We start from the raw sequence: 54,522 nt of genomic DNA on the forward strand, positions 1-54,522 counted from the left end.
CCCCCACAAAGGAGCGGCCGCCGCGCGGCAGGCCGCTACGGGTTACGCCCTACGGGCTCCACCCTGCGCGGCCTGCCGCGCGATCAAGACTTACACCACTTCCCGGGACATCAACCAGATGAGCAACCAAGAGGTCTTGATGGTGGTGTTCTTCGTTCGCTAGGGTCATATGCGCTGGCACTGGGCCCGTGTAGCGTGCCATGCAGTGGGAGATGGCCCCGGCGCTGGGGCGGCACATCGGCGCTCACCGCTGCGCTGACGGCTTGTTGTATGGCCGCGAACTTCCCGTTGCGTCTCGTTAAACAGCGGCAGCGGTCGGGCGCGAGGCGCCAACCGCGCCGCGTGGCGGCAACGCGGGCAGCGGCCCATCGGCGGCGTAGACCCAGGCGCGATCCGCCGCGTTGCGCACGGCTTCGTCCTTCAGCAGCCGATCCCGCGGCGACATGTAGGCGCTCAGCACGTGCAGCGGCATGGGCGCCGGTCCCGCGTCGAGCAACAGCGCGTTGGCGAACGGCGCAGCCGAAGGCGCGTCATATCGCAGCGGCTTGAAGAATCGCCGCTGCTGCGCGACCAGCGCCTCGATCAACGGCAGCTCGTGCCAAGCACTGAGCGGGATCCAATCGCGGCTGGTCAACATCAGACAGGCCGTGTCGATTTCGTGCACGCCGGGTTGCCGGGCGTGGACCAACGCCGCTAGCACCAGGCGCACGCGCCGGCTGTCGTCCGCATCGTGCGCTTCCAGCAGCGGCCCATAAGCGCGGAGCATGCGGGTCCAGCATGCCGGTCCCACCAGCAGTGGTGTGTCCGGCATGTGCCGGATCCAGATCCGGTGTCCCAGGGTGCCAGGCTGGCAGAGCTTGAAGTCGCCGACGACCAGGGCCAGGGGCACGCGTCCGTCCTGCGGTCGGGTGATGGACAGGCGTTCGCGGCGCTGCGCGGCGAGCGCGTCTTTGCGGCTGGGGCTGAACGGCTCCGGCACGTACAGGCGCTCGGCCAACGCCGTGCCCTTGATGGCAATGCCGGTGGCCGCCTCCATCAGGTACTTGTGCAGCACCGCCTGGTTGCGCCGGCCCGCCATGGCTGGCGTCCAGCGGTTGAAGCCGGCCCGCTCGAACAGGTAGTGCAGCACGGCGCGTAGCGACATCCGGCCGCGGGGGCTGTCCACCTCGGCAGCATCGCCGGGCGCGCCGAGTGGCGGGGCGCGCCCGCCCTGCAGGCGCATCCACGGGAAGTCGACCCGCAGTTCGACCCGGTCCGCGTCAAGTTCTACCACGGCGTCTCCGACTAAGGCCCCCAGGCCCGAAAGCATGCCCTCAGGCGCGTAGGACGGGCAGGTCGGATGGTGCCGGTCGCCGGTTTGCGGCATGCGCTTGACGAGATAGCGCTGGTGCAGCGCCACGTACATGTCGGTGCCCGCGGGCGTGCACAGGCAGCGCGGCCGGTCGCCGGTCGCGTGCGCCCGCGCCAATGCGGCCTGAAACCCTGGGTCACCCGACCACCAGGTCCGGCCGTGCAGCGCGAAGTGCTGCGGCTCTTGCGGCACGTCCGCCGCGACGGTGGTGTCCGGTGCATCCATGGCGTCACACGAGGTCCTGCAGCAGCGCTTGCAGCGTGGGCGGCCGGCGCGGGAACTGCGCATGCACCGCGCGCCGCTCGACGATGCCGAACAGCAGGCCGATCTGGTCCTCGTCGGCGCCGCGCGCGTACAGGCGTTCGGCCACCGTGCGACGGGCCGTCAGCGCCGTCACCTGCGTCAGTTGGGCGTGGCGGAACAGCATCCGGTAGTGGTGCCAGACCGCGCGGCATTCCAGGCGGTGCTCGCCATCCTCGCCCGGGTGCGCCACGGCATAGCCAGTCCCCGTGGGCGACAGAAACAGCCGGCTGTCCGGCGCCAGGCCGCGGTAGGCCGGCGTGGCACCCAGACCGCGGCCGGCCGCCAGCCGCTCGGTCAGGTGGGCGTCCAAGGCCTCGCGCAGATGCGCGCTGGCAAACAGCAGCGGGCGCGACCGTCCGGTGGTCGAGACCTCGTCGCGGATCTCGGAGCACTGCCGAACGCTGCCGTCGCTGCGCAGGTAGTCGCGCACCAGCAGGCGCGCGATCTCCAGCGGGCGCGCGCCCGTCGCGAACAGCAGGTAGTACATCGCCACGTCCTCCAGTGGCTGCCGGCTGCGGCCCCGGATGCGCAAGGCGCCGGCGGCGATGTCCGCGTCCGACAGGATGGCGACCGGTCGCGCGCGCTCCGCCTCCTGGTGCTCCAGCGCCTCCAGGCCGCGCAGCACGGCGTCGCGGTGCAGGCGCAGCCGCTTGATGGAATGAGAGGCCTGGGCGTTGAGTCCCTGGATCTGCGCGCGGGCGACGAGCAGCGCTGCCACCGCCTTGATCCGGCGTTCGACGGCCGTGCGCGAGATGGCTTGCGCCGCCGCCACGGCGTCGTACGACTGTCCGCGGACGACCGCGCGCAACATGTCGACCGAACACTCCCATTGCGTGCGGCGCAGCGCGTCACCGTTGTCCTGGCTGTCCATGCTTTGCTTCCCCACTGCGCGACAGCGCGCCATCCAAGGTCGCCATGCTGGCGCACACCGGCGCGCCGCGCCACCGGGAATCGGCGCCAAAAACGGCGGGATATTGCGATCAGGCGCGCCGTGGGTGGGGCTTGACCGAGGCATGGCGGCAACCGGTACAGCGGACCCATGGCGCGGTGGCCTCTCTGTGCGCTGCGCGCAGCGTGCCGGCCCGCCGGCGCCGCAGGGCTTGAACACCGAGCGCGCCGCGCGAGCATGGTCCACCGGCATGTGCCGGGGCCATCCATGGAGATTTCCATGAGCAATGCACTCTTTTCGGTCTACGGCGGACTGCTCGCGCCGCCGGGCTTGCTGGGCCAGGGGCCGGCTCGCATTCCGACGGCCGGCAAGATCCGGCCCGGCATCATGGTGCTGTCGCGCCGCGCGGCCGAGCACGCCGAGGCCAAGACCTTGTACCGCCAGGGCGTGGCCGAGGGCCGCTCGTTCGAGCAGATCGAGCGCCTGCTGGCCGAGGCACTGCCCGATCTGAAGTCGCCGCTGGTGCCGCGCAATGTGCCCTGGTTCACGGTGCGCGCGCAGGATTTTCCGAACCCGGAGGTCGCGGAGCAGATCATGGAGGCCTATGGCGAGGACCGCGGTCAGGGGCGGCGGCTGTACCGTTTCCCCGTGGTGTTTCCCTCGGACCACTGGATGACCGTGATGCCGCACGAGCTGGCCTGCTGGACCACGCACGAGAAGCGCTATTGGTCCCAGGTCGCGCCCGACGGCCAGCGGCGGCTGTGCATGGACCATGCGCCGGTGCCGCTGGACGCCGGCGGGCGGCGGACCATCCGGGTCTTCGGCGGTCGCAAGGCTGTGCCACGCGAGGACAACGGTGGCGTCTGCGACCCGGAGATCTGCCCCGAGTACCAGAACCGGCAATGCAACCTGACCGGGCGCTTCGTGTTCTTCGTGCCCGGCGTGCGCTCGATCTGCGCGCTGGAACTGCCGACCAACAGCTTCTACGCGATGAGCCGGGCACTGCAACGCTTCCAGGCCGTGGCCCAGCTGCGCGGTGGCCGCATTGCGGCCTTCCTGGGACAGGAGCGCGCCAGCTTCTGGCTGACCAAGGTGCAGCAGGACGTCGCGCACCTGGACGAGCAGGGTCGGGCCGTGCGCGTGCCGCAATGGATCGTCGAGCTGGAGGCGCCGGTCGACGTGACGGCGCTGCTGCGCGAACGTGAGGACGAGGAGACGGCCGTGCACCAGGCCCATCGGGCCGCCGCCGTGCTGGAACGTGGCACGGGCAAGGTGGGGCGTGCCGGGATGGCGACAGGGCCACTCGATGACGATGCGATCGACGAGGCCGAGGCCGCGGTAGCCGCGTCCCATCCGACGGCGGCCGAAGCGCCGTCCGTCGCGCAGCTGCTGACCCGTGCCACAGCCATGGGCTTGACCGCGGAACGCTACCTGGCCTTCGCGGCCCGGCGCTTCGGCATCGGCTGGCAGCGGCAGGTGCACGACCGCGCGCGCGCCTGGGACGAACTGGAGCGCCACCGCCACGACCCGGCCGGCTATGCCGACAAGGTCGAGCATGCGCTGGCGCACTGATGCCGCCGGAGACGCCCATGCGCATCGCCCATCTGTCCGACCTGCACTACGGCACGCGCACGCTGGCCGAGGCCGACCGCTGCCTGGCCCATGCCGTGGACCGCATCGCAGCGCTCGGTGTCGACGCCGCCGTGCTGTCCGGCGACGCGACCGACCATCCGCTCGAACTGCACGCCCCGGCCACGGCGCGGCTGCTGACCCAGCTGCGCCGCTTGGCGGACGTCTGCCCCGTGCTGGTGCTGCAGGGCACCTACTCGCACGAGCCACCGGGCGCGCTGGCCGTGCTGCGCAGCGTCGGCGGTCGCCATCCCATCCATGTCGCCGACCGCCTCCAGCAGGTGGTCTTGACGCGGGACGGGGGCTGGTCGGCCTCTGCGTCTTGGCGCTTCGACGCGGTGCCTGGCGATGCCGCGGCCGTGTTCTCTTGTGTGCCCACGGTCAACAAGGCGGCGGTCGCGGCCGCCGTCGGCGCGGCCCATGCGGGCGCGGGGTTGGGCGAGCAACTGGCCGCGCTGCTGGCCGGCTTCGCGCCGCTGCACCGGGTGGCCCGTGCCTGCGGCCTGCCGACGCTCGGCGTGTCGCATGGCACGGTGTTCGGCTGCCTCAGCGAGCACGGCGTGCCCATGGCCGGCTTCGACCATGAGTTCACGACCGGCGGTCTTTTCGCGGCCCAGGCCCAGGCCTTTCTGCTGGGCCACATCCACCGGCACCAGGGCTGGCAGCAGGAGGGCGGCTGCGGCGTCCAGTGCATCGCCTACGCCGGCTCGATCGGGCGCTTCCACCATGGCGAGCAGGGCGACAAGGGCTTTCTGGTGTGGGAGGTGCAGGCCGACCATGCGCAGTGCAGGTTGGAGCCGACGCCGGCGCGGCGCACGGTCGACATCGTGTTCGCGGGCCGTCCGGATTTGACTGAACTGCGCGCTGCGGCCACGGATGCGGCAGTCCACGGCGCCAGCGTGCGGGTGCGCTGGACGGTCGCGGAGGAGGACCGCGAGGCGGTCGACCGCAGCGCCATGCTGCAGATCCTGGGACATGCCGCCGACGTGCAGCTGGAGGGCCGCATCGTGCCCCTGATGCGCACGCGCGCGCCCGGCATCGCGCAGCTGCCGCGCCTGGCCGACCAGGTGCAGGCCTGGGCCCGCACGGTGCAGGTCGAGGATGCCGCGCTGCAGGACTGCCTGGCCGCGCTGGCCGCCGCCAGCCCGGAGGAGATCGCGACCAGGCTGTTGACGCTGCCCCGTATGACGACGAACGCCGCCATCCCATTCGCTTCGTGACATCGTGGCGAGCGTCTGACGGCTGACCCGGCCACACGGGCTTGTCAGCGATCCCCGGCCGCTTGGCCCTGACCCGCGCCGACGGAGCGGGTGGCAGTGTCTTGCGGCGCGGCAGAATGCCGGCCATGGAGGATCTGCAGCACCTGTCCGATGGCGAGCTCGAGGGGCTGGCCAAGTCCTTGCGGGCCGAAGCCTTGCGTGGCGTGCGCGAAGCCCGCGCGCCGGCGCACCTGTACGAGTCGGAATTGCGGCGTCGCCGCGGCAACGCGCCGCCGCGCGAGCCTTGCGCCTTGGACCTGCGGCCGCTGGAGGCGCGCACCGTCCGGCCGCACTGGTGGGCGTTCTGGTGAGGCGACCGTCGCCTGTAGGCCTCGCTTTTACGCCTCGGCCTTTCGACCGCGGGCTCGTGTGGACTGCTGAAGAGCCGCTACCTTCGGCTGGCCCAGTGCGCCGCCGGGCACGAACACCTTTATTCCGAGACTTTCGTCGTTCGATCCTGTCGCGCACCCAGGCCGCGCCGCCCAGCATCTTCAACTTGTTGCGCTGCTCTTGAGTCACCCGCATGGCGATCAACACCATCGGCGTGTCGCCACACTGCGGTCTGCCGCCGGGCCGTGCTGCGCGATCGTTCGTTCTGGTGCTCAACAGTTTCCGTCTTGGCGGCATGGATGGCTTGGCGTTCGGATGGTGACGATCGACAGGCATCCCGTGGCGCAACGTGCGACTGAGAGCTTTCGAGACCTGCTGGCTGGGCGTGAAGCCGATCACACGACGGCCGGTGATCGCGGCGATATGCTGCTGCCATGAAGCAAATCCGGATCGTGCAAGTGGCCGGCGCTGCCGAAGTTCGAGGCAGATCGTTTGCCTGCGAATGAATGGAGGCGTCCTTGAACAACCGCTGGTTGTTGAAGACCAGGCTTGCCGAGGCGCTGCAAGCGGATGGAGTTGACACGCACCGAATCGAACTGCGGGACAAGATCGCGGAGCCCGGTTGCGTCTCGGCGTAGCGCTCCGCCGTGGGGCCCTTCAGTCGCCTTCGTCGACCAGGTCCAGGTCGGCTCCAAGAGGGACGTTCGCGCCCCGATAGCAGGACATCATCGCCGACTCCCGCGCGTTGTCCCAGGCATCGGCTGCGGCCACATCTTCAGGCGTTGGCTCCATCAGCGGAGACGTGCCGCTGTCACCCCACACCGCCCGAACATCGGCCCCGCGCTTTGCATCCTCGGCGGAGATGCCGGCCCGGGCCAGGAATGCGGCCGCTGCAGCTTCGCCCTTTTCGCATTGGAGGTCGGTTGCGCCAGGGGCCAGCAGTCGGAGTTTCATTTTTCTCTCCGTGATCTTGAGGCGGTGTTGTTGCGAAAATTGCGGCCATCTTGCCAAAGAGGTGCTTTCCGAACGCTTCCGATGTGACATCGGCACGGCGTGTGCTTCGGTAGGGCAGTTCGGTGTCCGTCTCTCCTGCCGCTTGGCCGACTCGCGGCGCATGTCGTCGACGCCCGTGATGGCCGCGAAGTTGGCATGGCGCCGCTGCGCTGACGCTGGCGTCCTCACGGAGCTACCGTCGATCGGTTCACATCAGGTTTTCATCGTGAGAAGCGGGGTTCGACTCCCCGCAGCTCCTCCAGAACAGGCCTCTCCTGCACTGGCGCTGCGCATCGGCATGGCGATCCCACGGGGCCAATGGGCTCACCGCAGCGCCGGCGCTGTTGCAGCAAGCCAATCTGCGCGCATTCTGCGTGCATCGGGCCTGGTGCCCGCTGGAGCCACCCATGCAACCACTGCAACTCACCCTCAAGGGCTTCCGGGGCGTCCGGGACGGGCTCGGCCTGGCCGAGCTCCATCTCGACCTGGAAGCGCTCACCGGCGACGTCGCGCTGATCGCGATCACCGGAGCCAACGGCAGCGGCAAGACCACGGTCATGGACAACCTGACACCGTACAACCTGCTCGCCAGCCGCGGCGCCAGCGGCGCGCTCGGCGGTTTCAGCTACTACGACCATGTCTACCTGCCCGAGAACCTCAAGGACCTGGTCTGGGCGCATGAGGGGCGCAGCTACCGCACGCAGATCGTGGTGCGGCTGAACGGACGGCGCCGTACCGAGGCCTTCCTGCACCGGCTCGAAGACGATGGCGGCTGGCGCCCGGTCGTCCTGGACGATGGCACCCACGCCGATGGGCGACTGGACAGCTACAACGCCTGTGTCGAGCGGCTGTGCGGCAGCGCCGAGACCTTCTTCACCTCGGTGTTTGCCGCGCAGGGGCGTCGGCCGCTCAGTGACTACCGCAATGCCGAGATCAAGGGCCTGCTGGCCGACCTGCTTGGGCAGGAGCAGATCCTGGCCCTGGGCACGCGCGCCGCGGAGACTGCACGGTTGCTCAAGGCCGGTTTGGTCGCGTTGCGCCGCGAGCGCGACGTCGCGGAGCAGGAAGCGACGCAGCTGCGCGATGCGCTGCAGCAACTGGGCGATGTGGCGCTACGGCAGACCGTCTGCACCGAGACGCTGCGGTCGACATCTGATGCCTTCGACCGCGCGGTCGCGGACCATGCGTGCCACGCAGCCGAGCAGGCGCAGCAGCAGGCCGTGGCGGGGCAGCGCGCGCGGCTGCTGGACCAGCGCAACCGGTTGGACGACGAGGCCGGTCGTGCTGTGCAGGCGCTGCAAGCGCGGGAAGTGGCGGCCGGCCGTCGGCTCGGCCGGCTGCAACAGCGCGCGACGGAGCGCGCGGCACAGCAAGCGCAGCAGCGCCGACGGCTGCAGCAGCGGCGAGCAGCCGCGCTGCAGACGTTCGCGCAGGCGGACGCCGCAGAGCGTGCAGCTCGGCGGCTGCCGCTGGCCCTGCAGCTGCACGCGCTGCGCCAGGAGGCGACACAGGTTTGCCGTCGGCGTTTGCAGGACGCGCAACAGGCGCAGGCGACGCTGCAACTGGCCGACCAACGCCTGGCCGCGCTGAAACGCGAGGCCGGCAAGGCGATCCTGCGCCTGGAGGAACTGACGCGGCGCTGCGACCTTGTCGGCGAGGTGCCTTGCGCGGGCACCGGTCTGCAGGGCCGCTGCGCGCTGCTGGATGACGCGCGCGGGGCGAAGGCGGTGCGGCCGGAGGCACAGGTTGTGGTCACGCGGTGCGCGCAGGAGCGGCGCGCGGCGCTGCGCGAGCGGGCCGTGGCGCTTCGCAGAACGGCGGCGCTGGCTGGGGCGGGGCAGGGCCTGGCCTAGATCGCGCAGGAGCGGCAGGCGATCGTCCGCATGCGCATCGAGACCCAGTCCCGGTCACAGGACGCGCGCGCACGCCTGGATGCGGATCTGGCGGCATTGCCCAGTTTGGCCGATGACGGCACCCTGCGTGCGGCCGCGCAGGCCGTGACGCGGGCTCGCGCCGCGCACGACCTGGCACAGCAGGCACTGCTGGACGCCGTCCGCGATGCGCAGTCGGCCCAAGCGCTGCAGGCGCGCGAGCGGATGCTGACGCCGTGGCTGGCCGTGCGTGGCGCCCATTGCGCCGACGTCGAACGGGAGCTGGGCGACTGGAACTTACTGGCGCGCTGCCTCGGCCACGATGGCTTGATCGCCCTGGCCATCGACGATGTGGGCCCGACGCTGGCGGCCCTGGCGAACGACCTGCTGCTGGCCAGCCATGGTCCACGCTTCACGCTGGCGCTGCAGACGCAGGTCGCCACGGGCAAGGGCGAACTGCGCGAGGGCTTCGAGATCGTTGTGCACGACGGCACCGGTGGCGAGCCCAAGGCGCTGGGCCTCATGTCAGGGGGCGAGCGGACCTGGATCGAGGCCTGCCTGGTGCGGGCCGTGGCCCTGTACCTGGCCATGCACACGGGCCGGCGCTACAGCACCCTGTTCTCGGACGAGGCCGATGGCGCGCTCGACCCCGAGCGCAAGCGCATGTTCATGGCCATGAAGCGCGCCGTGCTGCGGCTGGGAGGCTACGCGCGCGAGTACTTCGTGACCCAGACGCCGGAGCTTGTCGCCCTGGCGGACGCGGTCATCGACCTGGACGCGCTTCGGCAGCCGGCACCGGCAATGGTGGGAGACGGGATTGGCCACAGCGCGAGCGGTGGTCTGGATGCCCTTGCAGGGTCATCAGCCGGTTCGCAAGACCGATGTGCAACGTGTGTGGCGTACGACTGACGCGTCGGCAAGATCGGCGAGGTCGGTGACGGCCAGGCTCTCGGGCCGACCGTCGCGTGTGGGGAACGACCGGCCAACGCAGTCACACCTGAGTCCCATGGCAGTGTCAGTCCAGAATTTTTTGCACCCATGGCGTCCTGCGGCGCGCCGACGCGCTTGCGTTGCGCCACGATGGTGGTGGGAGGTGCACCACCATGCTTCGCCTGGGTTCTTCAATCCGTCTCACGCGTGCCGAGCACGCGCGTTTGCTGCAGCTGACCGATATCGCGCCGGACGGTGTCAGGACGCCGGCCGACCTGGGGCGCTACGTCGCGCAGTGCAAGGCGCACTACTGGGGCCACTCCCAGGACACGCAGTTCCTGCACTGGTTGATCGATCGGGAGGTGGCCCGCTGCCTGGCCGCCTGATGGGGCCACACCGGGGGCGGTGTGCCCCCAGCATGGTCCCATCGGCGTCAGGCGCCGCCGACGGCACGCACGGCCGATGCCGCGGTCGACGGTGCGGCCGCCGCTTCGCCCGTGGTGGCGCTGGCTGGCACCGCGGCTGCCGGCTGCGCCGCATAGGCTGCGCGGGCAGCCCGCAGGGCTGGATCGGCGGCCAGCCGCCGGACCTTGGCCTTGGCAGGCTCTGGCGCCGCGGCCGGCAGGCTGGCGAGCGCGACGTCGCCGGCTCGACCGAGCAGGCGGCGCAGCGCGCCCGCTCCCCGGACCGCGATGGCGCTTCCCAGCCAGCGCAGACGGGCGACCAGGCGTGCATCGCGGGCGGCGCGTTCCTCGTGCAGGCGCAAGGACTCGCGGCAGCACAGGTACAGCGCCAGGTGCGCGCGCTTCATCTCCGGGTCCAGATCGAGCTGGGCCAACACCTCCGCCGCGACCGCCGGTTGATGGCGGGCGCGCCGGTAGAACGAGACCCAGGCCTGCTCCTCCTCTGATTGCACGGTGGGGCGGCTGGGCAGGGTGCGCAAGGTCGTGAGGCTCATCTTGGTTCTCCTGGAATCGGGCGGGTCGCTGGCGCATCGCACCGGAGTGCAAGACGCAGGCGGTACCCCGGAGCGAAGGGGGACGTCGGCGCGACGCCGGGCAATGACCGACACAAGATGGGCACGCTCGGGTGCCGCGAGGCGAGGGGTCGAACACGGCTGCTGCCGCCGAGCAGCACCGGCACGCGACGGATCGCCTGACAGACGGGGACGGTGGACATGGGGTTCTCCTTCATGGTGTGAAAGGGAACGCCCATCCCGCGCGGGGACACGGGTCCCCAGTTGGGAAAGCTCCAGGCGGGCTGGAGCGCGGTCGGCTGACCTTGACGGCCAACAAAGAAGAAGGCCTGCATCCCGAGACGCAAGCCTTCGCTCGATGCCTGCAGCGCGGGCTGCGGGGCATGGGGTCGGCATCGGCAGAGTGCCGATGGCAGTACCAGACCATCCAGGGATGGCCAACCGGCGCGGGGCCGGTGCTACAAGGCAGGTGACGACTGCGACGCCAGCGAGCTGGACTTCAGGGCCCAGCGAGGGGCCGATGAAGGCTTGGTAGACGCGATGTCCACGGGAGCGCTTCCAGTATGGGGCGCCGGTGCGGCGAGCGCGAGCCGCTGCAAGCAATCGCCACGCAAGAACCTCCGGGTTTGCGGGTGTTTTGGACGGGTTTTGGTGTTGGGTTGCTCGCCGATGCGGTTTTGGATTCGCGGGCTGTGAGGCGTTCACGCCATAGTCCGACTGTGGATGCCCACTTTCCCCTTGCTCCTGCGCAGTCCCGCGGACTCTCCGATGCGCTGCTTGATCCGCAGTAGCGGCTCGACTTGACCACGGCGCAGAGTGGACATGCTGGTGGGGTAAGCCATGACTTCTGCGGCATTCTTGCTACCCTTCCGCAGCGGCGCTTACCGGTCAAGTCGGCGCTATCCACCAACTGCTGTCGTTCGTTGTCGAGTCGACGCCGATCGCTCCAGACTGTTATGCACAGGCCTCGGTTATGAACAGTTGGTGTTGGCAGAGCAGCGGCGTTGCCTCGCACCGGGAAGCGAGGTCGCGGCTCCGCGCTTCGCATAGTCAGAGAGCCTTGATGAAGTCCAGCAGCGAGTCATCTGCTCGGAAGCGGCGTGCTACGACGCCGGGATCCTGAAGCCGAGACAGCGCCTTCTCCTTCATGGCGAGATCCGCCTCGACGTACTGGTGCGTCGTCGTCGGACTTTCATGGCCGAGCCACAGGGCGATCACGCTGATGTCCACGCCGGACTGCAGCAGGTGCATTGCAGTCGAGTGACGCAGCGTGTGGGGAGAGATCGCTCGGCCGGCCAGGCTCGGCAACGTGCGCGTGGCGGCCTTTACGGCCAACGCCAGCCGCTGCGTCACGTTGGATCGCGTCATCGCCACACCTGCGCGACTGGGCAGCAACGCCGACGTAGGACCCAGGTCAGGGTTCAACCGCAGCCATGCGCGCAGCCCCTTCACCGTGGAGCGCCACAGCGGCACCGAGCGTTGCTTGCGCCCTTTGCCATGAAGGTGCACGCAGGCAGCAGGCGCGAGTACGACGTCGGCAACCTTCACACCGATCACCTCCGACACGCGAGCGCCGGTGTTGTACATGAGGGCAAGCAGCAGGACGTCGCGCTGACTGACCGGGCCGTTGACTTGGTTGTGCCCGGTCTCTGTCTCGCAGGAATCGGCAAACCGGCTTGGCGCATTGACGCATCTGCCGTCCACGGCTGTCGCTTGCCTGGTCAAGTTGGACTGCGCCGTGCTGGGAGCTCGCGCAGCGTACTACTGCCGCCGATGCGTCTTCGTGAATCCAATGGAAGTCGAGTCTCCGTACTGGAATCGAGACTGGCTCGCGCCGCGAGCAGCGCCCAGCCTATTCATGTGGGCTGCTGATCAGACTGCCTCTAGGAGAGGTGCGCTGTGCCGCAAACATGCCATCACTCATCCGCGCGGTCAGCAGTTTTGAAAGGGTCGACGTGCCCGCGCAGACAGGCGGTATTCGCATGATCTCTGAGCCTATTCTCATCAACCGAGATCCGCAACACCTGCGCAGCGGGTCAGCCCTTGGTCAGCTCTGGTAGTTTACGGCAGCAGATAATCGCGGCCAGGCACGAGAATCTGCCATTCCTCTCGCTGGCTGTTGCCGGCCCGCAGCAGCGTCCAGATGGTGGTTTGTAGATGTGGCTTCAAGACGTTCACCTCGTTGAGTCCCCTCGTGTCCAAGGGGGCGAAAGTTACGTCCTGCTCGTCAGGGCGGAGGCGCCTGACACACCGTTCTCAGTGGGTCAATTCACCCCGGCCAGGTGGAGCAGTTTGAGTGGCCACACGTGGGGCAGTTTGGGTGGCCACCGGGGATCAACGGGCGGCGATCATGAACACGACTCCATCGGCGATAGTTCCCAACGCGCCGTTATGTGCAAGTGACAGAGCGAGAGGCTAGGCACTTAGCCGTGCCAATGCGAGCAGCGGATCGCGCTGCAAAAGTTCCCACGATGGAAGTGCGGCTCTTTGTCGGCCATGACGTCTGCCTTGACGTCTGCCTTGACGTCTGCCTTGACGTTGCCGAATGTCGAGCCGGGCTTGTGCTTGATACCGTCGTAGAAGGCCTGGATGATGTCCTCCTTGAACCTGGCAGTGCGCGGAAATGCGCTTGTTACCGCGTGGCGTTCAGCTTCCGAATAGTCAGCGTATGTCAGTCCCAGCACATCCATCTCGACGCCAGCGGTCACCAGCGCGACGACAGGATGCATGTGCTGTGGCACACCGGGCGTCGTATGGAGCGCGATGGCGGTCCACACGGTGTAGGCGTCCTGCTCAGGGATGCCGTGGCTGCGCAGGAAGGCGCGGGCGGCATGTGCCCCGTCTACCTCGAAGCGCTCATCTTGGCTGCTGTAGCCCGGCATCAGACCGATGTCATGGAACATTGCACCGGCATAGAGCAGCTCGCGGTCGAACTTCAGGCCGCGCTTGACGCCGGCCAGTGCACCGAATTGGTACACGCGACTCGAATGGTTGAAGAGTAAGTCCGTTTCGTTGTCGCGAATGAACTTCGTGATGGCTCTCGCCAGCGTGGAGTCGGGGATGGCGGCGTCTTGGGCGGATGACATGGGTTTCCTTCGCTGAGTGGTCTGAAGAAGGATAGGATCGTCGTGCCACGTCTTAAATCAACGTGGCACGTCGATTTAAGACATTTCAAGACCGGAGCGGCCATCGGTGACCAAGAAGTTGAAGACGATCGTGCTGCTGGCATTTCCGGGTGTGCAGCTTCTCGATGTGTCGGGTCCGCTGGACGTATTTGCCGAAGCGAATACGCAGGCGCAGCGGGAGGTGTACCGACTGGTCGTCGCCGCCGCTGCCCCGGGTCCCCTGCGCAGTTCGTCCGGCGTGCGATTGATGCCGGACTGGACCATCAACCGAGACGCTGACGAACCCATCGACACCTTGCTCGTCGCTGGCTGCGCGAACCCCGCTGAACTGCCGGTGTCTGGCAAGGTGCTCGACTGGCTAAGGCAAAGTGCGCCGGGCACGAGACGCTACGGATCTGTCTGCAGTGGCGCTTTCGTCCTCGCGGCAGCCGGCTTGTTGAGCGGAAAGCGGGTAACCACACACTGGGCCGTGGCCGAGCAGCTCAGCGAGCGATTCCCTGACGTGGTGGTCGAGAAGGATGCCATTCATGTGCGCGACGGGCGGCTACGCACGGCTGCTGGCGTCACCGCGGGGCTCGACCTGGCACTTTCGTTGGTAAAAGAAGATCTCGGGCATGACATCGCGATCCGGGTCGCGAGCCAGCTTGTCATGTTCTTCAAGCGGCCCGGCGGCCAGGTGCAGTTCAGCAGGCAAGGCACAGCTGCGCCTGTCGGTCGGGCGGCGCTGCAGGATCTGCAGCGTTGGGTCGGCGCGCACCCCGCGCTCGATCACAGCGTCGCACGCCTGGCCGAACGCATGCATTTGAGTCCTCGACACCTTTCGAGGCTGTTTCGCGTGGCGGTGGGGATCACGCCGGCGACTTGGGTGGAAGAAGTGCGCGTAGGCACCGCGCGTCGCCTGCTGGAGCAGGGAGACTTGGCGCCCAAGCAGGTTGCGGCGAGCTGCGGGTTCTCCGATGCGGACGTCTTGCGCAGAGCGTTCATGCGGCAAGTCGGAGTCACGCCCGCAGAGTACCGCAAGCGATTCGCCGCTATCCCTCGGTGATCAACTCCGGCCGGGGCTTCAGACGCCGTTGCTCTCGGCCTGGAGTCGCCCCGCGGGCGCTGAGGTCGGTGTAGATCCGCAGTTCGGTGGGGCCCCCAGATGCCGGTCTGCGCCGTGCATTGTGTGCAATATGCAACTGCAAACACATCAATTCCATTCAAGTCGGATCTCCTCGAAGATCGCGTTTCTCCAAGCGATCACGAAGAGAACACGATGACTGAAACCCTCACCCAACACCGCGACGTCCCAAGCGCCATCGCTGCGCCATGGTCGCCAGAAACCACCGCAGCATGCGTTTCTTGCGTCGTGCGTTCGCGCCGTGCCACGCGCGCATTCAAAGCCAGCCCTCTTCCTAGGCAAGCCGTGGAGGAGATCCTGACCGAGGCAGCCTGCGCCCCAAGTGGCGCCAACATCCAGCCCTGGCGCGTGTACGTGGTCAGTGGCGAGGTGAAGGACGGCTTGACCCATGCGCTGGTCACCGCGTCACGCGCCGGCGTTGCGCCGGCACCGGCGCATTTCCCTGAACCCTTGCCCGACATGTTTCGCAACCGGCTGCAGGACTTCGGTGCCCGCTATTACGCATCGCTCGGCATCGAACGCTCCGACACCGCTGCGCGCACGCGCCAGACCGAGCGCAACTACGCCTTCTTCGGCGCCCCGGTCGGCCTCATCTTCAGCATCGACCGCCGGTTGAAGCCACACAGCTGGATCGACCTCGGCCTGTTCGCGCAGACCGTGATGCTCGCGGCCAAGGCACGCGGCATCGACACCTGCCCCCAGGTGGCCTTCGCGCAGTTCCACGAGCCGATTGCGACGTATCTGCAGATGCCGCAGGAAGAGATCACCGCGTTCGGCATGTCCATGGGATACGGGGACACGCAGGCCCCGGTGAACCGGGCTGCCATGCCCCGGGTTCGCTTGCAGGATTTCGCACAGATCCTCGGGTTCGCCGGCTGAACCCCTGCACGCCACCCATCATTTTTTCAAGGAGAAGCTCCATGCATGCTTCATGGCTGCTCGCCATCACGCTCACCGCCGGAGCGACCGGCTTGTTGACGACCCCTGCCGCGAACGCACACGGCGCGGGCGAGAAAGTCACGCCCGCGTTACAGCAGCAGATTGCGAACATTCCCGGAAAGTCGCTGGTTGCCGTGGTCGTCGACTACGCGCCCGGCGCCGGTTCGCCCTCCCATGTGCACGCGAAGTCCGCGTTCATCTACGGCTACGTGGTCTCGGGCGCCATCGAGTCGCAGGTGAATGAAGGCCCCAGGCAGATCCTGCGTGCTGGTGACAGTTTCTATGAGCCTCCCGGCGCACGGCACACCGTCAGCAGGAATGCCAGCAAGACCCGGCCCGCAAAACTGCTGGCGGTGTTCGTCGTGGACAGCGACGACACGGCACTCACCACCCCCATTCATTAACCGACCAAGAGGATCACGACCATGAGCAACCGCATCGACTACAACACGGTCGCCCCGGCTGGCGTCAAGGCGCTGGGCGGCGTGTATGGGTACATCTCGAAGAGCAGCCTGTCGCCTGTTCTCGTCGACCTGGTGTACCTGCGCGTTTCCCAAATCAACAACTGCGCCTACTGCCTGGACATGCACACGCGCGATCTGCTGAAGAAGGGCCAGCCCATCGAAAAGATCGCCCTGCTGCAAGCATGGCGCGAGGCAGGCGCGCTCTTCGACGCGCATGAGCGCGCTGCTCTGGCCTGGGCTGAATCGGTGACCCGCGTTGCAGAGACCGGCGTGCCCGACAGCGATTTCGCCGCCGCCCGCTCCGTGCTCGGCGAGCCCGAACTCGTGGAACTCACGATCGCCATCGGTCTGATGAACACCTACAACCGGATGGCGATCGCGTTCCGCAACACGCCCCAGGCCCTGGCCGCCCTGTGATGCGGGGCCACTGCAGCGGCGCGCACGCACAAGCGACATCCATCAGCACAAGGACCACGCCATGACGCACTCAGCCATCGCTGGGGTGTACATACCCGACAGCCAGCTCGCGCGGGAGATGACCCAGTTCATCCGCGACACCGAGAGCGATCTGCTCTTCCACCACTCCGTGCGCGTGTATTGCTGGGGCTACCTGACCGGGGCCCGCACAGGCTTGAGCTTCGATCCGGAGCTGCTCTACGCGGCGTCGATGTTCCACGACATCGGCCTCACCGCACGCTACCGCGACAGCCAGCTACGTTTCGAAGTGGACGGTGCGAATGCCGCACGGGAATTCCTGCGGTGCCACGGCGTGCGCGATGCCGACATCGAGACCGTCTGGAACGCCGTTGCGTTGCACACCACGCCGGGCACACCGCAGTTCATGCGCCCGGAGATCGCACTGGTCCAGGCCGGGGCAGGCATGGACGTGGCGGGCCGCGGCTACGACCAGTTTTCCGAGGCGCAGCGCGCGGCCGTGGTCGCCGCCTCTCCGCGGGAAGCAGACTTTGCGCAGGGCATCATCGACGCCTTCTACGAAGGCATGCAACACCGCCCGCTCAGCACCTTCGGCACCTTCAACGACGATGTCCTGGCTTTCAAGGACCCCGCCTTCCAGCGCATGGACATGTGCAGCATCATCCTGGCTTCGGACTGGACCCGCCGAACGGGCTGCCAGGCGGCAGGCGGCTGCCCGCACCACGACCACCCACACCCCCCGGCAAACGGCTAGGCCACCTGTTGCGCCACCCGCGCGATGCTTTCCTGCAGCCACACCTGCGCGGGGTCGTGGTCATTGCGGCTGTGCCAGACCGCGCGGAACGTGGACAGCGCGGTTGGATAGGGCGGCTCGCGCACCAGCAACTCGCCCGCACCTGCCAGACTGCGCGCCAGCGACGACGGCATGATGGACAACATGTCGGAGCCGCGTAGCAAGGCCGGAATCGCCAGGGAATGCGGGACGGTCGTGCGATACCGCGGCGCTAGGCCGTTGGCTGACAACGCCTCTTCGAGCGCATGGCGGTCGAACATCTCGGCCTGCCGCGCCAGGCCACGCTCCAGGATAAAGCCGCCGACGGCGCCCTCCTCCTGGCCGCCCACAGACACCGTCACCAAGGGATAACGCGCCAGGTCACGCAGTGCCAGCTTGCGGCGGGAAGCCGGGTGCCCCTTGCGCATGACGATCATCTCGCCCTGCGTCATCAAGGTCCGCGCGCTCAGGCGCGAGGGCACCTGCGCGAAGATGCCCACGGCGATGTCGATCTTGCCGACGTCGATCGCCTCGGCGAGATCGAGGCGCGTGGACGGCCGGACCACGAGGTCGATGCTGGGGGCCTCTACCGCCATGAGCCGGCTCAGTTCCGCCACCATCACCGCCGTCAGGTGGTCGTTGGCGGCCACCGCGAAGCGGCGTGTGGACTTGCCCGGGTCGAAGGGCTCCACCCCCAGCGTGGCCTCGATCCGGCGCAACGAGTCGCGCAGCCCGTCGGCCATCGCCGCTGACCGTGCCGTGGGCACCATGCCCTTGGACGTGCGGACGAACAGCTCGTCGCCCACCACCTCGCGCAAGCGCGTGAGCGCGTGGCTGACTGCCGACTGGCTCAGGTTTAGGCGCTTTCCCGCGCGCAGCAGGTTGCGGTCTTCATAGACCGCGTCGAACACCTTGATGAGGTTCAGGTCGATGCGTCCGATGCTCATGGTGCGCGTCTCCGATATTGCACGGCGTGCATTGTGCTCTTGCAAAACGGGCGATTCCGTTCATGGCGACGGATGACGATCATGGAGCCCTCAACCCCTTGCAACCTCGCGGAGCCCCCATGAACCCACTCTCACGTCGGCGCTTCGGTGCCATCGGCCTCGCCACGCTGGCCACGTCGGCACTGCCGACCATGGTCTGGGCGCAAGCCCCGGCGCCCCCGCGACGGATCATCGTGGGTTACCCCGCAGCAGGCACGCTGGACCAGACTGCGCGCCGCGTGGCCGAGGCATGGCGCAAGCAAGGCATCACCACCATCGTCGACAACCGGCCCGGCGGCGCGGGCCGCCTGGCCCACGCACAGCTCAAGCGCGAGCGCGCGGACGGCAACACCCTGCTGTGCACGCACACCTCGGCGCTCAGCATCTACCCGCACGTCTACACGAAGCTTGCGTACGACGCGGTGGCCGATTTCGTGCCGATCACACCGGTCGTCTCGGCGACCTGTGCCCTGGCCGTCAGCAACGCCGTCCCCGCGACCGTCAAGACCCTCGCCGACTACGTGCAGTGGGCGCAACGGTCTCCCAACCACGCCATGTTCGCGTCGCCCGCGGCGGGCTCCATGGCGCACTTTCTGGGCTTCCAGTTGTCCGAGGCAGCGGCGCTCAAACTGCAGCACGTGGGCTACCGGGGTTCGGCGCCGGCCATGAACGATCTGCTCGGTGGTCAGATCCCCGCGTACCTGGGATTTGTCCCCGACTTCCTGCCGTACCTGCAGAGCGGCAAACTGCGCATCCTGGCCGTGAGCGGCGACAAGCGCTCGCGCGCCATGCCTGGCGTTCCGACCTTCGCCGAGCAAGGCTACCCCGCGATCACCGGCGTCGAATCCTACGGTGTCTTCGCTCCCCCCGGCACACCCGAAGCCATGGTGAAGAAGCTGTACGACGACGTGCTCGCGGCCAGCAAGGACCCGGCCCTGGTGGCGGACTTCAAGGAGGTCGGGATGGAGCTGTTCACGCTCACGCCCAAGGCCTACGAAAGCCACATCCGGACCGAACGCGACAAATGGGGTCCGGTCGTGCGGGCCTCCGGCTTCACATCAGAGGAGTGACCATGAGCAAGCACGACAGCAACCAAGACCGGGAAGAACTGATAGCGCGCAGCATCGCCTTCCTCGGCGAAGTGAAGGACATGACCGCGGGCACAGACGTCGAGCGCTGGCTGAACCTGACCCATGGCCCAGGAAGCGAGGTCTACGAGCAGCTCGCGCGCCTGGTGAAGGCCGGCGTGCGCGACGGCTGGGCGGCCAACGTCGAGATCACCGGACCGCACTACCGGCGCAGCCGCCTCGTGGAGCCGTCGGAGCGCACGCACTGGTTCAGCATCACGGCCGTGTACATGGACAGCACGGCCAACACGCAGGGCAACCCGGGCAACACCTTTCGCGGGCAGTACCACGCGCATCCCTATGGCGAGCTGAACATGGTGGTCCCCCTCAACGCTGGCGCAGCGCTGGCAGGGCCCAACGGCTGGTGCGAAGCGGGCTGGACGGCGCCCGGCCCGGGCAGCCACCACTACCCGGAAGCCCGCGGCGGCGCGGTCATCGCCTTGTTCTACCTGCCTGCCGGGCGCATTGCATACCACGCGCCGCCGGTCGAAGCGCAGGCCGAGGAGCGGCCATGACGCAGGGCGACATCGCGCACACCACGCGCGTGGTCGACGGTGTACTACGGGGGCGGCGCAGCCTGCGCGCCTACAAGCCGGAGCCCGTTCCGCGTTCCCTGCTGGAAGAGATCCTGGACGTGGCATCGAGCGCGCCCAGCAATTCCAATACCCAGCCATGGCAGGTGCACGCCGTCGCCGGTGCGCACCTGGCAGCACTGGGCGCCGCGTTGGTGAGCGCCTGCCGCGAGAACACGCTTCCGCCATCCCCGCACTTCCCCGACCCATTGCCCGACGAATACGCCCAGCGGCAGCGCGATTTCGGTGCGATCTACTACCAGACGCTCGGCGTGGACGTCGCCGACATGCCCAGCCGCATCCGGCAGACCGAAAAGAACTTCGTGTTCTTCAGCGCGCCGGTCGGCCTGATTTTCACCATCGACCGGCGCTTGGCGCCCCACAGCTGGCTCGACCTGGGCCTATTTGTCCAGAACGTGATGATCGCCGCCGCAGCGCGCGGCCTGGGCACCTGTCCGCAGGTGTCGTTCGCGCGGTTCCATCCGGTCATCGCACAGCACCTGGCCTTCACGGAGCACGAGCTGACGGTGTGCGGCATGTCGCTGGGCTACCCCGATCGCGATGTGCCTGTCAATCAGATGGCCACGCCGCGTCGGGCCGTGCTTGAGTTCGTCAGCTTCCAGCACTTCGCGGATCCATGAGCGCGCCCAGAACGGCGGCCGAGCGCAGAGTTCGTCGGGCATACGCACATCGGAGACTGGTGCTTGGCATGGTGCCTGTGGCGCTCCGCGGATTGAGATCGCCAACCGCCGGACCCTTGCAATTGTCCGCTGGCGTGCACTCAAGGTCGCGGCTGTGACCGACCGCAACGGGCGCAGAGCGATAGTTCACCAGCTGCGCGAGCAGCCGTTCGCGTGATCTAGCGGTGAGCTTTCGCTGATTGACCGGTTACGGGGGTACAGCGGGCCGACGCGCTTGGCGAGCGTGAATGTCGGGTTTCGCAAGCGACGGTCATTCAGATCTGAAAACTCAAGGTCAGCAGCCAGTCTTTATGGAGAGCTCTCCATAAAGCCTGTTATGCACAGGCCTCGGTTATGAACAGTTGGTGTTGGCAGAGCAGCGGCGTTGCTTCGCACCGGGAAGCGCGGTCGCGGCTCCGCGCTGTGCATAGTCAGAGAGCCTTGATGAAGTCCAGCAGCGAGTCATCTGCTCGGAAGCGGCGTGCTACGACGCCGGGATCCTGAAGCCGAGACAGCGCCTTCTCCTTCATGGCGAGATCCGCCTCGACGTACTGGTGCGTCGTCGTCGGACTTTCATGGCCGAGCCACAGGGCGATCACGCTGATGTCCACGCCGGACTGCAGCAGGTGCATTGCAGTCGAGTGACGCAGCGTGTGGGGAGAGATCGCTCGGCCGGCCAGGCTCGGCAACGTGCGCGTGGCGGCCTTTACGGCCAACGCCAGCCGCTGCGTCACGTTGGATCGCGTCATCGCCACACCTGCGCGACTGGGCAGCAACGCCGACGTAGGACCCAGGTCAGGGTTCAACCGCAGCCATGCGCGCAGCCCCTTCACCGTGGAGCGCCACAGCGGCACCGAGCGTTGCTTGCGCCCTTTGCCATGAAGGTGCACGCAGGCAGCAGGCGCGAGTACGACGTCGGCAACCTTCACACCGATCACCTCCGACACGCGAGCGCCGGTGTTGTACATGAGGGCAAGCAGCAGGACGTCGCGCTGACTGACCCAACCCGCACCGGGCGCTCCGATCACGGCCAACATCTCCTCCCGCGTCAGAAAGCCGAGCATGGGTCGCTCGAAGCGCTTCATGGGCACGCCCAATGCTTGCTCGACGATGTGAAGGGCCGTCACGTCCTTGCGCGCCGCGAACTTCAGGAACGTGCGCAGTGCGGCCAACCGCGCATTGCGGCTGCGGACCATGTTGTGCCGATCGCTCTCCAGATGGTCGAGGAAGGCCAGGATCAGAGCGGGCGTTACGTCTGCGAGCTGCATGGCCGTGGGGGCTTTGTGCAGCCGCGTCTGGGCGAATTCCAGGAACAGCAAGAACGCGTCCCGGTAGGCCGCCACGGTGCGGGCACTCAACGCACGCTGCTGGGTCAGGTGTTCGGCGAAGAACGATTGCACGAGCGCCGCAAAGCTGGGTGGGGCCAGCTTGGATTCGTTGGGCTTAGTCATAGTCGCACGCTCCGAGATCCGCAAAGCGCTCGAACCGTGCGCCGGCCAGCGCCATCAGCTCCGGCACACCACTCAGGTACCAGTAGGTGTTGGAGATGCTGACGTGCCCCATGTACGTGGACAACGCCAACATCCGTTGATGGAGGTCGGCACCCTGCTCGTGCCACAAGATCAGCCGCCTCACGGCAAAACTGTGGCGAAGATCGTGGATCCGAGGTTGGCCGTGCCCGCCTCGATCGATCCATCCCAATTGCTCGCGTAACTGCGCGAACATCCGGTGCGCCTGTCTCTCACCCAACGGCTCACCCCGGCGCACGCCGCGCGAACTGATGAAGAAGGTCGTATCTGGTGTCGGACGTACATGCTGGCGGCGCAGTGCCTGATAGGTCGTCAATGGACCGATCGCGCTTGGATACAGCGGCACTTGGCGGGACTTGCCGAACTTGGTCTGACGGATGGTCAGGAGGCCTCGGTCCAGGTCCACGTCCGGGTCCAGCAGTCTCAGCGCTTCGGAGATTCGCAGTCCGGTCGAAGCGATCAGTCCGAACAGCGTCGTGTAAGTGGCGGCGCGCAGGCCATCCGACGGACCGATTTGGCTGGCAACCCCCAGCAACGCAACGATCTCGACCTCGCAGTAGATGTGAGGCGACACACGGCCGGGAAGCGGGCCGAAGCTGGAGTCATCCGGAACCTCAGTGGTCGGATCGAATTGCCGCAGCCAGCGCATGAATGGCCTTAGCGCCGCCAGCCGACGCGCCGCTGTATCGCTGTCGGGCGAGCCGTTCACCAGGCGTCTGGCCTCCACCTGGCGTGCCCATTGCGCCATCAGCTCGATCGTCAGCGGCCCGGTGTGGCCGGCGGCGGCGACGAATCGCGCAAAGTTGGGCAAGACGCGGGCAGGTGTCCGCAGTTCGAACCCAAAGCGACGTCGCTCATCCAAATATTGCTGCACCCGACAGGCAAGGTCGCTGCTGGAGCCTGCGGGGGCGCTCATGATGCACTCCCAGGCCAAGGCAGGGCCACCTCGGCGAGCGCTTGGAAGTCGAGCTTGGCGTAGATCAACGAGGTGTTCATGGATCGATGCCGCAGCACGTCGGCAACTTCCTTGATCGAACCGCCGTTGTTGACCAGACGGCACGCCAGTGTGTGGCGCAGCGAATGGCTGGCGTGGTCGATGCCAGCGTGTCGCAGGGCACGACCGATAGCGCGGCTCACTGCATGCACCCCGATCGGCCTGTCGTGCGGTGCCATACGGCGCACGAACAGGGTTGGCAGCGTGGTCGTGCCCCGCTCCCGCATCACGTACGCGGCCAACGCTTGGCCGGTGGCCGCCGGCAGTGGCAGCACATCCTGTCGGCTGGACTTTGTGCCCTTCAAGATTACGGTGCCGGCGCGCCAGTCAAAGTCGTGCATCTGCAGCCTGGCGATCTCGCCCACGCGCAGCCCAAGATCTAGCGCCAAGCGCACCATGGCGAGCAGGCGCAGCGGCGTGCGCGGGGCTTGGGCGCAATAAGCCAGAAGTCGCTGGACCTGCTCTGTCGTGAGTGCGCGTGGAAGCGATGCCAGGCTCCACCGCGCCGGCGACGCGATGACGCCGAGCAGGGCATGCAGGACATCGCCGCAGGTGGCGCGGTACCGCAAGTACGCCCGCAGTGCGGCGGCCAGCGCGCTGGCGTGGGACTTGCTGTCCACCCGCGTCAGCTCGGTTGCAATGAAGCCGCGAACGTCTTCTGCTTGCAGCTCACCGATGGCGATGGCGCTGCCGGCGAACTTGCACAGCTGCAGCCTGCCCACGATCGCCAGTCGGCCCGCACGCGTGCCCACCCCCAGGCCGCAGGCATCGCGCGTGTGCACGTTGTAGCGGTGCAGTTCTTCGGCAATGGGGCCGCTGGGTCCGGGCAGCTCCAAGATGACGTGCTGCTCGCGCAGTAACGCCAACAGGTGTGCGAGGCTGGCTCGCAGAGCGCTGGGGGTGCGCAATGCCGTCGCATGGCAATCGCATCGCGGCACGTGTGAATCCAGAAACTGCTTGACGAGTCCTTCGTCGATCTGATCGGCGGTCAACCGGCACCCGGTCATCCAATGGGCGAAGTGCGCCAACGCGCGCATGTCCGTCGCTGCGGTTGCGTCAGCGTAGCGGCCACGCTCCAACAGCGCTTCGAACGCATCGACGTATGGCGACAGCGGCCCATCAAGTAGCCAGGCCTTGGCCATCGGGTGCAGCGAACGGGTCGAATCCATGGTGATCTCCAGTTGTGAGATCACCAGCCTTGCGCCAGAGCCGAACTTATGTCCAGTTCACAGGCGCCACTCCGATCGGCGGCGCCCGGAAATCCAGGCCCTCAACCCGATGGCCGGTGGGAACTGTTCATAACCGAGGCCTGTGCATAACAGTCTCAAGCTGTCGAACTTGGTTGGTCCTAGCTAGGCCGGGCTACCCCTAATGATCGGCGTGCCGCTCAACGTCTGCCTGCCGAGCCATTCGCGGATGCGGTCACCGGCATGGGGCGCTCATGGTTGGGGTTCGGGCCGTCTCCGATATGGATGCATGCAGCATTCATGTCGCGCGCCCGTTCATGCGCTCCGCGATCCATGATTGCACGGCGCTCTCCGGCCACGCCGCGGTGCGCTGTCCGGTTTTCACCGAGCGCGGAAAGATGCCCCTGCGCATCTGCTCGTAGATGGCCGACCTGCGCAGGCCGGTGAGGCGCTCGACCTCAGGCAGCCTCAGAAGCCTGTCGGAGGCGCGCTTTTCTGTCTGCATCGGCGGCATTGTTGCGTCACCGCGAAGGAGCGCAAGCGCCTCCTGCAGCAGATGAGCCGCCTGAAGGGCCCGTTGAGCGCCACGCCAAGGCCTACGTGTGGGCCTATGCGCGCGGCGAGCACGACGCCCTGGCCGGCGTCGTCTACGACTTCTGCGCAGGACGTGGCGCCAAGTACCCGATGCAGTTCCTCACCGGCTGGCGCGGCACGCTCACATGTGACGACTACGGCGGCTACGCTGCCGTCTTCAAACGAGAAGGCTGTATCGAGGCGGGCTGCCAGGCGCACACGCGGCGCAAGTTCGACGAACTGGCCAACGCCCATGCCAGTCCCGTGGCGGCGCAGGCGGTGGGGCGCATCGCCAGGCTCTACCAGATCGAGGCCCAGGGGCGCGGGATGCACGCGCGGGCCAGGCTGGCGCATCGCCTGCTGCACGCCCGGCCCGTGTGGGACGAGCTGCATGCGTGGATGCGGCACGAGCGCACCCGGGTGCCCGACGGCAGCGGCATCGCCGGCGCACTGGACAACAGCCTCAAACGCTGGAGTGCGCTCGGGCGCTTCCTCCTCGACGGTGCGGTCAGCGTGTACAACAACCACATCGAGAACCTGATGCGCCCCTGGGCAATGGCCTGTTCATAGTGCCCCACCTCGTTAAGTGATTGAAAACATTGAGATCTGGTTCTCGGCCTCGACTCGACACGGGCGATCTGTTCGCGAGACTGCGTCGATGACCCGGTGATCCTGCAGATCGCTCGCATGAATCTGGTACGGCGCGCGTGGCACTACCTGCTCGGCATGCAAGACTCCGTCCTTGATGAGGCGCCGAATGCGGTGGTTGTTGACGCCGAGCGCGGCGGCAGCCTCCGACATGGTCAACCACTCGCCATCCTTGTGCGCGGACCGGTACGCGCGAATGTCGTTGACCATGCGCGTGGAGCCGACGCGGCGCGCAGTCCATGTCTTGCCCTGACCGGTGGGAAAGCCCATGCGGTTAAGCGTCGCGGCAATGTGTTCGTCGGACCACTTGCCGGCCATGCTGCGCATGACGGCCAATGCTTCTTCCGGCGTGCGACAGCCGTGTTCACCCGAGCGCGGCTTGACGAACTTCACTTGCGAATGCTGGCCGCCACGCCAATGGATCGTCAGCACGACCTCGCGAGTCGTGTCGTCGACATCGGCCACGATGTCCTTGACGAGGGTACGCAGCAGTTGCTGGCGCGCGCGCATCGTCACCCCCGGCGCATTCCACGCGACAGCGAGGTCCTCGGACAGACCAGCCAAGTCGGGCTTCTCCAAGGACTGCGTTTGTTCGACCGTGGTCAAGCGTTCCTCGCAGGCGAGCACGCGCTGCAATGCGCTCTCCCAGCTCTTCTCGAGCTGCGCGGCGATCAACCGGTTGTCCGGATCGCAAGCTGCATAGCGGCGCTCTGCGAGCGACGCCTCGTAGCGCGCCTGCTGCAGTTCGAGCTCCGAGATGCGTCGCTGGTCAGCCTGGACTTCCATGTGCCTCCGTTCGGCTTGCAGTGCGGCTTCGATCGCCAGGGGCTCGACCGCGCGCAGCAACTCCCGGGCGATCGCGTCGTCGGGCCGGCGGCCACCGAACGTGAAGCATCGCGGCTGCGCCAACTGTAGGTTAGGGAAGGTCTGCACAAATCCGCTGCCGATGTCGTTGGCAAGCCCTGGCGCTGAGAAAATCTGAGCCATGAAACAAGCCGACCTGGGCCTGAACCTGACGACCAAGAGCACGCGCAAGCGTGAGTTCCTGGCGGAGATGGAGTGTGTGGTGCCTTGGGCTGCGCTCACCGATCTCATCACCCCGTACGCGCCGGAAGGCAAACGCGGTCGCCCGCCCTTTGCCGTGGAGACCATGCTGCGCGTGCACTTCATGCATGTATGGACCCGACGCCTTTTGCAAGCCCCCCTCGTTTGATGATCAACGGTCTGCACACATGTATTCGGCTTGCTTGGTGAGCACCGCTTGCCCGCAGCCTTGATGAGATCCGCGCGTTCCGTCCTTAGCAGCAGTTCGGCCTGATTGCTCGGCCCACATGAAGTACAGGATCACGGAACGCTGGTCTAACCGGTTGTGTCATCACATTTGAGAAGCGTCGCAAAACCAGGGGTGGGTGTTGGCCGATTCTTCTCGGCCAGGAATCATCGTCCTGAGCGTTTTGCTATGCCGCCGCCAGCGAAGGGCGATAGCCGTCTGTCCCGCTCAGGACGGATTGAATGATCCGCGCATTCTTGTTGGCCAGCGCTACGGTCGCGCGGTTGTATCCGCGTCTGGAGATCAGTTCCTGCAGCCACACGCTGCGTGCATCTTTGCGGCACGCAACCCTGATCAGGACCGAGCGCGCCCCGTGGATCAACAGAGTTCGCAAGTAGGCATCTCCCCGCTTGCTGATGCCGAGCAGGCGTGACTTTCCGTCCGACGAGTGTTGCTGTGGGACGAGCCCAATCCACGCGGCCAGGTGGCGGCCGTTCTTGAACGCTTTGGCGTCGCCGACCGCGGCCACCATTGCTGTGGCGGTCATCACCCCGACGCCTGGGATGGCTGCAATCTTTTGGCACAAGGCGGACTGTTCCATGACCGCTTCAAGCCATCCCTCGGTCTGCACAATCTGAGCCTCGATGGCGCGGAACCCCTCCAACGCCATCCGCAGTAGCGTCTGGCAGCGCTCGGTCAGTTCTCCTTGTGCCTCCTCAAGGATCTCGGGGACGCGCTTTCTGAACGCTGCTGGATACCGGCCGACGGTGATGCCTCTCTCAGCGAGCAGTCCTCGCACCTGGTTGATGAGGGCGGTGCGCTGGTGCACCAGCAGCTCGCGCGTCCGGTGGATGGCCTGAATGTCCTGCTGCTCGACCGACTTGACTGGCACGAAGTTCATACTCGGGCGACAAGCTGCCTCGACGATCGCCTCAGCATCATTGCGATCGTTCTTGTTCGTCTTGACGAAGGGTTTGACGTAATGGGGGCTGACTAGTTTGACCTCAACGCCGAGTGCTTGAAACTGTCTTGCCCAATGGTGTGCCGAACTGCAGGCTTCCATCGCGATGGTTCGCGGATGAAGTTGCCGGACGGACTCCAGCAACTCCGATCGAGTGACCTTGGCTCGATGCAGTGCGCGACCGCGACGATCGGCACCGTGCAACTGAAACACGCGCTTGGCCAAGTCGATGCCCAGAATGTCCACGTCCATGATGAGCCTCCGGTAGCAAGTTGTGGAAGACGCCCAGTGTGCGGCGAAGGTGGCGTCGGGTCCATCTCAGTAGCAGTGGTTCACGCTGAGCGATCCGGCGATGGAAGAGGCGCTGCACGACGTGCCGCTGTTCCGCGAATTCGCGGGCTTGAACTGGAACACGCCGCTGCCCGACGAGACCACGATCCTGCGCTTTCGTCGGCTGCTGGAAGAACACAAGTTGGCCCCGCAGATCCTGGCGCTGGTCAACGAGCTGCTGGGCGCCAAGGGCCTGCTGCTGCGCGCCGTCACCGTGGTGGACGCCACGCTGATCGCCGCACCCAGTTCGACCAAAAACGCCTCGGGCGAGCGCGACCCTGAAATGAAGCAAAGCCAGAAGGGTCAGCAGTGGTTCTTCGGCATGAAGGCCCACATCGGCGTGGATGCCGAATCGGGCTTGGTGCACACGGTGCGCGGCACCGCTGGCAGCGTCAACGACGTGGTCGAGGCCAACACGCTGCTGCACGGCGAGGAGGCCGAGGCGTGGGGCGACGCCGGCTACCAGGGCGCTGGCAAGCGGCCTGATGCCAAGGAGAGCGTGCGCTGGAACATCGCCATGCGCCCGGGCAAGCGCAAGCTGCTGGACAAGACCGACTTGGTCGAAAACCTGACCGACCAGATCGAGCGCATCAAGGCCAGCATCCGGGCCAAGGTCGAACATCCGTTCCGGGTGCTCAAGCGCCAGTTCGGCCACGTCAAGGTGCGCTACCGCGGGCTGGCGAAGAACACCGCGCAGCTGCACACGCTGTTCGCGCTGTCCAACCTGTGGATGGTGCGGCGCACTTTGATGGGGGCGCAGGCATGAGTGCGCCTGCAAACGGCCAAGAGGCCGGCAAGCAGGCCCGAAGGAGCCGACAAGCCGCTGTGCAACGGGCCGAATCGGCCAATTGGCTGGGTGGGGCTGCATCAGCACATCTCAAAGCGCATTGCGCAGAGCTTCCTTAGGGCGATCACATCGATACACCGCCTGAGGCACCCCGCGCCCGACGTAAGCGACCACCAGACGCCGCCCGCACCGTCCACAGCACAGCATCCCAGCGAGCAAGGAGAGCCGGTCCCGGAATTTTGAACACGCTGCAAAGTGGATGAGCTGCTCCGCTGGGCGAGGATAGAGCCCGTGATCAGGAGCAGACAGATGAGCAGAAGACCCCGCCGCAACCACTCGGCGACGTTCAAGGCCAAGGTGGCCTTGGACGCCGTCAAGGGCGACAAGACGATCGCCGAGGTGGCGCAAAAGCACGATGTGCATCCCAACCAGGTGACCGAGTGGCGACGCCAGCTGCTGGAGCGCGCAGCCGATGTGTTCGGCGCCGCCAGCGCCGCCGCAGAACCCGCGTCGGACCTGAAGGACTTGCACGCCAAGATCGGCCAGCAGGCGCTGGAGATCGATTTTTTAGCCGGAGCGCTCAACAAGGCCGGCTTGCTGAGCGTAAAGCGATGATCGACCGTGGGCATACCCTGCCGATCAAGCGCCAGGCCGCACTGGTGGGCATCAGCCGGGGCACCGCGTACTACCGCAGCGAACCGGTCAGCCAGGAGGATCTGGCGCTGATGCGCCGCCTGGACGAGCTGCACCTGGAGCACCCGTTTGCCGGCAGCCGCATGCTGCGCGATCTGCTGCGGCTGCATGGCACCGAGGTGGGCCGCAGGCACGTGCGCACGCTGATGCGGCGCATGGGCCTGCAAGCGCTTTACCGCAAGCCGAACACCAGCCGCAAGAACCCGGCGCACCCGGTGTTCCCGTACCTGCTGCGCGAGCTGGCCATCGAGCGGGTCAACCAGGTCTGGGCGCTGGATATCACCTACATCCCGATGGCGCGCGGCTGGGTGTACCTGGTGGCCGTACTGGATTGGGCGAGCCGCCGGGTCTTGGCGCGCCGCGTGTCCATCACGATGGAGGCTGACTTCTGCGTGGAGGCGCTGCGCGAGGCCGCAAGCCGCTACGGCGCGCCCGAGATCGTCAACACCGACCAGGGCAGCCAGTTCAGCAGCGCCGAGTTCGTCGCCGAGGTGGCGCGCATCGGCGCGCGCCAAAGCATGGACGGCAAGGGCTGCTGGCGCGACAACGTTTTCGTCGAGCGGCTGTGGCGCAGCGTGAAGTACGAGGAGGTGTACCTGAAGGCCTACGACAGCGTCAGCGCCGCGCGCCAGGGCCTGGACGCATATCTGGCGTTCTACAACGCGCGCCGCCCGCACCAAGCCCACGGCGGCAGCACGCCGGACATGGTCTACTACGCCGCGCTGACGCCGATGCAGGCGGCGGCCTGAAGGGATTTGGCCATGAGTACATGGCCAACCGGGGGGCGCCTCCGGCGGCCTGGCAGGGGCCTGAGCTGATCTTTCACATCGCAGCCCATCCACTTATCTCGGGCTCCGGCGTGTTCAAACAACCGGGACCGGCTCTCAATGCGAAATCTGTCAGCGAGGCTTGGCAAGGTGTTCACGGACCGCCGATACGTGCTCGCCGACTTCGGAAATTGCTCTGGTCAGCTCGGCCTCAGTGCAAGCAAGCTCTTTGCACCAGTATTGCAGCCCTGCGCTGTCCAACGGGTCGATGCGGCCGGGGTCCAGCGGCTGATAGAAAGACTGAGTGTCTGGCATGTTGTCTCCTTAACCTGTGAGTTTAGTGAAAGTTGGATCACAGCATACGGTTTGGGTGCGGCAGAGCTCGTACTTGCTTTAAGAGGATCGCTCGATCCGCACGGCAGCGCCTGCAGGTCGGCCGCCACCGGCCAGGGTGGCGGCGAGCGCGGCATTGAAGTGTTGACGCCGACCAATGGGATGCCGTTCTGCATGGGTCGCCCCGGCTCGATCAGGATGTGTCGGATGCCGTGGCTTTGTGCCCAGCCGATGAAGGCCCTGCTGGTGAACTCGGGGCCGTTGTCTGTCCTGACAGCAGCCGGGTAGCCCCGGAACCGCGCGGCTTGGTCCACGGTCTATGTCCGCAATAGCCTGCAAGAATCAGGAGCCGGTGTGCCTTGCAGTTGGCTAGGATGTCGCTTATCAACGCCAGCAATACGCAGGCTTGGTCTGTGTTCATTTTTAGCGCAACCGCCCTTGCAATAGTCGCCTCCGTCGTCAGCACCCTCAGCTCGCTTTCGCGGATATGGCGGTCGGCTTGTTCTAGGTGACGCAGTTCCATCGCGCGGTTTGGCATGGTCACTCCCTTCCGCCTGCTCTGCTCTGACCTTTGCTGAATTTAAGCCCCAGAGCAAAAAAACCCCTGCGTGGGAGACCATGCGGTTTTCCGTCCAGGCGCGGACAGAGATTCGATGCTCCCCCTTGCACCGATCCGGCCAGCGGCGCAGGCTGCATCTCGTTGTTCACCTGCAGATGCCCGCCGCTGATGTCGGCCTGCTTGTTGGCGTCGACCGAAATTTGAGCCGGGTCACTTTTGCATCGGCCGACACCGAGGGAGCCAGCGGCGGCAACAGGCTCAAACCCTCCTGCATTTGAAATACCGACACCGCACGGTGCAGCGTTTCGGCGCTCTGGCCCAGAGAACTCGCCGATGCGGCCGATTCTTCCACCAGCGCCGCGTTCTGCTGCGTCACCGTGTCCAGCTGGACCACGGCCTCGTTCACCTGTGAGATGCCCAGCGCCTGCTCCTTCGCGGCCCCGGTGATCTGGCGCACCATGGCGCCCACGTCGCGCACCGATTCCATGACCTCGGCCAGCGTCGCGCCGGCGCCGTGGATGCGCTCCGTGCCCTGGGCGATGCGTCCGGACGCTTCGGTCGTCAGCTGTTGAATTTCCTTGGCAGCGCTGGCGCTGCGCTGCGCCAGGGCACGCACCTCGGTGGCCACGACGGCGAAGCCTCGGCCGCTTTCGCCGGCACGGGCGGCTTCCACGGCGGCATTTAGCGCCAGGATGCTAGTCTGGAAAGCGATGCCTTCGATCACCGCGGTGATGCTTCCGATCTTGCGCGAGGATTGCTCGATGCCCGCCATCGCTAGGCGAGCCTCCTGCACCGCCCGTTCGCCGCGCTCGGCCACCTTGGTGCTGCTGTCGCTGCGGCTGGCCATCTGGCCGGCGGTGTCGGCGGTTTGCCGCACTGTGCTGGACAGCTCTTCCATCGACGCGGCTGTCTGCTCCAGGCTGCTGGCCTGCGACTCAGTGCGCCCGGCCAAGTCCAGGCTGCCCAGCGCAATTTCCTTGGCCGAGGCCGTGAAGCCGGTGATCTCGCGGCGCACATCGCCCACCACGGCGCGCAGGTTGATCTGGATCTGGTTCAAGCGGCGCATGAGGGTGCCAAACGGTTCGGGAAAATCCAAGCGTGGCCTGCCCAGCAGGTTGCAGCCCGAAAGCTCGCCGGCAAAATGCACAGCCTCGTCCATGGCCGAGCCCATGGCCCGACTGAACCACGCCATCGCCAGGCCCAGGCCAAGCAGCAGCGTCGCGCCTCGCGCCAGCGTGGCCGTGGTGCCCTGCCACTGCAGCAGGTCGGGCAGCATCGCCAGCACGGCCACGAGCGCCAGGGCGAAAGCCATGCGCGCCGGGATCGAGGTCTGGCGAAGCCGGCCGGGCCAGCCGCGCACGCCCTGACGTTGCGGCCTGCCGCCGTCCAGGTAGTGGTGAACGCGGCCAGCCACGCGCTCGGCTGCCATCACGCGGTACAGCGCCACGGCTTCGGCTACCTGCTGGCGGGTCGGCTTGGTGCGCACCGACATATAGCCGCTGGGCTTGCCCTGCTCAAGAATCGGCGTCACGTTGGCCAAAACCCAGTAGTGGTCGCCATCCTTGCGCCGGTTCTTCACCACGCCGGTCCAGGGCGAGCCGCTGCCGACGGTGCGCCACATGTCCTTGAATGCGGCCTCCGGCATGTCGGGGTGGCGGATCATGTTGTGCGGCTGCCCGATCAGTTCCTCATAATCAAAACCCGATGTGGCTACGAAAGCGTGGTTGCAATGGGTGATGAGGCCCTGCCGGTCGGTGGTGGACACCAGCGGTTGGTCTTCAGAAAAGTCGTGTTCTCGCTGGCTGACGGGCAGGTTGACTTGCATGGTTTCTCTATGTGGTGGCCACAAGGCCATGGTTGGCGAATGGGCGAGGGGGAGCTTCAGTGCACCGGGGCTTCGTGCTCGATCGCCTGAAGCCGCGCGATGTCGGTGATACGCACCTGCTTCTGGTTCACTTCGATGATGCCTTCGAGGGCCAGCTTGGAGAACAGCCGGCTCACCGTCTCCAACTTCAGACCGAGGTAGGAGCCGATCTCCTCGCGCGTCATGCGCAGCAGCAGCTCGGTACCAGAGAAACCGCGTGCGCGCAGCCGCTTCACCAAATTCAGCAGGAAGGCCGCCAGCCGCTCCTCAGCGCGCATGATGCCCAGCAGCAGCATCATGCCGTGCTCGCGCACTATCTCGCGGCTCATTGCCTTGTGCACATGGTGCTGCACGGCCGGGATTTCCCGGGTCAGCGCTTCGAGCTTGGCGAAGCGGATGGCGCAGACCTCAGTGTCTTCGAGCGCCACTGCGTCGCCGTGGTGTCGCTCGGTGACGATGCCGCCCAAGCCCAGGATCTCGCCGGCCATCTGGAAGCCGGTCACCTGTTCGCGTCCGCCGGCGTTCGCCACGCTCGTCTTGATGAACCCAGCGCGCACGGTGTAGATGGCCTTGAACACATCGCCGTCCTTGTAGAGCGCTTCGCCGCGCTTGATGCGCATCCGCTTGGTCACGACCTGGTCGATACTCTTGAGTTGGGCCGCGTCCAGATCCTTGGGCATACAGTCGGCCACCTTGCGCGCACGCGGGCCAGCGTCCTTGCGGAAGTAGCCCAGGGCCGGGTGGCGGCGCAGGGCCGGCGGGTACACCGCCAGGCCCAGGCTGCGGCTTTGCAGGTAGCGGTCCACGGCATCGCCGGCCGTCACCGGCCGGGCCTCGTCCCAGAGGCACTGTGCCAGGGCGCGCATGCGCTCGGGGGAGGGCGCCGACGTTGCGCCGGCTGTGGCCATTGGCACCACCGTCAAGCGGCCCAGCAGCGACTCCACGGCCGTCAGGGCCGCGTGGAAGTCCAGGCCCTTGCAGGCCTGCAGCAGCTTGAAGCCGCCGCCGGGGCCGCACTTGCGGCAGTGGTAGTTGCCTTCGCCGAACTTGTCGGCGTACTGGAACCGGTCCACACCGGCGCGGCACAGCGGGCAGGCCATGGGCTTGCGCGCCTGCAGGCGCTCGTCCAGGCCCTGTGCCTGCAGGATCTCGGTCCAGCGGCCGTGCGCGGCGCGCCGGGCGGCGTCCACGCGCAGCGCGTACTCAGCGCTGTCCATGGAAGTCCCCCAGCGGGATCGCGACGAGCGGCGAGCCGACCAGCTCGACCGAACAGCCCGGCGCTGCACCATCGCCCACGCTGATCTCGAACGAGCAGCCGTGCAGCAGCGGGTAGCGGTCCAGCTGCATGGACGACAGCAACGCGGTCAGCGTGGCCTGCGCATCCGTGGAACGCAGGTGCTGGACCAGCGCGGCCAGGGCCTTCCGATCGGCCTGCATGTCGGCTTCCTGGTAGCGCTCCGAGTCGTCCAGGAAGTCCGACCACTGGCGCACCGGCTCGCCCGTGCTTTCGCCGGCGGGCACCAGCAACTGGTCGCCATGGGCCAGGCCGGCGTCCTCGATCTCGGCTTCCTCCGGGCCGATGCGGATGCGCACGGCGCGGCACAGCACGACCTGCGTGCTGACCACGCGGCCTTCGAGTTGCGCCTGCGCCTGCACGTCCAGCGCCTCGACCTCGGCCGGGTTGTCGTCCAGCATGCGGATGTGGCGCTGCAGCCAGTGGCAGGCGTCCAGGCCGCGCGGTTTGACCACCATCCAGTGGCGTGCGCGGGCCAGCATCCAGTGGGCGGCGTTCGCCGCATGCGGATCATCCAGCGCGACCAGGCGCACCTGGCCTTGCTCAATCTCGGCCCGGCTGGGCGCCGTGGCCACCGGGTCCAGGTAGCCACGGTGGAACGGATTGCCCTGTACCGGGTAGCCGGCGATGCGCTCAAACAGCACGGTCGGCAGTGCATCCAGGCCATTGAGCATCGCCAGCAGACCCCAGCAGCGCATGGCGTTGTAGAAGGTGTCGACGAAGCTGCGGTCCGGCATGCGGTCGTGGGACTTCTGCAGGTGGTGGCGCCAGCACTGCTGCAGCTGCGCCTCGATGCGCGGCAGCTGCTGGTCGGCGTCGATCAACATATCGCGGTCCGGCAGGCGGGCCACGAACTGGCGAGGGTCCAGGTGCACGACGTTGACGCGGTCGCTCTCGTGGACCGTGGGCACATGCACGCAGAAGCCCTGCAGGAAGACCAGCACGCCGCGCTCCGCGCGGCCGTCGTAGCGCCCCGTCAAGTGCACGGCGCCGATCGGCGTGGGCTCGAACACCAGGCAGTCCTTGGCGTAGCGGCGCAGCAGGCGTTCGCCGTTGAACACGACGTCGACCGGGAAACCCTGGCACAACCGTTCGATGCGCAGTGGCAGGTCGGTCAGGTCCACGCCGTACAGTTCGACGCGTGTGCCGGCGACTCGGGTGTCGGTGGTGACGACGTCACATGGCGCCCGGTCCAGCGCAGCCACGGTGTCGATGTCGACGCGCTGGTGGCCCGAGTGCACGATGCAGCGCGTGGCCGCATACAGGCACTTGGTGAAGCCCATGCCGAACGCGCGTTCCTCGACCACGGTCTGGCTGTCCCAGCCCGAATGGTGGAAGGTCAGCAGGGCCTGGAAGTCCTGCAGGCCGCAACCGTCGTCCTGCACCGTCAGGCACAGGGCCTCGGCGTCGTAGGTGACGTCGATGTGCCGCGCGCCCGCGCGGCGCGCGTTCTGCAACAGCTCGGTGACGAGCGTGAAGCGGTTGGTAAAGGCGTAGCGCTGGTTGCGCAGCGCGCCGGCCTCGTCGATGTGCACTTAGATCTGCATCGTCATCTCCGGTGAGTGCGAGTTGCTTCCAGACGAAGCGCCCCCGCGGGGTGGATGGGTCGGGCGAACGGATCGCACGGGGCGAGCCGGGAAAGAACTCAGGCGAACATGTCGCCCTGCAGCGCGATGCGCCGGGTCTCTTCGTTGAGCCACTGCGAGTTGGCGGCCAGACGCGTGGCCACCCAGTCCGGGTGGTCCAGCACGGCTTCACGCACCCAGCCCGGGTAGCGCAGCAGGGTCTCGCGCAGCCAGGGCTTCACGGCGGCACGGATGCGGTCGCGCACCTCTTCGGCGTCCACGAGCCCGCAATAGGGCAGGGGCGACAGCGGGCTGCAGCCCACCACGCGCAGGCAGGACACGAACGAGAACGGCTGTCCGTCCTTGGTGCGCTCGGTGAAGACCAAGCGCAGCGTGTCCAGCTTCTCTTCCAGCGGCGTGTCTGGCTCGGCCAGGCGCTGGATCTCGCGCAGCAGCCGCCAGTGCAGCAGCACCAGGTCTTCTTCGCTCCATTCCATCGGAGCGTCGAGGTCAGGCGCTTCGGGATCGGCTGCTGCGTGGTAGTCGACGCGGGTGTCGGTCTACAGCAGATCGACCGGGACGTGGAACTGCGCGTGGTAGGTGACGGCCTGCGCGCAGGCGTGAGTAGGCAACATAGGTGGCTCCTTGGGTTGAACGAAGGAGGCCGCCGACGCCCGGAGGCGCAGAGCCCCCAGGGGTGGTGAACAAGCGATCGGATCCGTGGGGATCGGTGGGAAGGGCTGGCTTGCGCGCGGCGCGGTGCGGCGCGCGTCCGGTCTGCCAGCGACCGGGGGGAAAGCTTTCGGCGCCAGGCTGCGAGGGCCTGGCCCGGCTTCGAAAGCCGTGTCCGCGACCGGTGTGTGCGGGGACGCCGCGGAGCGCCGAGGGCGCCGGGACGTCGTTCTCTCCAGGGCTCGCCAGGGCAGGGCCAGCTACTGCATCCAGGGCACAGTAGTCGGCGCGGTGCAGCGCGTCAACGGCCCATGCGGTCTCACACGACGCTGGTGTCGAAATCGCGCGAAATCGCTGGCCTTTTTACGTGGCAACGTGATGGCAAGAGGCCGATCATGGCGACGGCGCGTTGTCGCTGCAGGAGGATGCCATGGCCCAGATCGATGTCGTCAAGCATGACCAGGGGGGCGTCAACGCCCGCATCCTCGCGCGCGAGAACCAGGCGGACTTCCGGCGCATCGAGGCGGCCAGCCTGAAGATCCCGGTGCGCTTTGCCAGTCCCGACGGCAAGCGCGCGTTCGTGCGCTACTTCAACACCTTCCAGCTGGGCAGCCACTTCGTGTCGGTGATCGCGCGCACGCGGCTGGACCATGCGGATGTGGCCAGGGTCGAGGCCCTCTTGCGCGCGCAGATGGACAAGGTGGCGGACGATCTGAACCAGGCGATCGATGCGGCCGAAGCCCTGTTCCAGGCGCATGGGATCACGGCGTCTGCGACCTACGACACCGTGCCCATGGTGCTGGAGGTGGGCGTGCTGTCCTCCAGTGGGCGTCGGTATCTGGAGATACTCGGCCAGTTGGACCAGTTGATGCCGCTGCTGCAGACGCTGGAGATCCACGAGGTCGCGACGCCCGAGGCAATCGACACCGAGCGCGCAGCCTTGAAGCGCCGGGTGCGGGAGCTGGCCAGCAGCGCCCGCAGCCTGGCGGGGCGGCTGCGGCGGCAGATGAATGCGCTGGATGCCAGGGGGTCGGAGGGCAGTGCTGCGGTGCCGGCAGCGGACGATGTGGCCGGCCGAGCGGCCACGCAATCGACCGCGCAAGCGGCCAAGCCAACGGTCGACCACCCGGCTGCTGCAGCCACCACGACCGTTCGGACGGAGCCAATGCCCCATGCGGCGGAGCAGGGCGCGTCAGGCGCTCCCGCGTAGTCTCGTGCGTGCCATGCGAGAACGACCGGCCTTGTGGGTGTTTTGACGTTGGAGGGTCGCCATCCCAAGGACGCGGCGGCTTCCGTGGACTAGAGTTTTGGCATCGCCGTTCGGCGCGTCGCAGTCGTCACCTGCCCGATGGCGAGTTCCTCGCCGCATCTCCCCTTGGTGTGCGTTTCACGTCCCTGCCTGAGCGGAGCGCCGGCAGGCGACGACATCGTTCCGGCGCTCCTTGGCAGCACACCGATCCCGACCATGGTGGCTGCGACCGAGATGGTCTTCCGTGTTTGCCGGCCATGCCGGCGCAAAGGTCGATCATGCAAGAAGTTTCCCGTGCCTCCCACTCCCGTCCCACGGCGGCGGTCAACCCGCCGCCACCAGCCGCAGAGCCCACCGGCCTGCCGCTGACCGGCTTCGTGCGCGCCCGGCTGCTGCTGCGCCTGATTCCGTTCTCTAGGGCGACGCTTTGGCGACGTGTGAAGGAGGGGAGTTTTCCAGGACCGGTGCGGCTGTCGGAGGGCATCACGGCTTGGCGCGCGGAGGACATTCGGCGGTGGATTCAGGAGTGCCAGTGAGCGGCGTGCGCGACGCTGACCCGCCCTCGGGTCACGGCCTGGTTGAGGGGGGCGTCCGGGCAGATGCACGCGTCGACCGAGCGCCCGCCGCTACAGTGCCGTGGCAATGAGCTGTGCTCATTTGCCTGCACGTGCTCAACCTACCCGATGACCAATGGCCAAATTCCTGAACACCTGCGGCACCAACTACCACCTTGAGGAGCTGATCAAGGCGGCCCGCGACCGGGGCCGGTGGATTGGTGGTGCGGCAGCCGAGGATCTGTTGACAAAGCTGTGTTGGAGCGTGCGGGTATCGGAAGCGGTTAGGGCCCCGTAGACAGAGCACGGCCGATGGGATGGCGTGCATGCGTACGCGTCGCTGCAGCGCGCCGGCATCGCGCAGTGCCGGGTCTGTTTAGCCCAGCCGCGCTACGTTGCACCGGCGCTACTCCCCGGCGCATAGCGGGCTTCACTGCTGCAGGCTCGGCGTTACTTCACACCGAACGTGTCGGACGCGGCGCCGCGCAGGACCGCAGCGGTCGCAGAGCGCTTGCTGATACGCGAGACCGTATGCAGCCGCACCTGGCTGGCCCAGGGCCCGTCCACCGTGCGCAGGTTCAGCGGGATCAGCGGCGCCATCCCCAGCTCGTCCGCCAGCCGCGGGATCATGCTGCCGAGGTCGAGCGCGAGGTTGGTCACCAGGACATCGTCACCGCTGAATGCGAAGGTGTTCGGCCACAGCAGGCCGACCGGCCGACCCTCGCGGTCGACGCCCCCGAAGTCGCCGAGCTTGGCGATCACACGGCCGTCTCCGGGCTCGAGCACCAGGATCTCGTTGGACTGGTTGCAGGCCACCCAGAGCTTGCCCCTCTCGTCGAGGTGCAGCCCGTCGGGCCCGCCCCCCACACGGTGGACGAAGACCTGCGGCTGGCCTGGCTCGAGCCCCGGCCCCGACAGCGGGATGCGCACGATGGTGTCCTGTGCCGTGTTGGCCACGAACACCGCCGTCCTGTCCTCATTGAACACCAGCCCATTGGCGCCGATGCCTGGCGGCAGCCGCGTTGGCCGCAGCAGCGGGCTGGTGACCCACGCCGTCGCTTCCCCGCCCTGCGGTCCAACCTTCCAGATGATGCCCTGATGGGAGTCGGTCACATAGACGTTGTCAGCGTCGTCAAAGACGATCGAGTTGAGGCCTGGGCCCTTGCCCGCGACCGTCATGAACACGGAGGAGTCACCCGTGGCGGGATCGACGCTCAAGACCTTACCGCCCTTGTAGTCCGCCACCAGCAGTTTGCCCGTGCGGGGATGGAAGTGGATGTCCAGCAGCAACCGGGTAGCGCCCTTGATGGCCACCGTGCGCAAGTGCTTGCCCTGGGAGTCGAACACCAGCAGCGTCCCCCCGCTGGATGGCGCCTTGTTCACCGCCACCGTGGTCACGTAGACGTTGCCATCGCGGTCCACGGCAATGCCCTCGGGATGCGCCTCGCCGGCGGGCAGTGTCGCGAATGTCTCGACCTGGCCGCGCTCCCACGCTGTCGCGGCAAGCGGGGCAGCGAGCAACGTGAGCGATGCCAGCAGCGGGAGTATTGAACCTGGCTTGACTTTGATCATCTGCTTGTCTCCTGGATAGGTGTGAATGGATCAACGAGAGGGGATTGCGCGAGACGCAGTTCCGGTCAATACGACTTGGGCAGGCCTAGCGCCTGCTCCGCCACGTAGCACAGCGCAAGTTCCTGCGTGACCGGCGCGAGCAGCGACAGCACGCTTTCGCGCAGGCCGCGCTCCACGTGGTATTCCTTGGCGAAGCCGAATCCGCCGTGCGTACGCACGGCACGCAACGAGGTTTCGAAGCCGGCCTGCGCCGCGAGGTACTTGGCCGCGGTGGCCTCGACGCCGCACGGCTTACCGGCGTCGTAGAGCGCGGCTGCTTTCCACATCAGCAGCTCGGCCGACTGCAGCCGCATCCAGCATTCGGCAAGCGGATGCTGGATCGCCTGGTTCTGGCCGATTGGCCGGCCGAACACGATGCGTTCTTTGGCGTAGTCGGTCGCGCGCAGCAGCGCCGCCTCGCCTGCACCGAGCGCAGCGGCCGCGACGAGAATGCGCTCCGGGTTCAGGCCGTGTAGCAGACACTTGAACCCTTGGCCTTCTTCGCCGATGCGATCCTCGACCGGGATTTCGAGAGCGTCGATGAACAGCTCGTTCGAATCCACCGCCTTGCGCGCCATCTTCTCGATCTCGCTGACGCGCACACGCGAGCGGTCGAGGTCGGTGTAGAACAAGGTGATGCCGTCCATAGGCCGCGCGCAATACTTGATCGGCGTTGTGCGCGCCACCAGCAGGATCTTGTTGGCGTGCTGGGCGGTCGAAGTCCAGACCTTCTGGCCGTTGACAACATAGCGGTCGCCGTCGCGCCGGGCAAAAGTCATGATGCGCGTGGTGTCGGAGCCGACGTTGGGCTCGGTCACGCCGAAGCAGGCGCGGTCCGTACCGTCGATCAGGGGTCGCAGCATGCGCTGCTTCTGTTCTTCGGTGCCGAACACCGCCACCGGCTGAGGACCAAACAGGTTCAGGTGCACGGACGACGCGGCGGCTGAGCCCAGTTTTCCGATGGTACGCATCACCATCGCGGCGGCCGCGATGCCAAGACCGGCACCGCCCACTTCCGTGGGCATGGTCACACCGAACCAGCCACCACGCGAGACGGCCTCGCAAAACTCGCTGGGCCAGCATCCGTCTCGGTCGCGCGCCAACCAGTAGTCGTCACCGAAATCGGTGCAGAGGGCTTCGACCGCTTCGCGGATCGCGAGGTGGTCGTCAGTGAAATCGAAATTCATGACGTCAGCGCCGATCGGAGGCGAAGCAGGTCGATGCTGCGCTCGCGCAACAACGCCGATTCGCTCGTCAGCCCGCGTTGCAGGGCTTCGCCAAGATACTTGGAGTCGCGCCACATCCGCGTCAGGTCGACGCGCCATCCCTGGCCGATCATCAACCACTTGAAGTCGACCATGGTGAGCAGGACATCATCTGGCTTCATGCATTTGTCTCCTGTAGCAGGAGGGTGGGCACTTCGACCGGCAGGTCGAGCAGCATCTGCGCCATGCCCTTGCCAAGCGAGTCGTTGCGCAACGACGCCATGCCGCCGCCCCCCAGCGCGTGCTCGCACAGGAAGTTGACGGCATGGATGCCGGGCAAGTCGAAGCGCACTACGGGCCCCAGGACCAGATGGGCAAGGTAGCGCTTCACGCGCTCGGGCGTCACCTGCTCCTTCAGCACGGGGAGAAGCGCTGGGCAGCGTGCAATCAGGCCGATGTTGGACGTGTCGCCCTTGTCGCCGCTGCGCCCGAATGCGATGCGCACCAGTGGCACCGTGGTTCGTGGACCGGCGGGCACAACGCCTTCAGATGCTTCCACCGGTTCGGGCGGCGCCACCAGCGGCTGGGCCGGCAGCAGGGCCATCACGGACGTGGCGCCATCGATCGTGACCGAAGGCATGACCTGCTCCTTGGGGATAAGCCAGGTCACTTGCCGCAGCACAGGTGCCACCGAAGGACGACCGCCCGAACCGGTGGTGCCGGGGGACCACGAGGTGCCGGGCGCGGCGAACTCGCGGCTGAACATCTCCAGCGCACGCTTCTCGGTGTGCGTGACCGTCAGGCGCAGCACCACTTCGCGTGTGGGGAGCGGCCGCGCATGCGGGCCGTATGCGGATTCGGTGCCCAGCAACTCGATGTTCTTCGAAAGAAAGTCATCGAATCCCTGTTCGCGCAGCAGGCGGCGGCCGCGTTCGAGCAGCGCTTCCCCGGTGCGGCGTGCCTTGGCCGGTGCATCGATGCCGACGATGGTGAGCTGTCCCGACACCTTGAAGCCGGCGTGCGCGGTGGCGCTGACCTTGTAGCTGGCGGTCGGCGGTCGCCCGCGCGCTCCGGTGACGAGCACCTGGTGTGGTCCCACCTGTTCCATGCGCACGTCACGAAAGTCGCACGTCACGTCCGGCAGCAGGTAGCAGGCAGGATCGCCGATTTCGTACAGCAGTTGCTCGCCCACGGCGGCCGGCGTGACCAGTCCGCCGGTTTCCGGCGGCTTGGTGACGGTGAAGCTGCCGTCTTCGCGGCACGCGACGATCGGATAGCCGATGTTGGCCCAGTCGGGCACGGCAGCCCAGTCCGTGTGCAGGCCACCGGTGGCCTGGCAACCGCATTCGATGATGTGGCCGGCCAAGCTGCCGGCAGCGAGCCGGTCAAAGTCGTCGGCGGCCCAGCCGAACTCGTGCAGCAGGACGCCCAACGTGACGGCGCTGTCGACGCAGCGCCCGGTGATGACGATGTCCGCGCCGGCGTCGAGGGCGCGTGCGACCGGCAGCGCGCCGAGGTAGGCGTTGGCGGTGACGAGGCGCTCGGGCAAGGGCTCGCCGTTGATCATGTCGACGCCGCCGCCGGCGCGCATCGCGTCCGCGAGCGGCAGCACATCGTCGCCTTCAACGACGGCGATGCGCACCTTCACGCCCAGCTCGCCAGCCAGCACCTGCACGGCTGCGGCGCAGCCCTTCGGATTCACACCGCCGGCGTTGCTGACGATGCGGATGCCCTTCTCGACCGCCTGCTTCAGCACCGAGCGCAAAGCCACCGTCACGAAGTCAATGGCATAGCCTTCCTCCGGCCGCTTCATGCGCGCGCCAGCGAGGATGGACATGGTGAGCTCGGCGAGGTAGTCGAACACCAGGTAGTCAATCGCGCCCGAGCGCACCAGCTGCATCGGCCCGAGGCTGCTGTCGCCCCAGAAGCCCGATGCGCCACCGATGCGCACGATCTTGTTCACTGGCCGGTCCATTGTGGTTTCCTTTTTTCCTTGAAGGCCGCGACGCCTTCGCGCGCGTCCTGCGTCATGCCCAGCAGGCCGATTTGTCCTTCGGCGAAAGCGATGCCCTGCTCAAACGACATCGATCGCATCGCCTTCATCGCGTACAGGCCGCGCCGCAGCGCGGTGGGAGAGTTCGAGGTCACGCGGGCCAGCAGACGCGCGAGCACGGCGTCCAGATCGTCCGCCACCTCGTTGATCAGACCGATCTCGCGTGCCCGTGCCGCGTCGATCGGTTCGCCGGCCAGGCACAGCTGCACGAGGCAGCGCTGGGGTACCTGCGCCTGCAGCACCGCGAGAACCTGCATCGGGAACACACCTACCTTGACCTCGGGCAGTCCGAAGCTCGCGTGCCGTGCGGCGATGGCGAGATCGCACATTGCGAGCAGCCCCATGCCGCCAGCCATGCACGCGCCATTGACCCGTGCGATCAGAGGCACGGCGAGTGTGTGGGCGGCGCGCAGGAGGTTCGCGTACGCAATGGACGGCGTGGCGTAGTCGAACGAGAAGCTGTCCGCCGTCAGGTCAGCGCCGGCGCAGAACGCCTCGTCGCCCGCGCCGGTGAGCACGATAGCGCGCAGCGTCGTGTCGGTGCGCGCGCCTTCCAGCGCCTGCTGCAATGAGGCGATGACGTCCGCGTTCAGCGCGTTGCGGCGCTCGGGGCGGTCGATCATGAGCACCAGGCGGCCGTCCTGCCGGGTCGCCTTGAGGACTGTCGTCATGTTTGCACTCCGGTTGGGTTGGGTGCCGCTGCCGCTTGTGTGGTGGCCCCACTGGTCAGCATTTCGCGGATCTGCTGCGGCGTGTAGCCGGCCTCGGCCAGCAGTTCCTCGCTGTGCTCACCCAGCAGCGGCGGCGGGCGCAGCGGCGGCAGCGGCGACTGCGGCCACTCGCTGGGCACCGCCATCGTCCGCAGCATGCCCTCGGTGGGATGCTCGAACTGCTGGAAGAAGCCGATGTCCTGCAAGTGAGGATCGTCCAGCAGCGACTCGAACGTGTGCGCCGGCAGCACAGGGATGCCGAGCGGCTCGAGCAGCTCGCGCCATTGCTGCGTGGTCTTCGTTGTCAACTTGTCGGCGAGGATCTGGTACAGCGTTTCGACATGCTGCGTGCGCGACTCGCCGTCGGCGAAGCGTGGGTCGCTCTCGAACCACTCGGCCTCGCCGACCGCGCGCATGAACGCCTTCCACTGCTCGTCGGTGTAGACGACGAGGCACACCAGGCCATCCTGGGTGGCATACGGCCGCCGCTGCGGGTTGAGCAGCCGCGGATAGCCGAAGCCGCCGCGCGGCGGGACGAAGGTGTGACCATAGAGATGGTCGCCCAGCATCATCTGCGCGGTGGTCTCGAACATCGGGACGTCGACTGCCTGGCCGCGGCCCGTCCGTTCGCGCGCCAGCAGCGCCGCGCAGATCACGCCGAACGCGTACAGACCCGTCGCGCGGTCCGAGAGGTTGAGCGGCGCATAACGCGGCACGTCCGATCCCGCCCGCATACTGGCCTCGGGGATTGCCACTGCCGCCTGGATCAGGTCGTCGAAAGCGCGCAACGATGCATAGCGGCCGCGCTGACTGAAGCCGAAGGTCCCGACATAGACGATGCGCGGGTTCACCTCTCGCACCGCTTCGTAGTCGAGCCCGAGGCGCTTCATGGCCTGCGGCCGAACGTTGTAGACCAGCGCGTCGGCGCCGTGCGCCAGCTTCAGCAGCGCCTCTTTGCCTTCCGGGCGCTTCAGGTCGAGCACGATGCTGCGCTTGTTGCGGTTCAGGTTGAGGAACAGCGGGCCGGCGCCCGCACGCCCGCCTGGCCCGGTGGCGCGCAGCATGTCGCCGCCGGGAGGCTCCACCTTGATCACGTCGGCACCGAGATCGGCCAGCATCTGCGTGGCCGAAGGCCCCATGACGACCTCGGTGATGTCGATGATGCGCAGGCCGGCGAGCGGCCCGCCCTGGCTGGTGCGGCTTTCCGTACTGCTCATGCTCATGCCGCTCAGGACTTATTGGCCACGTACGAGCCGTTGCCCCGGATGTAGCCCACCGGCCCGAGTTCGCGCTCCGCAGCTACTTTTTCCGTCAGGTGCTGGACCAGGACCGCGTCGTTGATGCCAACGAAGCCACCGTCGTCGTTGAAGCTCACCTGCGCGCCCTCGAGCCAGGCGATCACGATGGTGTCCTCGGTGTTGTCATCGGGGCAGTAGAAGGTGTGCACACACCCCGCGGGTTCGTACAGGTAGGAACCCGCCACCTGCGGCTGGTCTGGGTACTCGCGGTAGCACCAGCGACCCTGTAGCGTGTACACCTGCGCCGCTCCGGTGTGGTAGTGCAGCGGCAGCGAGCACCCGGGCTCGAGCACGGCCATGAAGACCCATTCGTTGCGTTCCGGCTCCAGGCGCAGCGGTTTGACGTGCAAGCCGGGGACGCCGAGCAGGTCCTTCAAAAGCGGGATGTCTTCGATGTTGACCGTCAGCAGTCTGTCCTGCGGCATCGCAGGCAGTGGCAATGGGACGCCGGTGAAGGTGGTCAGCTGGGTGGGCAGTCTTGCGGTCATGATGTTGGGTGCCTTTCAGTGTGAAGAAGGGGACGGAACCCGTCCCTTGATGAGGAAGCCGGACGCCCGCCGGCCTGTCGGGCAGCGCAGGACCGCGCCGGCCCCGCGTGGAAGGAAAAGGAAGTCGCCCGGCGCGAGCTGGCAGCGGAACTCGCCAGCGCGCGCATCGATGTGGCCGTGTTGGAGGTAGAGCACCTGCTCGGCGTCCGCTCTCGCAGCGCACGACAGGTCGGTGATGTCGGTGACGCGCAATGCCTCGATCTCGATCCACTGCGCGCCGACGGTGTCGCGATCGACGAGGACACCGGTGGCCGGGCTGGCCCCACGGTCGGCGAGCATCCGGACTTGGCCGCACTCGGCAACCGCCCGGTCGGGTTCGGTGATCGTCTGCGCCGGGTTCTCGCCGTAGGGCGGCGCATAGACCACCAGCACCCGCCCGGGCTGGTCGCTGGTCACTCGGAACGTATGGAACACGCCTGCCGGCACGTAGGCCCATGTGCCGGGCTCCATCGCTTCGACCCTGCCCTGCGCCCCTGTCTCGGCGGTGCCTTCGATCATGTAGGCGCATTGCTCTAGGTGTGGATGCGCGTGTGGCTTTGCTCCGTGCGACTTGACGATCGTGCCGATCAGCACTTCGAGCGTCGTCGCGCCGACGGTTTCTGGGCCGATCACGCGCACGTTGGAAGTGCCGGTGTGGTTGGCCGGCGCGTAGGCAGCAAGGTCGGCTGACCTGACCACGGTAGGGTGGGGTTTCATTCGGGTTGGATTCCTGCAGTTTTGACGGCGGCGGCCCACTTCGCCATTTCCGAGATCACGAACGAACGCAGCTGCTCGGGCGTCGAGCCGCGGCTGCGGCCTCCGGTGTTGGCGAATTCCTGGCGCACGGCCGGGTCGGCAAGCGCGGCGCGCAACAGCTCGTTCAACTGGGCGACAGTGTCCTTAGGTGTCTTCGCCGGAACGAAGGCCGCCGACCACACCGTCATCTCGAACCCCTTCAAGCCGGCTTCCTGCAAAGTGGGCACGTCGCGCAGCAGCAGCTCTCGCGCAGCGCTCGAGGTCGCCAGCGCGCGCAGCTTGCCGCTCGTCACCAGCGGAAGCGCCGGGCCGATGTCACAGAACATGAAATCGATTTGCCCGCCCATCAGGTCGGTCAACGCGGGCGGCGTGCCCTTGTACGGCACGGCCATCAGATCGGCGCCGGTAGCAGTCTTGAGCAGCTCACCGGCGACGCGCGTGGAGGAGTTGCCGGCGCCGAAGTTAAACCGCTTGCCATCGGCGCGCAGCTGCGCGAGGAACGAGCCAATGTCCTTGTGCGGGCTGTCCGCCGCGACGAGCAGCAGCAAGCCGGCACTGCCCACCATGCTCACCGGCTCAAAGTCCTTCACAGGGTCGTAGGGCAGCTTGCGGAACATCGCCGGGTTGGCCGCCTGCGTGGTGTTGGTCGTCACGAACACCGTGTACCCGTCTGGTGCCGCTGCGGCCGCTGCCTGTGCCGCGATGAATCCAGACGCCCCGGGACGGTTGTCGACGATGACGGGCTGCCCCGTCTTGGCAGTCAACCATTGGCCGAGCACGCGCGCCCCAGTGTCCGTGCCGCTGCCGGCGGGAAAGGGCACGATGATCTTGAGAGGCTTGGCCGGGTAGACGGCCGGGGCCGCCATGGCAGGCAACGCAAGCGCGCTGGCTGCCAGAAGAACGAGAGCGTAGCGAATGCGCATTGTGAGTTCCTTCTAAATGCCTAATGATAGAAGTTTAGGCACAAAGGGCTGACTCGAGGATGCGTATTTACCCTTAGTTGCGACCGAGAGGCTTAGCCCAGCGCGCGCTCGCCCACCGCCTGAGGCTGCGGTTCGGTGATCCCGGGCACGGTCTTCAGTGCCGACACGGGGAAGTCGATCTCGGAGACGAAGCGATCGCCCCGATACCAAGTGACACCGGCGTACAGCAGATTGCCTTTGCCGTCGACCAAGCGCCGCGACATCTTCGCCACGGGCGAGGCGAACGGGATCTTCAGCATGTCGCACAAAGGGAAGTCCGCGGGTATCACGGTGGTGCGTTGCCGCACCCGCTTGCCGCTCGGGCTCAGCGCATCGAGCACTGCGGCCAGCAGTTTCCTCGTTCTAGCGACGTCCTTGGGCAGCGACTCGAAGACCAGCGTCGGCACGTAGATCTCTACGTAGCAGAACGGCTCGCCGGAATAGGTATGCAGCTTGCGGACGCAGACGTTGTCGTCGGCCGGCCGGTCAACGGGCCCGAGCAATTCCTGCGGTACCCGCGTGTGGCGCCGGACCTCAAGGATCTCAAACGCGAGCGCCTGCGGCGTGGCGAACGGGTCGTCGATCGCAAGATCAATGCCGCGCGCCCCGGCCGGTAGCGCGGCCACATGGGTGCCGACGCCCCGCTGGCTGCGGATCAAGCCTTCCTTGGAGAGCAGCTCGTACGCCTGCCGCACGCTGACGACGGCAACGCCCAGATCTTCGGCGAGCTGCGTGATGGGGGGCAGCTGTGTGCCGAGCGGGTACTCGCCCTTCGCGATTCGGTGCCTCAGCAATGAAGCCAGCCGCTGATATCGCGCGACGCCGCGTTCAGTTCCCAGTTCCTGCCGGTCTGACCCAATGGGTTGGTGGTTCGTCATGCTTAATGTCCAACATTGGAATTATGCAGTGCGGACGGGCTCGGAGTTGAATGCAGTTGTCGGCGGACGCCAGCGCTCCACAGGGCGGACACGAGGAAGCTCCGCGTCGACGGATCATGGGCTGAGGGACATCGTCCCGACGCCGCTGATCAGCTTGGGCAGGCGGCGCCACACGGCGAACACAGCCGGATCGTGCTGCTCGGTGCCCCCTGGCCTCAACAGCGCAGACCCAGCCACCGTCCGCTGCGTCGCCCTCCAGCGACGCCCGCAACGCCAGCCAAGCCAGGTTTAGCCCGCCGCCGACGCCCGGATGGCTACAACACCCATACCGTCTCTGGATGACCTTTTGCCGCAGCCCGTGGCCGGCTGCCGCAGAGCAGGCCCGCTTTCCTGGCCCCGCACGAACCAGCTGCATCGTCGCCCTTCGGCTCCCGCTGCTGAGCCCAGCATCACCAGTGCCTTTGGTCCAATGGATAGCCCTGCTCGGCGACGGTGGGCACGTCGGGCAGCACCGAAGAGCGCTTCTTGCCAGTGACGGCCAAGGCCTTCAACTTGCTCGAGCTGACGAAGGGCGGGGCCGAGATCATGGTTTCCAGCATGTAGGTGGTCTGCCCACCCATCACGTCGGTCAGACCGGGGCCGCTGCCCTTGTACGGCACATGGATAGTCTTGATGCCGGCGGCAGTGTTCAGCATCTCACCGCCCAGGTGGGTCGACGAGCCGTTGCCGGAGGAAGCGAATGACAACTCGCCGGGCTTGGCCTTGGGGGACGCCACCAGCTCCTTCAGATTGTTCGCAGCAAAGTCGGGACGCGTCACCAGCACCAAGGGACCAGTCATGATCATCGAGACCGGTGTCAGGTCCTTTGTGCTGGTCAAGTTTTTTCGGACACGACGATGGGTTGTTTGATTGCCGATTGCTGCTCGAAGGCATTGGGTGGCAAGTTGCCCAGTTTGGAGTGCAGGCGCACGCTGTTGTAGAAGCCCACGACGTAGTCGGCGATGTCTGTCATGACCAAGCAGGCCTTGGGCGCGAGCTTGGCGCGCTGACGAAAGCCGTAGTAAGCCGAGCGGCTCACGCCCAGCACGCGGCATAACCGCTCGACAGTGACGGCCTTCTTGTGCAGCCGCTCGACGAGTTGGTAGCTCATCGAAGCTCGCGGGCAAAGAAGGCCGATGCTTTTTTTAGGATATCGACGTCGCCGCGCAGTTGCTTGTTCTCCGCTTCGAGCTGGCGGATGCGCTGCTGCTCGGCTGTCAGCGGCTTGCCGATGCCGGGGCGCCCTGCTGCCTCTTCATCGGCCTGCGCCAGCCATCGCCGCACGGCCGTCTCGCCGAGCTTCAGGTCGCGGCAAACATCGCCCACACTCAAGCCCTGTTCGCGAATCATCTGCACGACTTGCAGCTTGAACTCCGCATTGAATGTCCGTCTTTGTTTCTTGGTCATGTTCCCCGTCCGGGTGAATTCCACCTATCGAGGTGTCCGTGGAAATTAGACCAGCACACTTCAGTAAGTCGTACTTGAGCTGCTCCTTGGGGAACAGTGTCATGTTGATCGCATGCGACGTGGCGACGATCAAGAAGGTGTAGCCGTAAGGCGACGTTGATCTACCGGCGCACGAAGAATCTGCGCACCGTGCTGGCGATTGATGTCAGCTTCCTGGCGTTCCGGCGTACTCACACTTCCGGCCAATTGCGGCCGCCCATGGCGGTCGGCTTCCCGGCAGGCTGAGGATCATCGCGGGGATCCTGATAAGCCCGGTGTTCGAGAAGATCGTCGCGCACCTGATGCTGCTGACACGGGCGGCCGACCGTGCCGGTCCACAGCAACCTGCGGGTCAGCGAGGCCGCCGCCCCGGCACCCCGGGCGCCTTAGCCGGATCACCAAGCATAAAAGGACCACCGAAATTCTTATGCCAGAACGTCGAGCATCTCCTGTGCCCATCCGATGGAAACCTCTTCGTACAGGATGCCTTTCTTGAGGATACTGTGCTGAATGCGTGCTTCGCGCGTGAGGGCGCGGCCCTGTAGGAAATCCCGCTCTTCGATGGTCCGGTAGTGCGCCAGCTTCTCCTGGTGCTGTTCAATCTGGCGCCGGATTTCGGGGCGCAAATCTATTTCACTCAGTGCGGCATCGGCGCGCAGCTTGACCATGAATTCGTCCTGTAAATCCATCAGAGCCGAGGGCGTATGGGCCCACCGAATCAGTTCGGCGCGGCCTGCGGGAAGCACGCGGTATTCCCGCTTGCGGGTCTTTCCCGCGTCTGGCGCTGAACTCGACTCGATCCAGCCAGCGGCCTCCATGCGCGCCAGCTCGCGGTAAATCTGCTGGTGGGTGGCGTGCCAGAAATAGCCGATGGACTTGTCGAAGCGCCGTGCCAACTCGTAGCCCGAAGAGGGTTTTTCGAGCAGGGAAGTGAGAACGGCATGGGCGAGCGACATAGGTGGCCAGTCTAGGCGCAGGCGAGCGTCCATGCAACCGGTTGCATAAATTCCAGATGCCCTCTAGAATTATGCAACTGATTGCATAGTTGATCGCTTTCCCAGGCACACTCATACACAAGGACCTGCCATGGACGCTTATCCCCACCTGTTGGCCCCGCTCGATCTGGGCTTTATCACCCTCAAGAACCGCGTGCTCATGGGCTCCATGCACGTGGGGCTGGAGGAGGCCAAAGACGGCTTCCAGCGCATGGCCGCCTTCTACGCCGAGCGCGCCCGCGGCGGGGTCGGCCTGATCGTGACCGGCGGCATCGCCCCCAACGACCGCGCGCGCCCCATGCCCGGCGGTGCCGCCATGACCACCCAGGCCGAGGCCGACAAGCACAAGGTGGTGACGCAGGCCGTGCACGAGGCGGGCGGCAAAATCTGCATGCAGATTTTGCACTTTGGCCGCTACGCCTACCACCCCGAACTGGTGGCGCCGAGCGCCATCCAGGCGCCCATCAGCAGTTTTCGCCCGCACGCCCTGATGTCCGAGGAAGTGGCCCAGACGGTGGAGGACTATGCCAACGCCGCCGCCCTGGCGCAGAGCGCGGGCTATGACGGCGTGGAAATCATGGGCTCCGAAGGCTACCTCATCAACGAATTCATCGCCGCACACACCAACCACCGCGTCGACGAGTGGGGCGGCTCCTACGCCAACCGCATCCGCTTCCCGCTCGAAATCGTGCGGCGCACGCGCGAGCGCGTGGGCGCCAACTTCATCATCATCTTCCGCCTGTCCATGCTCGACCTGGTGGAAGGCGGCTCTACCACCGAGGAAGTGATCGAGCTGGCGCAAGCCCTGGAAAAGGCCGGCGTCACCATCCTCAACACCGGCATCGGCTGGCACGAGGCGCGCATCCCCACCATCGCCACCAAAGTGCCGCGCGCGGCCTATGCCTGGGTGACCAAGCAGCTCAAGGGCAAGGTCGGCATTCCGTTGGTGGCCACCAACCGCATCAACACCCCCGAAGTGGCCGAGCAGGTGCTGGCCGAGGGCTGCGCCGACATGGTGAGCATGGCGCGCCCCTTCCTGGCTGACCCGGATTTCGTGAACAAGGCAGCTGCCGGCCTGGCCGACGAGATCAACACCTGCATCGGCTGTAACCAGGCCTGCCTGGACCACACCTTCGGCGGCAAGATCACCTCGTGCCTAGTCAACCCGCGTGCCTGCCACGAGACCATCCTCATCCACAAGCCCGCCGCCACGAAGCACCGCATCGCAGTGGTCGGCGCCGGCCCGGCTGGCCTGGCTTTCGCCACCACGGCGGCACGGCGTGGCTTTGATGTGACGCTGATCGACGCCGCGCAGGAAATCGGCGGCCAGTTCAACGTGGCCAAGCAAGTGCCGGGCAAGGAGGAGTTCTACGAGACACTGCGCTACTTCGGCAAGCAGATCGAATTGACCGGCGTGAAGCTGCAATTGGGACGCAAGGTCAGCGCGCTCGATCTGGTGGGTGAAGGCTACCAGCACGTGGTGCTGGCCACCGGCATCGTCCCGCGCACGCCCGAGATCGAAGGCATTGACCACCCCAAGGTGCTTGGCTACTTGGACCTGCTGCGCGACAAGATGCCCGTGGGCCAGACGGTTGCCGTGGTCGGCGCGGGCGGCATCGGCTTTGATGCGGCCGAATACCTGCTGCACGAAGGCACCAGCCCGAGCCTGGATACGGCCAAGTTCTTCGCCGAGTGGGGCGTGGACACCACGGGCAGCGCGCGGGGGGGCATCCAGCAGGCGCGCATCGGCGACATCCCGCGCAAGGTGTACCTGCTGCAGCGCAAAACCAGCAAGGTCGGCGACGGCCTGGGCAAGACCACGGGCTGGATCCACCGCACCTCGCTGAAGAACCGCAACGTGGAGATGATCCCCGGCGTGAGCTATCGCAAGGTGGACGACGCCGGTCTGCACATCACCGTGGACGGCAAGGACACGGTGTTGAGCGTGGACAACGTCATCCTCTGCGCGGGCCAGGATCCGCAGCGCGAACTGCAAGCCGAATTGCTGGCCGCAGGCTGCACCGTGCACCTGATCGGCGGTGCTGACAAGGCGGCTGAACTCGACGCCAAGCGGGCCATCAAGCAGGGCACGGAGCTGGCCCTGGGCGAATTCAGCGCCATAGGTCATTTGTCATGTGCAACCCCGGTATAACCAATCCATCTGCTGTTTTTTTTACATCAAGGAGTAAAACACCATGTCTATAGGAAACATGTCTGGTTTGGAGATAATGCTTGCCATGGTAGTGGGGAAGATTCCGGCATCCTCCATCGCGAGCACTATCCCTATGAAAGTAATCGCCGCAGAGCATGGCAAAGTAGTGTTTGAAGCGACTGCCGATGAGCGCCACCTGAACCCGCTAGGCGGAGTTCATGGCGGTTTTGCCGCAACAGTGATGGATTCTGTCACTGGTTGCGCTGTCCACACCGTGCTCGAAAGTGGCGTGGGGTACGGCACTATCGATCTCAATGTAAAAATGATTAGACCTGTACCCAGGAATGTCTCGTTGACGGCAGAAGGCCGCGTCATAAACGTTTCCAGATCTCTCGGCGTCTCAGAGGGAGTCTTGAAAGATGCAGAAGGAAAGATCTATGCCCATGCAACAGCAACCTGCATGATCCTTCGTTGAACCACGGTGACCTGCCCCCTGCCAGCCATACCAACCTGAAGTAGCAGGAGTCCGCCAACCCGGAGAATGGCGGACATGAGGAAGAGCAAATTCACAGAGGAACTGATCATCGGGTTCCTCAAGCAGGCCGAGGCCGGCATGGCAGTGGTCGAGATCTGCCGCAAGGGCGGGTTCTCGGACGCGACGTTCTACAAGTGGCGCTCGAAGTTTGGCGGCATGGAGGCGTCGGATGCCAAGCGGCTGCGCGAGCTCGAGTCGGAGAACGCCAAGCTCAAGAGCCTTCTGGCCGAGGCCCATCTGGATATGCATGCGCTCAAGAGCGTCCTCGGCGTAAAAAGATAGCGCCACAGGTCAAGCGCGAAGCCATCGGACGATTGATTGGCGAGCATCAGATGTCCGAACGGCACGCGTGCAGACTTGTGGGGCTACGCCGAGACAGCTACCGGCATGCGCCGGTGGCCAGTGCCCAGACAGCGGCGCTGAGGACCAAGATCGTGGAGATCGCGCATGCGCGGCGCCGCTTCGGCTATCGACGCGCACGACCTACTGCGCCCGGACTTCCCTGGCGTCAATCACAAACGCGTGTACCGGCTGTACACCGAGGCGAACCTGACCGTGCGCAAGCGCAAGAAGGTGCGCAGGCCACCCGCCGAGCGCACGCCGCTGAACATCGCCACCCAAGTCAACGAGGTATGGAGCATGGACTTCGTCAGCGACAGCCTGGCCAATGGAAGACGGCTGAAGGGCCTGACCGTGGCCGACGACTTCAGCCACGAGGCTGTGGACATTGCGGTGGACTACGGCATCAGCGGGCAGTATGTGATCAGGCTTA

54 protein-coding genes, 1 tRNA gene and 5 pseudogenes are annotated in these 54,522 nt (G+C 66.5%); 26 read left to right on the forward strand and 34 right to left on the reverse strand.

Going from position 1 to position 54,522, the window contains the following annotated elements; translation table 11 throughout:
• Window positions 1-298 precede the first annotated feature (298 nt).
• Window positions 299-1,576 (reverse strand): DUF1173 family protein, encoded by a 1,278-nt coding sequence (locus AC099J_RS29775; protein WP_479618941.1) that lies wholly within the window; start codon window positions 1,574-1,576, stop codon window positions 299-301.
• 4 nt (window positions 1,577-1,580) lie between these two features.
• Window positions 1,581-2,525 (reverse strand): site-specific integrase, encoded by a 945-nt coding sequence (locus AC099J_RS29780; protein WP_479618942.1) that lies wholly within the window; start codon window positions 2,523-2,525, stop codon window positions 1,581-1,583.
• Between the two features lie 297 nt (window positions 2,526-2,822).
• Here AC099J_RS29780 and AC099J_RS29785 point away from each other — a divergent pair, with 297 nt between their 5' ends.
• The 4 genes from AC099J_RS29785 to AC099J_RS29800 all read left to right on the forward strand — a co-directional run bounded on the left by AC099J_RS29785 (window position 2,823) and on the right by AC099J_RS29800 (window position 6,083).
• Window positions 2,823-4,115, forward strand: a complete 1,293-nt coding sequence (locus AC099J_RS29785) for a recombination directionality factor (RefSeq protein WP_479618943.1) — start codon at window positions 2,823-2,825, stop codon at window positions 4,113-4,115.
• Between the two features lie 17 nt (window positions 4,116-4,132).
• A complete protein-coding gene (locus tag AC099J_RS29790; protein WP_479618944.1) occupies window positions 4,133-5,392 on the forward strand; it encodes a metallophosphoesterase family protein in 1,260 nt (419 codons plus the stop codon).
• Window positions 5,393-5,517: 125 nt separating this feature from the next.
• The gene (locus AC099J_RS29795; protein WP_479618945.1) at window positions 5,518-5,742 is read left to right on the forward strand and encodes a hypothetical protein; all 225 of its coding nucleotides are present in this window, start codon (window positions 5,518-5,520) and stop codon (window positions 5,740-5,742) included.
• A 212-nt stretch (window positions 5,743-5,954) separates the two neighbouring features.
• Entirely contained in the window at window positions 5,955-6,083 is a 129-nt protein-coding gene (locus AC099J_RS29800) for a hypothetical protein (RefSeq protein ID WP_479618946.1), read from the forward strand.
• A gap of 335 nt (window positions 6,084-6,418) precedes the next feature.
• Here AC099J_RS29800 and AC099J_RS29805 read toward each other — a convergent pair whose 3' ends face one another.
• A complete protein-coding gene (locus AC099J_RS29805) occupies window positions 6,419-6,715 on the reverse strand; it encodes a hypothetical protein (protein ID WP_479618947.1) in 297 nt (98 codons plus the stop codon).
• A 228-nt stretch (window positions 6,716-6,943) separates the two neighbouring features.
• On the opposite strand from AC099J_RS29805, the gene AC099J_RS29810 reads away from it, so the two are divergent.
• The 4 genes from AC099J_RS29810 (at window position 6,944) to AC099J_RS29825 (ending at window position 9,941) form a co-directional block, all read left to right on the forward strand.
• Window positions 6,944-7,016 (forward strand) — tRNA-Glu (locus AC099J_RS29810).
• A 145-nt stretch (window positions 7,017-7,161) separates the two neighbouring features.
• The gene (locus tag AC099J_RS29815) at window positions 7,162-8,607 is read left to right on the forward strand and encodes a sbcc family protein (RefSeq protein WP_479618948.1); all 1,446 of its coding nucleotides are present in this window, start codon (window positions 7,162-7,164) and stop codon (window positions 8,605-8,607) included.
• A gap of 30 nt (window positions 8,608-8,637) precedes the next feature.
• A complete protein-coding gene (locus AC099J_RS29820) occupies window positions 8,638-9,534 on the forward strand; it encodes a P-loop NTPase family protein (protein ID WP_479618949.1) in 897 nt (298 codons plus the stop codon).
• A 194-nt stretch (window positions 9,535-9,728) separates the two neighbouring features.
• Window positions 9,729-9,941: a hypothetical protein gene (locus AC099J_RS29825; RefSeq protein ID WP_479618950.1), complete on the forward strand. Its 213-nt coding sequence runs from the start codon at window positions 9,729-9,731 to the stop codon at window positions 9,939-9,941.
• Window positions 9,942-9,988: 47 nt separating this feature from the next.
• Here the strand turns inward: AC099J_RS29825 and AC099J_RS29830 are convergent, their stop codons facing one another.
• The 3 genes from AC099J_RS29830 to AC099J_RS29840 form a co-directional block, all read right to left on the reverse strand.
• Window positions 9,989-10,513, reverse strand: a complete 525-nt coding sequence (locus tag AC099J_RS29830; protein ID WP_479618951.1) for a hypothetical protein — start codon at window positions 10,511-10,513, stop codon at window positions 9,989-9,991.
• Between the two features lie 1,068 nt (window positions 10,514-11,581).
• Window positions 11,582-12,235 (reverse strand): tyrosine-type recombinase/integrase, encoded by a 654-nt coding sequence (locus AC099J_RS29835; RefSeq protein WP_479618952.1) that lies wholly within the window; start codon window positions 12,233-12,235, stop codon window positions 11,582-11,584.
• A 719-nt stretch (window positions 12,236-12,954) separates the two neighbouring features.
• The gene (locus AC099J_RS29840) at window positions 12,955-13,617 is read right to left on the reverse strand and encodes an HD domain-containing protein (protein ID WP_479618953.1); all 663 of its coding nucleotides are present in this window, start codon (window positions 13,615-13,617) and stop codon (window positions 12,955-12,957) included.
• A gap of 106 nt (window positions 13,618-13,723) precedes the next feature.
• On the opposite strand from AC099J_RS29840, the gene AC099J_RS29845 reads away from it, so the two are divergent.
• The 5 genes from AC099J_RS29845 to AC099J_RS29865 all read left to right on the forward strand — a co-directional run bounded on the left by AC099J_RS29845 (window position 13,724) and on the right by AC099J_RS29865 (window position 17,371).
• Entirely contained in the window at window positions 13,724-14,701 is a 978-nt protein-coding gene (locus AC099J_RS29845) for a GlxA family transcriptional regulator (protein ID WP_479618954.1), read from the forward strand.
• A gap of 306 nt (window positions 14,702-15,007) precedes the next feature.
• A complete protein-coding gene (locus AC099J_RS29850; RefSeq protein ID WP_479619004.1) occupies window positions 15,008-15,658 on the forward strand; it encodes a nitroreductase in 651 nt (216 codons plus the stop codon).
• Between the two features lie 41 nt (window positions 15,659-15,699).
• The gene (locus AC099J_RS29855) at window positions 15,700-16,122 is read left to right on the forward strand and encodes a cupin domain-containing protein (RefSeq protein WP_479618955.1); all 423 of its coding nucleotides are present in this window, start codon (window positions 15,700-15,702) and stop codon (window positions 16,120-16,122) included.
• Between the two features lie 21 nt (window positions 16,123-16,143).
• The gene (locus tag AC099J_RS29860; RefSeq protein WP_479618956.1) at window positions 16,144-16,599 is read left to right on the forward strand and encodes a carboxymuconolactone decarboxylase family protein; all 456 of its coding nucleotides are present in this window, start codon (window positions 16,144-16,146) and stop codon (window positions 16,597-16,599) included.
• 61 nt (window positions 16,600-16,660) lie between these two features.
• Window positions 16,661-17,371: an HD domain-containing protein gene (locus AC099J_RS29865; protein WP_479618957.1), complete on the forward strand. Its 711-nt coding sequence runs from the start codon at window positions 16,661-16,663 to the stop codon at window positions 17,369-17,371.
• Here the strand turns inward: AC099J_RS29865 and AC099J_RS29870 are convergent.
• Window positions 17,368-18,336, reverse strand: coding sequence for a LysR family transcriptional regulator (locus tag AC099J_RS29870; protein ID WP_479618958.1), 969 nt, complete (start codon window positions 18,334-18,336; stop codon window positions 17,368-17,370). The two genes, AC099J_RS29865 and AC099J_RS29870, sit on opposite strands and share 4 nt — an antisense overlap.
• Before the next feature lie 119 nt (window positions 18,337-18,455).
• Between AC099J_RS29870 and AC099J_RS29875 the strand changes: the two genes are divergently transcribed.
• Genes AC099J_RS29875 through AC099J_RS29885 form a run of 3 tightly spaced genes read left to right on the forward strand, consistent with a single transcriptional unit; the run spans window position 18,456 to window position 20,715 of the window.
• On the forward strand, window positions 18,456-19,445 hold the full coding sequence (locus AC099J_RS29875) for a tripartite tricarboxylate transporter substrate-binding protein (RefSeq protein ID WP_479618959.1): 990 nt from the start codon (window positions 18,456-18,458) through the stop codon (window positions 19,443-19,445).
• Between the two features lie 2 nt (window positions 19,446-19,447).
• Window positions 19,448-20,017 (forward strand): 4-hydroxylaminobenzoate lyase, encoded by a 570-nt coding sequence (locus AC099J_RS29880; protein ID WP_479618960.1) that lies wholly within the window; start codon window positions 19,448-19,450, stop codon window positions 20,015-20,017.
• The gene (locus AC099J_RS29885) at window positions 20,014-20,715 is read left to right on the forward strand and encodes a nitroreductase (RefSeq protein WP_479618961.1); all 702 of its coding nucleotides are present in this window, start codon (window positions 20,014-20,016) and stop codon (window positions 20,713-20,715) included. Before AC099J_RS29880 ends, AC099J_RS29885 begins: the two co-directional genes overlap by 4 nt.
• Before the next feature lie 470 nt (window positions 20,716-21,185).
• Here the strand turns inward: AC099J_RS29885 and AC099J_RS29890 are convergent, their stop codons facing one another.
• The 4 genes from AC099J_RS29890 to AC099J_RS29905 all read right to left on the reverse strand — a co-directional run bounded on the left by AC099J_RS29890 (window position 21,186) and on the right by AC099J_RS29905 (window position 24,969).
• Window positions 21,186-22,205 (reverse strand): tyrosine-type recombinase/integrase, encoded by a 1,020-nt coding sequence (locus AC099J_RS29890; protein ID WP_479619005.1) that lies wholly within the window; start codon window positions 22,203-22,205, stop codon window positions 21,186-21,188.
• Complete coding sequence (locus tag AC099J_RS29895) at window positions 22,198-23,199, reverse strand: tyrosine-type recombinase/integrase (protein ID WP_479618962.1); 1,002 nt, start codon at window positions 23,197-23,199, stop codon at window positions 22,198-22,200. The genes AC099J_RS29890 and AC099J_RS29895 overlap by 8 nt, the downstream gene beginning before the upstream one ends.
• Window positions 23,196-24,446 carry a site-specific integrase gene (locus AC099J_RS29900; protein WP_479618963.1) on the reverse strand — a complete coding sequence of 417 codons (1,251 nt, stop codon included), beginning with the start codon at window positions 24,444-24,446 and terminating at the stop codon, window positions 23,196-23,198. The genes AC099J_RS29895 and AC099J_RS29900 overlap by 4 nt, the downstream gene beginning before the upstream one ends.
• Window positions 24,447-24,762: 316 nt before the next feature.
• Window positions 24,763-24,969: a helix-turn-helix transcriptional regulator gene (locus AC099J_RS29905; RefSeq protein WP_479618964.1), complete on the reverse strand. Its 207-nt coding sequence runs from the start codon at window positions 24,967-24,969 to the stop codon at window positions 24,763-24,765.
• Between the two features lie 11 nt (window positions 24,970-24,980).
• Here AC099J_RS29905 and AC099J_RS29910 point away from each other — a divergent pair, with 11 nt between their 5' ends.
• Entirely contained in the window at window positions 24,981-25,607 is a 627-nt protein-coding gene (locus AC099J_RS29910; RefSeq protein WP_479618965.1) for an IS66 family transposase, read from the forward strand.
• Window positions 25,608-25,619: 12 nt separating this feature from the next.
• Here the strand turns inward: AC099J_RS29910 and AC099J_RS29915 are convergent, their stop codons facing one another.
• Window positions 25,620-26,672, reverse strand: coding sequence for a DNA-binding protein (locus AC099J_RS29915; protein ID WP_479618966.1), 1,053 nt, complete (start codon window positions 26,670-26,672; stop codon window positions 25,620-25,622).
• Here AC099J_RS29915 and AC099J_RS29920 point away from each other — a divergent pair.
• Window positions 26,671-26,865: pseudogene (locus AC099J_RS29920) on the forward strand (transposase); the annotation flags it as partial. The gene AC099J_RS29915 and the pseudogene AC099J_RS29920 sit on opposite strands and share 2 nt — an antisense overlap.
• A 277-nt stretch (window positions 26,866-27,142) precedes the next feature.
• On the opposite strand, the gene AC099J_RS29925 reads toward AC099J_RS29920, so the two are convergent.
• Window positions 27,143-28,168, reverse strand: a complete 1,026-nt coding sequence (locus AC099J_RS29925) for an IS110 family RNA-guided transposase (protein WP_479618967.1) — start codon at window positions 28,166-28,168, stop codon at window positions 27,143-27,145.
• 73 nt (window positions 28,169-28,241) lie between these two features.
• Here AC099J_RS29925 and AC099J_RS29930 point away from each other — a divergent pair.
• A pseudogene (locus AC099J_RS29930) lies at window positions 28,242-29,012 on the forward strand (IS5 family transposase); the annotation flags it as partial.
• A gap of 330 nt (window positions 29,013-29,342) precedes the next feature.
• A protein-coding gene (locus AC099J_RS29935) for an IS3 family transposase (protein ID WP_479618968.1) occupies window positions 29,343-30,475 on the forward strand; the annotation gives its coding sequence in 2 pieces (ribosomal slippage) (window positions 29,343-29,592 and window positions 29,592-30,475; 1,134 coding nt in all).
• A 150-nt stretch (window positions 30,476-30,625) separates the two neighbouring features.
• Here the strand turns inward: AC099J_RS29935 and AC099J_RS29940 are convergent.
• From AC099J_RS29940 to AC099J_RS29970, 7 genes and pseudogenes are all read right to left on the reverse strand, one after another.
• Window positions 30,626-30,808 carry a DUF3606 domain-containing protein gene (locus AC099J_RS29940; RefSeq protein ID WP_479618969.1) on the reverse strand — a complete coding sequence of 61 codons (183 nt, stop codon included), beginning with the start codon at window positions 30,806-30,808 and terminating at the stop codon, window positions 30,626-30,628.
• A 182-nt stretch (window positions 30,809-30,990) separates the two neighbouring features.
• Window positions 30,991-31,140 (reverse strand): annotated as a pseudogene (locus tag AC099J_RS29945) (integrase catalytic domain-containing protein); the annotation flags it as partial.
• A 390-nt stretch (window positions 31,141-31,530) separates the two neighbouring features.
• Window positions 31,531-33,210 carry a methyl-accepting chemotaxis protein gene (locus AC099J_RS29950; protein ID WP_479619006.1) on the reverse strand — a complete coding sequence of 560 codons (1,680 nt, stop codon included), beginning with the start codon at window positions 33,208-33,210 and terminating at the stop codon, window positions 31,531-31,533.
• Window positions 33,211-33,266: 56 nt separating this feature from the next.
• The gene (locus AC099J_RS29955; RefSeq protein ID WP_479619007.1) at window positions 33,267-34,157 is read right to left on the reverse strand and encodes a helix-turn-helix domain-containing protein; all 891 of its coding nucleotides are present in this window, start codon (window positions 34,155-34,157) and stop codon (window positions 33,267-33,269) included.
• 102 nt (window positions 34,158-34,259) lie between these two features.
• A pseudogene (locus AC099J_RS29960) lies at window positions 34,260-34,538 on the reverse strand (primase-helicase zinc-binding domain-containing protein); the annotation flags it as partial.
• Window positions 34,453-36,078, reverse strand: coding sequence for an ATP-binding protein (locus tag AC099J_RS29965; protein WP_479618970.1), 1,626 nt, complete (start codon window positions 36,076-36,078; stop codon window positions 34,453-34,455). The pseudogene AC099J_RS29960 and the gene AC099J_RS29965, both read right to left, overlap by 86 nt.
• 110 nt (window positions 36,079-36,188) lie before the next feature.
• Window positions 36,189-36,605, reverse strand: coding sequence for a hypothetical protein (locus AC099J_RS29970; protein WP_479618971.1), 417 nt, complete (start codon window positions 36,603-36,605; stop codon window positions 36,189-36,191).
• Window positions 36,606-37,210: 605 nt separating this feature from the next.
• Here AC099J_RS29970 and AC099J_RS29975 point away from each other — a divergent pair.
• The 3 genes from AC099J_RS29975 (at window position 37,211) to AC099J_RS29985 (ending at window position 38,881) form a co-directional block, all read left to right on the forward strand.
• On the forward strand, window positions 37,211-37,990 hold the full coding sequence (locus AC099J_RS29975) for a DUF1845 domain-containing protein (RefSeq protein WP_479618972.1): 780 nt from the start codon (window positions 37,211-37,213) through the stop codon (window positions 37,988-37,990).
• A 317-nt stretch (window positions 37,991-38,307) separates the two neighbouring features.
• Window positions 38,308-38,565, forward strand: coding sequence for a helix-turn-helix transcriptional regulator (locus tag AC099J_RS29980; RefSeq protein ID WP_479618973.1), 258 nt, complete (start codon window positions 38,308-38,310; stop codon window positions 38,563-38,565).
• 154 nt (window positions 38,566-38,719) lie between these two features.
• On the forward strand, window positions 38,720-38,881 hold the full coding sequence (locus AC099J_RS29985; RefSeq protein WP_479618974.1) for a hypothetical protein: 162 nt from the start codon (window positions 38,720-38,722) through the stop codon (window positions 38,879-38,881).
• Window positions 38,882-39,033: 152 nt separating this feature from the next.
• Here the strand turns inward: AC099J_RS29985 and AC099J_RS29990 are convergent, their stop codons facing one another.
• The 14 genes from AC099J_RS29990 to AC099J_RS30055 all read right to left on the reverse strand — a co-directional run bounded on the left by AC099J_RS29990 (window position 39,034) and on the right by AC099J_RS30055 (window position 51,024).
• Window positions 39,034-40,155 carry an SMP-30/gluconolactonase/LRE family protein gene (locus tag AC099J_RS29990; RefSeq protein WP_479618975.1) on the reverse strand — a complete coding sequence of 374 codons (1,122 nt, stop codon included), beginning with the start codon at window positions 40,153-40,155 and terminating at the stop codon, window positions 39,034-39,036.
• Window positions 40,156-40,220: 65 nt separating this feature from the next.
• Entirely contained in the window at window positions 40,221-41,381 is a 1,161-nt protein-coding gene (locus AC099J_RS29995) for an acyl-CoA dehydrogenase family protein (protein WP_479619008.1), read from the reverse strand.
• Window positions 41,378-41,581, reverse strand: coding sequence for a hypothetical protein (locus AC099J_RS30000; RefSeq protein WP_479618976.1), 204 nt, complete (start codon window positions 41,579-41,581; stop codon window positions 41,378-41,380). Before AC099J_RS30000 ends, AC099J_RS29995 begins: the two co-directional genes overlap by 4 nt.
• On the reverse strand, window positions 41,578-43,374 hold the full coding sequence (locus AC099J_RS30005) for an acyclic terpene utilization AtuA family protein (protein WP_479618977.1): 1,797 nt from the start codon (window positions 43,372-43,374) through the stop codon (window positions 41,578-41,580). Before AC099J_RS30005 ends, AC099J_RS30000 begins: the two co-directional genes overlap by 4 nt.
• Entirely contained in the window at window positions 43,359-44,123 is a 765-nt protein-coding gene (locus AC099J_RS30010; protein ID WP_479618978.1) for an enoyl-CoA hydratase-related protein, read from the reverse strand. The genes AC099J_RS30005 and AC099J_RS30010 overlap by 16 nt, the downstream gene beginning before the upstream one ends.
• Complete coding sequence (locus tag AC099J_RS30015; RefSeq protein WP_479618979.1) at window positions 44,120-45,379, reverse strand: CaiB/BaiF CoA transferase family protein; 1,260 nt, start codon at window positions 45,377-45,379, stop codon at window positions 44,120-44,122. The genes AC099J_RS30010 and AC099J_RS30015 overlap by 4 nt, the downstream gene beginning before the upstream one ends.
• 11 nt (window positions 45,380-45,390) lie before the next feature.
• Window positions 45,391-45,948, reverse strand: a complete 558-nt coding sequence (locus tag AC099J_RS30020; RefSeq protein ID WP_479618980.1) for a 2,4'-dihydroxyacetophenone dioxygenase family protein — start codon at window positions 45,946-45,948, stop codon at window positions 45,391-45,393.
• A 15-nt stretch (window positions 45,949-45,963) separates the two neighbouring features.
• A complete protein-coding gene (locus tag AC099J_RS30025) occupies window positions 45,964-46,704 on the reverse strand; it encodes a cupin domain-containing protein (RefSeq protein WP_479618981.1) in 741 nt (246 codons plus the stop codon).
• Window positions 46,701-47,666, reverse strand: a complete 966-nt coding sequence (locus AC099J_RS30030) for a Bug family tripartite tricarboxylate transporter substrate binding protein (RefSeq protein ID WP_479618982.1) — start codon at window positions 47,664-47,666, stop codon at window positions 46,701-46,703. Before AC099J_RS30030 ends, AC099J_RS30025 begins: the two co-directional genes overlap by 4 nt.
• Window positions 47,667-47,758: 92 nt before the next feature.
• Window positions 47,759-48,583, reverse strand: a complete 825-nt coding sequence (locus tag AC099J_RS30035; protein ID WP_479618983.1) for a GntR family transcriptional regulator — start codon at window positions 48,581-48,583, stop codon at window positions 47,759-47,761.
• A gap of 449 nt (window positions 48,584-49,032) precedes the next feature.
• The gene (locus AC099J_RS30040) at window positions 49,033-49,422 is read right to left on the reverse strand and encodes a tripartite tricarboxylate transporter substrate-binding protein (RefSeq protein WP_479618984.1); all 390 of its coding nucleotides are present in this window, start codon (window positions 49,420-49,422) and stop codon (window positions 49,033-49,035) included.
• Between the two features lie 35 nt (window positions 49,423-49,457).
• Complete coding sequence (locus AC099J_RS30045; RefSeq protein ID WP_479618985.1) at window positions 49,458-49,733, reverse strand: hypothetical protein; 276 nt, start codon at window positions 49,731-49,733, stop codon at window positions 49,458-49,460.
• Window positions 49,730-50,029 (reverse strand): transposase, encoded by a 300-nt coding sequence (locus tag AC099J_RS30050; RefSeq protein WP_479618986.1) that lies wholly within the window; start codon window positions 50,027-50,029, stop codon window positions 49,730-49,732. Before AC099J_RS30050 ends, AC099J_RS30045 begins: the two co-directional genes overlap by 4 nt.
• A gap of 464 nt (window positions 50,030-50,493) precedes the next feature.
• Window positions 50,494-51,024 (reverse strand): PadR family transcriptional regulator, encoded by a 531-nt coding sequence (locus AC099J_RS30055; protein WP_479618987.1) that lies wholly within the window; start codon window positions 51,022-51,024, stop codon window positions 50,494-50,496.
• Between the two features lie 130 nt (window positions 51,025-51,154).
• On the opposite strand from AC099J_RS30055, the gene AC099J_RS30060 reads away from it, so the two are divergent.
• From AC099J_RS30060 to AC099J_RS30070, 3 genes and pseudogenes are all read left to right on the forward strand, one after another.
• Entirely contained in the window at window positions 51,155-53,215 is a 2,061-nt protein-coding gene (locus AC099J_RS30060) for an oxidoreductase (RefSeq protein ID WP_479618988.1), read from the forward strand.
• A 43-nt stretch (window positions 53,216-53,258) separates the two neighbouring features.
• Window positions 53,259-53,690: a PaaI family thioesterase gene (locus AC099J_RS30065; protein WP_479618989.1), complete on the forward strand. Its 432-nt coding sequence runs from the start codon at window positions 53,259-53,261 to the stop codon at window positions 53,688-53,690.
• 75 nt (window positions 53,691-53,765) lie between these two features.
• A pseudogene (locus tag AC099J_RS30070) lies at window positions 53,766-54,521 on the forward strand (transposase); the annotation flags it as partial.
• Window position 54,522: the final 1 nt, after the last annotated feature.

Source organism: Rhodoferax sp. RT4P68 (assembly GCF_056521305.1).

Excerpts from the sequence above, each read along its gene's own strand:
- AC099J_RS29775 (WP_479618941.1), bottom strand. The coding sequence starts at position 1,576 with ATGGATGCACCGGACACCACCGTCGCGGCGGACGTGCCGCAAGAGCCG.
- AC099J_RS29780 (WP_479618942.1), bottom strand. The coding sequence starts at position 2,525 with ATGGACAGCCAGGACAACGGTGACGCGCTGCGCCGCACGCAATGGGAG.
- AC099J_RS29785 (WP_479618943.1), top strand. The coding sequence starts at position 2,823 with ATGAGCAATGCACTCTTTTCGGTCTACGGCGGACTGCTCGCGCCGCCG.
- AC099J_RS29790 (WP_479618944.1), top strand. The coding sequence starts at position 4,133 with ATGCGCATCGCCCATCTGTCCGACCTGCACTACGGCACGCGCACGCTG.
- AC099J_RS29795 (WP_479618945.1), top strand. The coding sequence starts at position 5,518 with ATGGAGGATCTGCAGCACCTGTCCGATGGCGAGCTCGAGGGGCTGGCC.
- AC099J_RS29800 (WP_479618946.1), top strand. The coding sequence starts at position 5,955 with ATGGCGATCAACACCATCGGCGTGTCGCCACACTGCGGTCTGCCGCCG.
- AC099J_RS29805 (WP_479618947.1), bottom strand. The coding sequence starts at position 6,715 with ATGAAACTCCGACTGCTGGCCCCTGGCGCAACCGACCTCCAATGCGAA.
- AC099J_RS29815 (WP_479618948.1), top strand. The coding sequence starts at position 7,162 with ATGCAACCACTGCAACTCACCCTCAAGGGCTTCCGGGGCGTCCGGGAC.
- AC099J_RS29820 (WP_479618949.1), top strand. The coding sequence starts at position 8,638 with ATGCGCATCGAGACCCAGTCCCGGTCACAGGACGCGCGCGCACGCCTG.
- AC099J_RS29825 (WP_479618950.1), top strand. The coding sequence starts at position 9,729 with ATGCTTCGCCTGGGTTCTTCAATCCGTCTCACGCGTGCCGAGCACGCG.
- AC099J_RS29830 (WP_479618951.1), bottom strand. The coding sequence starts at position 10,513 with ATGAGCCTCACGACCTTGCGCACCCTGCCCAGCCGCCCCACCGTGCAA.
- AC099J_RS29840 (WP_479618953.1), bottom strand. The coding sequence starts at position 13,617 with ATGTCATCCGCCCAAGACGCCGCCATCCCCGACTCCACGCTGGCGAGA.
- AC099J_RS29855 (WP_479618955.1), top strand. The coding sequence starts at position 15,700 with ATGCATGCTTCATGGCTGCTCGCCATCACGCTCACCGCCGGAGCGACC.
- AC099J_RS29860 (WP_479618956.1), top strand. The coding sequence starts at position 16,144 with ATGAGCAACCGCATCGACTACAACACGGTCGCCCCGGCTGGCGTCAAG.
- AC099J_RS29865 (WP_479618957.1), top strand. The coding sequence starts at position 16,661 with ATGACGCACTCAGCCATCGCTGGGGTGTACATACCCGACAGCCAGCTC.
- AC099J_RS29870 (WP_479618958.1), bottom strand. The coding sequence starts at position 18,336 with ATGAGCATCGGACGCATCGACCTGAACCTCATCAAGGTGTTCGACGCG.
- AC099J_RS29875 (WP_479618959.1), top strand. The coding sequence starts at position 18,456 with ATGAACCCACTCTCACGTCGGCGCTTCGGTGCCATCGGCCTCGCCACG.
- AC099J_RS29880 (WP_479618960.1), top strand. The coding sequence starts at position 19,448 with ATGAGCAAGCACGACAGCAACCAAGACCGGGAAGAACTGATAGCGCGC.
- AC099J_RS29885 (WP_479618961.1), top strand. The coding sequence starts at position 20,014 with ATGACGCAGGGCGACATCGCGCACACCACGCGCGTGGTCGACGGTGTA.
- AC099J_RS29890 (WP_479619005.1), bottom strand. The coding sequence starts at position 22,205 with ATGACTAAGCCCAACGAATCCAAGCTGGCCCCACCCAGCTTTGCGGCG.
- AC099J_RS29895 (WP_479618962.1), bottom strand. The coding sequence starts at position 23,199 with ATGAGCGCCCCCGCAGGCTCCAGCAGCGACCTTGCCTGTCGGGTGCAG.
- AC099J_RS29900 (WP_479618963.1), bottom strand. The coding sequence starts at position 24,446 with ATGGATTCGACCCGTTCGCTGCACCCGATGGCCAAGGCCTGGCTACTT.
- AC099J_RS29905 (WP_479618964.1), bottom strand. The coding sequence starts at position 24,969 with ATGCAGACAGAAAAGCGCGCCTCCGACAGGCTTCTGAGGCTGCCTGAG.
- AC099J_RS29915 (WP_479618966.1), bottom strand. The coding sequence starts at position 26,672 with ATGGCTCAGATTTTCTCAGCGCCAGGGCTTGCCAACGACATCGGCAGC.
- AC099J_RS29925 (WP_479618967.1), bottom strand. The coding sequence starts at position 28,168 with ATGGACGTGGACATTCTGGGCATCGACTTGGCCAAGCGCGTGTTTCAG.
- AC099J_RS29940 (WP_479618969.1), bottom strand. The coding sequence starts at position 30,808 with ATGCCAGACACTCAGTCTTTCTATCAGCCGCTGGACCCCGGCCGCATC.
- AC099J_RS29950 (WP_479619006.1), bottom strand. The coding sequence starts at position 33,210 with ATGCAAGTCAACCTGCCCGTCAGCCAGCGAGAACACGACTTTTCTGAA.
- AC099J_RS29955 (WP_479619007.1), bottom strand. The coding sequence starts at position 34,157 with ATGGCCACAGCCGGCGCAACGTCGGCGCCCTCCCCCGAGCGCATGCGC.
- AC099J_RS29970 (WP_479618971.1), bottom strand. The coding sequence starts at position 36,605 with ATGGAATGGAGCGAAGAAGACCTGGTGCTGCTGCACTGGCGGCTGCTG.
- AC099J_RS29975 (WP_479618972.1), top strand. The coding sequence starts at position 37,211 with ATGGCCCAGATCGATGTCGTCAAGCATGACCAGGGGGGCGTCAACGCC.
- AC099J_RS29980 (WP_479618973.1), top strand. The coding sequence starts at position 38,308 with ATGCAAGAAGTTTCCCGTGCCTCCCACTCCCGTCCCACGGCGGCGGTC.
- AC099J_RS29985 (WP_479618974.1), top strand. The coding sequence starts at position 38,720 with ATGGCCAAATTCCTGAACACCTGCGGCACCAACTACCACCTTGAGGAG.
- AC099J_RS29990 (WP_479618975.1), bottom strand. The coding sequence starts at position 40,155 with ATGATCAAAGTCAAGCCAGGTTCAATACTCCCGCTGCTGGCATCGCTC.
- AC099J_RS29995 (WP_479619008.1), bottom strand. The coding sequence starts at position 41,381 with ATGAATTTCGATTTCACTGACGACCACCTCGCGATCCGCGAAGCGGTC.
- AC099J_RS30000 (WP_479618976.1), bottom strand. The coding sequence starts at position 41,581 with ATGAAGCCAGATGATGTCCTGCTCACCATGGTCGACTTCAAGTGGTTG.
- AC099J_RS30005 (WP_479618977.1), bottom strand. The coding sequence starts at position 43,374 with ATGGACCGGCCAGTGAACAAGATCGTGCGCATCGGTGGCGCATCGGGC.
- AC099J_RS30010 (WP_479618978.1), bottom strand. The coding sequence starts at position 44,123 with ATGACGACAGTCCTCAAGGCGACCCGGCAGGACGGCCGCCTGGTGCTC.
- AC099J_RS30015 (WP_479618979.1), bottom strand. The coding sequence starts at position 45,379 with ATGAGCAGTACGGAAAGCCGCACCAGCCAGGGCGGGCCGCTCGCCGGC.
- AC099J_RS30020 (WP_479618980.1), bottom strand. The coding sequence starts at position 45,948 with ATGACCGCAAGACTGCCCACCCAGCTGACCACCTTCACCGGCGTCCCA.
- AC099J_RS30025 (WP_479618981.1), bottom strand. The coding sequence starts at position 46,704 with ATGAAACCCCACCCTACCGTGGTCAGGTCAGCCGACCTTGCTGCCTAC.
- AC099J_RS30030 (WP_479618982.1), bottom strand. The coding sequence starts at position 47,666 with ATGCGCATTCGCTACGCTCTCGTTCTTCTGGCAGCCAGCGCGCTTGCG.
- AC099J_RS30035 (WP_479618983.1), bottom strand. The coding sequence starts at position 48,583 with ATGACGAACCACCAACCCATTGGGTCAGACCGGCAGGAACTGGGAACT.
- AC099J_RS30040 (WP_479618984.1), bottom strand. The coding sequence starts at position 49,422 with ATGACTGGTCCCTTGGTGCTGGTGACGCGTCCCGACTTTGCTGCGAAC.
- AC099J_RS30045 (WP_479618985.1), bottom strand. The coding sequence starts at position 49,733 with ATGAGCTACCAACTCGTCGAGCGGCTGCACAAGAAGGCCGTCACTGTC.
- AC099J_RS30050 (WP_479618986.1), bottom strand. The coding sequence starts at position 50,029 with ATGACCAAGAAACAAAGACGGACATTCAATGCGGAGTTCAAGCTGCAA.
- AC099J_RS30055 (WP_479618987.1), bottom strand. The coding sequence starts at position 51,024 with ATGTCGCTCGCCCATGCCGTTCTCACTTCCCTGCTCGAAAAACCCTCT.
- AC099J_RS30060 (WP_479618988.1), top strand. The coding sequence starts at position 51,155 with ATGGACGCTTATCCCCACCTGTTGGCCCCGCTCGATCTGGGCTTTATC.
- AC099J_RS30065 (WP_479618989.1), top strand. The coding sequence starts at position 53,259 with ATGTCTATAGGAAACATGTCTGGTTTGGAGATAATGCTTGCCATGGTA.